45 protein-coding genes and 12 pseudogenes (2 of these 57 running past the window's edge) are annotated in these 57,671 nt (G+C 34.4%); 28 read left to right on the top strand and 29 right to left on the bottom strand.

The genetic code is table 11. From position 1 onward, the window contains the following. Positions 1-392: the end of a protein translocase subunit SecF gene (gene secF / locus ABWU45_RS01435; RefSeq protein WP_010401100.1), read on the top strand. 484 nt of this gene lie to the left of the window's left edge; only the last 392 of its 876 coding nucleotides appear in the window; the start codon falls outside the window, past its left edge; it ends in the stop codon at positions 390-392. Positions 393-397: 5 nt separating this feature from the next. On the opposite strand, the gene ABWU45_RS01430 is transcribed toward secF, so the two are convergent. Continuing rightward, on the bottom strand, positions 398-922 hold the full coding sequence (locus ABWU45_RS01430; protein ID WP_353278706.1) for a TIGR02281 family clan AA aspartic protease: 525 nt from the start codon (positions 920-922) through the stop codon (positions 398-400). 113 nt (positions 923-1,035) lie between these two features. Between ABWU45_RS01430 and yidC the strand changes: the two genes are divergently transcribed. Genes yidC through nusB form a run of 3 tightly spaced genes read left to right on the top strand, consistent with a single transcriptional unit; the run spans position 1,036 to position 3,633 of the window. Continuing rightward, positions 1,036-2,745 (top strand): membrane protein insertase YidC, encoded by a 1,710-nt coding sequence (yidC, locus tag ABWU45_RS01425; RefSeq protein ID WP_264682719.1) that lies wholly within the window; start codon positions 1,036-1,038, stop codon positions 2,743-2,745. Further along, positions 2,723-3,151 (top strand): 6,7-dimethyl-8-ribityllumazine synthase, encoded by a 429-nt coding sequence (locus ABWU45_RS01420; protein ID WP_264682720.1) that lies wholly within the window; start codon positions 2,723-2,725, stop codon positions 3,149-3,151. Before yidC ends, ABWU45_RS01420 begins: the two co-directional genes overlap by 23 nt. Further along, entirely contained in the window at positions 3,151-3,633 is a 483-nt protein-coding gene (nusB, locus tag ABWU45_RS01415) for a transcription antitermination factor NusB (protein WP_006014794.1), read from the top strand. Before ABWU45_RS01420 ends, nusB begins: the two co-directional genes overlap by 1 nt. A 226-nt stretch (positions 3,634-3,859) precedes the next feature. Here nusB and dut read toward each other — a convergent pair whose 3' ends face one another. Then, the gene (dut, locus tag ABWU45_RS01410) at positions 3,860-4,321 is read right to left on the bottom strand and encodes a dUTP diphosphatase (RefSeq protein WP_353278705.1); all 462 of its coding nucleotides are present in this window, start codon (positions 4,319-4,321) and stop codon (positions 3,860-3,862) included. A gap of 641 nt (positions 4,322-4,962) precedes the next feature. Between dut and ABWU45_RS01405 the strand changes: the two genes are divergently transcribed. From ABWU45_RS01405 to ABWU45_RS01385, 5 genes are all read left to right on the top strand, one after another. Further along, complete coding sequence (locus ABWU45_RS01405) at positions 4,963-5,256, top strand: hypothetical protein (protein WP_063631247.1); 294 nt, start codon at positions 4,963-4,965, stop codon at positions 5,254-5,256. A gap of 102 nt (positions 5,257-5,358) precedes the next feature. Continuing rightward, complete coding sequence (locus tag ABWU45_RS01400) at positions 5,359-5,889, top strand: head-tail connector protein (RefSeq protein ID WP_007302801.1); 531 nt, start codon at positions 5,359-5,361, stop codon at positions 5,887-5,889. A gap of 292 nt (positions 5,890-6,181) precedes the next feature. Then, positions 6,182-6,583, top strand: a complete 402-nt coding sequence (locus ABWU45_RS01395) for a DUF3168 domain-containing protein (protein WP_353279062.1) — start codon at positions 6,182-6,184, stop codon at positions 6,581-6,583. Beyond that, the gene (locus ABWU45_RS01390) at positions 6,558-6,947 is read left to right on the top strand and encodes a phage tail tube protein (protein WP_007302803.1); all 390 of its coding nucleotides are present in this window, start codon (positions 6,558-6,560) and stop codon (positions 6,945-6,947) included. Before ABWU45_RS01395 ends, ABWU45_RS01390 begins: the two co-directional genes overlap by 26 nt. Positions 6,948-7,005: 58 nt before the next feature. Next, positions 7,006-7,740, top strand: coding sequence for a hypothetical protein (locus tag ABWU45_RS01385; RefSeq protein WP_264682722.1), 735 nt, complete (start codon positions 7,006-7,008; stop codon positions 7,738-7,740). Between the two features lie 71 nt (positions 7,741-7,811). On the opposite strand, the gene ABWU45_RS01380 is transcribed toward ABWU45_RS01385, so the two are convergent. From ABWU45_RS01380 to proS, 3 genes are all read right to left on the bottom strand, one after another. Continuing rightward, positions 7,812-8,930: a hypothetical protein gene (locus ABWU45_RS01380; protein WP_353278704.1), complete on the bottom strand. Its 1,119-nt coding sequence runs from the start codon at positions 8,928-8,930 to the stop codon at positions 7,812-7,814. Between the two features lie 91 nt (positions 8,931-9,021). Then, a complete protein-coding gene (locus ABWU45_RS01375) occupies positions 9,022-9,396 on the bottom strand; it encodes a holo-[acyl-carrier-protein] synthase (RefSeq protein WP_264331129.1) in 375 nt (124 codons plus the stop codon). After that, on the bottom strand, positions 9,393-10,652 hold the full coding sequence (gene proS / locus ABWU45_RS01370) for a proline--tRNA ligase (RefSeq protein WP_353278702.1): 1,260 nt from the start codon (positions 10,650-10,652) through the stop codon (positions 9,393-9,395). Before proS ends, ABWU45_RS01375 begins: the two co-directional genes overlap by 4 nt. 286 nt (positions 10,653-10,938) lie before the next feature. Between proS and ABWU45_RS01365 the strand changes: the two genes are divergently transcribed. Continuing rightward, positions 10,939-11,433 carry a hypothetical protein gene (locus ABWU45_RS01365; protein WP_264682725.1) on the top strand — a complete coding sequence of 165 codons (495 nt, stop codon included), beginning with the start codon at positions 10,939-10,941 and terminating at the stop codon, positions 11,431-11,433. A gap of 27 nt (positions 11,434-11,460) precedes the next feature. Further along, complete coding sequence (gene dxr, locus ABWU45_RS01360; protein WP_353278701.1) at positions 11,461-12,636, top strand: 1-deoxy-D-xylulose-5-phosphate reductoisomerase; 1,176 nt, start codon at positions 11,461-11,463, stop codon at positions 12,634-12,636. Between the two features lie 325 nt (positions 12,637-12,961). On the opposite strand, the gene ABWU45_RS01355 is transcribed toward dxr, so the two are convergent. Beyond that, entirely contained in the window at positions 12,962-14,791 is a 1,830-nt protein-coding gene (locus tag ABWU45_RS01355; RefSeq protein ID WP_353279061.1) for a recombinase family protein, read from the bottom strand. Positions 14,792-14,968: 177 nt separating this feature from the next. Between ABWU45_RS01355 and ABWU45_RS01350 the strand changes: the two genes are divergently transcribed. Together ABWU45_RS01350 and ABWU45_RS01345 are read left to right on the top strand one after the other, a co-directional pair. Then, entirely contained in the window at positions 14,969-15,187 is a 219-nt protein-coding gene (locus ABWU45_RS01350; RefSeq protein WP_341819653.1) for a hypothetical protein, read from the top strand. After that, the gene (locus ABWU45_RS01345) at positions 15,174-16,886 is read left to right on the top strand and encodes a recombinase family protein (protein ID WP_353278700.1); all 1,713 of its coding nucleotides are present in this window, start codon (positions 15,174-15,176) and stop codon (positions 16,884-16,886) included. Before ABWU45_RS01350 ends, ABWU45_RS01345 begins: the two co-directional genes overlap by 14 nt. Before the next feature lie 549 nt (positions 16,887-17,435). Here the strand turns inward: ABWU45_RS01345 and ABWU45_RS01340 are convergent. The 16 genes and pseudogenes from ABWU45_RS01340 to ABWU45_RS01265 all read right to left on the bottom strand — a co-directional run bounded on the left by ABWU45_RS01340 (position 17,436) and on the right by ABWU45_RS01265 (position 32,209). Beyond that, positions 17,436-17,927 (bottom strand): phage tail protein, encoded by a 492-nt coding sequence (locus ABWU45_RS01340; RefSeq protein WP_406719938.1) that lies wholly within the window; start codon positions 17,925-17,927, stop codon positions 17,436-17,438. 19 nt (positions 17,928-17,946) lie between these two features. Beyond that, on the bottom strand, positions 17,947-18,258 hold the full coding sequence (locus ABWU45_RS01335) for a hypothetical protein (RefSeq protein ID WP_226080688.1): 312 nt from the start codon (positions 18,256-18,258) through the stop codon (positions 17,947-17,949). After that, a complete protein-coding gene (locus tag ABWU45_RS01330; protein WP_353278699.1) occupies positions 18,258-19,262 on the bottom strand; it encodes a major capsid protein in 1,005 nt (334 codons plus the stop codon). Before ABWU45_RS01330 ends, ABWU45_RS01335 begins: the two co-directional genes overlap by 1 nt. 25 nt (positions 19,263-19,287) lie before the next feature. Continuing rightward, complete coding sequence (locus tag ABWU45_RS01325; RefSeq protein ID WP_353278697.1) at positions 19,288-19,665, bottom strand: head decoration protein; 378 nt, start codon at positions 19,663-19,665, stop codon at positions 19,288-19,290. A 77-nt stretch (positions 19,666-19,742) separates the two neighbouring features. Then, on the bottom strand, positions 19,743-20,783 hold the full coding sequence (locus ABWU45_RS01320) for a S49 family peptidase (RefSeq protein WP_353278696.1): 1,041 nt from the start codon (positions 20,781-20,783) through the stop codon (positions 19,743-19,745). Next, positions 20,783-22,193, bottom strand: a pseudogene (locus tag ABWU45_RS01315) (phage portal protein). The gene ABWU45_RS01320 and the pseudogene ABWU45_RS01315 overlap by 1 nt, the downstream one beginning before the upstream one ends. Before the next feature lie 87 nt (positions 22,194-22,280). Continuing rightward, on the bottom strand, positions 22,281-23,210 hold the full coding sequence (locus ABWU45_RS01310; RefSeq protein WP_353278695.1) for a group II intron maturase-specific domain-containing protein: 930 nt from the start codon (positions 23,208-23,210) through the stop codon (positions 22,281-22,283). 53 nt (positions 23,211-23,263) lie between these two features. Then, entirely contained in the window at positions 23,264-24,508 is a 1,245-nt protein-coding gene (ltrA, locus tag ABWU45_RS01305) for a group II intron reverse transcriptase/maturase (RefSeq protein ID WP_007302363.1), read from the bottom strand. 52 nt (positions 24,509-24,560) lie between these two features. Further along, positions 24,561-24,701, bottom strand: a complete 141-nt coding sequence (locus ABWU45_RS01300) for a hypothetical protein (protein ID WP_019078704.1) — start codon at positions 24,699-24,701, stop codon at positions 24,561-24,563. A gap of 318 nt (positions 24,702-25,019) precedes the next feature. Continuing rightward, positions 25,020-25,907, bottom strand: coding sequence for a reverse transcriptase N-terminal domain-containing protein (locus ABWU45_RS01295; RefSeq protein ID WP_353278693.1), 888 nt, complete (start codon positions 25,905-25,907; stop codon positions 25,020-25,022). A gap of 500 nt (positions 25,908-26,407) precedes the next feature. Then, on the bottom strand, positions 26,408-26,584 hold the full coding sequence (locus ABWU45_RS01290) for a gpW family head-tail joining protein (protein WP_353278692.1): 177 nt from the start codon (positions 26,582-26,584) through the stop codon (positions 26,408-26,410). 1 nt (position 26,585) lies between these two features. Further along, positions 26,586-28,418, bottom strand: coding sequence for a phage terminase large subunit family protein (locus ABWU45_RS01285; protein WP_353279060.1), 1,833 nt, complete (start codon positions 28,416-28,418; stop codon positions 26,586-26,588). Further along, on the bottom strand, positions 28,415-29,899 hold the full coding sequence (locus tag ABWU45_RS01280; RefSeq protein ID WP_353278691.1) for an ankyrin repeat domain-containing protein: 1,485 nt from the start codon (positions 29,897-29,899) through the stop codon (positions 28,415-28,417). The genes ABWU45_RS01285 and ABWU45_RS01280 overlap by 4 nt, the downstream gene beginning before the upstream one ends. Positions 29,900-29,917: 18 nt before the next feature. Beyond that, a complete protein-coding gene (locus tag ABWU45_RS01275) occupies positions 29,918-30,400 on the bottom strand; it encodes a hypothetical protein (protein ID WP_353278689.1) in 483 nt (160 codons plus the stop codon). Positions 30,401-30,429: 29 nt separating this feature from the next. After that, positions 30,430-31,650, bottom strand: a complete 1,221-nt coding sequence (locus tag ABWU45_RS01270; RefSeq protein ID WP_353278688.1) for a DNA modification methylase — start codon at positions 31,648-31,650, stop codon at positions 30,430-30,432. Between the two features lie 103 nt (positions 31,651-31,753). After that, on the bottom strand, positions 31,754-32,209 hold the full coding sequence (locus ABWU45_RS01265) for a crossover junction endodeoxyribonuclease RuvC (RefSeq protein WP_353278686.1): 456 nt from the start codon (positions 32,207-32,209) through the stop codon (positions 31,754-31,756). A 516-nt stretch (positions 32,210-32,725) separates the two neighbouring features. Between ABWU45_RS01265 and ABWU45_RS01260 the strand changes: the two genes are divergently transcribed. After that, positions 32,726-32,956, top strand: a complete 231-nt coding sequence (locus ABWU45_RS01260; protein WP_353278685.1) for a hypothetical protein — start codon at positions 32,726-32,728, stop codon at positions 32,954-32,956. Between the two features lie 341 nt (positions 32,957-33,297). On the opposite strand, the pseudogene ABWU45_RS01250 reads toward ABWU45_RS01260, so the two are convergent. From ABWU45_RS01250 to ABWU45_RS01240, 3 genes and pseudogenes are all read right to left on the bottom strand, one after another. Continuing rightward, positions 33,298-33,474 (bottom strand): annotated as a pseudogene (locus ABWU45_RS01250) (IS110 family transposase); the annotation flags it as partial. A 12-nt stretch (positions 33,475-33,486) separates the two neighbouring features. Beyond that, positions 33,487-34,311 (bottom strand): annotated as a pseudogene (locus ABWU45_RS01245) (IS4 family transposase); the annotation flags it as partial. 178 nt (positions 34,312-34,489) lie between these two features. After that, complete coding sequence (locus ABWU45_RS01240; RefSeq protein WP_353277994.1) at positions 34,490-35,767, bottom strand: IS4 family transposase; 1,278 nt, start codon at positions 35,765-35,767, stop codon at positions 34,490-34,492. Positions 35,768-35,850: 83 nt separating this feature from the next. On the opposite strand from ABWU45_RS01240, the pseudogene ABWU45_RS01235 reads away from it, so the two are divergent. Next, a pseudogene (locus tag ABWU45_RS01235) lies at positions 35,851-36,675 on the top strand (IS4 family transposase); the annotation flags it as partial. 10 nt (positions 36,676-36,685) lie between these two features. Further along, on the top strand, positions 36,686-45,070 hold the full coding sequence (locus ABWU45_RS01230) for an ankyrin repeat domain-containing protein (RefSeq protein WP_353278684.1): 8,385 nt from the start codon (positions 36,686-36,688) through the stop codon (positions 45,068-45,070). Between the two features lie 334 nt (positions 45,071-45,404). Here ABWU45_RS01230 and ABWU45_RS01225 read toward each other — a convergent pair whose 3' ends face one another. Beyond that, the gene (locus tag ABWU45_RS01225) at positions 45,405-46,298 is read right to left on the bottom strand and encodes an Rpn family recombination-promoting nuclease/putative transposase (protein ID WP_338406634.1); all 894 of its coding nucleotides are present in this window, start codon (positions 46,296-46,298) and stop codon (positions 45,405-45,407) included. Positions 46,299-46,706: 408 nt separating this feature from the next. On the opposite strand from ABWU45_RS01225, the pseudogene rnhA reads away from it, so the two are divergent. The 5 genes and pseudogenes from rnhA to ABWU45_RS01200 all read left to right on the top strand — a co-directional run. Next, a pseudogene (gene rnhA / locus ABWU45_RS01220) lies at positions 46,707-47,132 on the top strand (ribonuclease HI); the annotation flags it as partial. Between the two features lie 92 nt (positions 47,133-47,224). Then, positions 47,225-49,015: a DNA mismatch repair endonuclease MutL gene (mutL, locus tag ABWU45_RS01215; protein WP_353278682.1), complete on the top strand. Its 1,791-nt coding sequence runs from the start codon at positions 47,225-47,227 to the stop codon at positions 49,013-49,015. Between the two features lie 68 nt (positions 49,016-49,083). Further along, positions 49,084-50,021: pseudogene (locus ABWU45_RS01210) on the top strand (helix-turn-helix domain-containing protein). A gap of 171 nt (positions 50,022-50,192) precedes the next feature. Continuing rightward, positions 50,193-50,867: a RadC family protein gene (locus tag ABWU45_RS01205; protein WP_353278681.1), complete on the top strand. Its 675-nt coding sequence runs from the start codon at positions 50,193-50,195 to the stop codon at positions 50,865-50,867. A gap of 170 nt (positions 50,868-51,037) precedes the next feature. Beyond that, positions 51,038-51,514: pseudogene (locus ABWU45_RS01200) on the top strand (hypothetical protein); the annotation flags it as partial. 262 nt (positions 51,515-51,776) lie between these two features. Here the strand turns inward: ABWU45_RS01200 and ABWU45_RS01195 are convergent. The 3 genes and pseudogenes from ABWU45_RS01195 to ABWU45_RS01185 form a co-directional block, all read right to left on the bottom strand. Continuing rightward, positions 51,777-52,100, bottom strand: coding sequence for a transposase (locus tag ABWU45_RS01195; RefSeq protein WP_353278679.1), 324 nt, complete (start codon positions 52,098-52,100; stop codon positions 51,777-51,779). Positions 52,101-52,330: 230 nt separating this feature from the next. After that, the gene (locus ABWU45_RS01190) at positions 52,331-53,608 is read right to left on the bottom strand and encodes an IS4 family transposase (RefSeq protein WP_353277926.1); all 1,278 of its coding nucleotides are present in this window, start codon (positions 53,606-53,608) and stop codon (positions 52,331-52,333) included. Positions 53,609-53,710: 102 nt separating this feature from the next. Beyond that, positions 53,711-54,250 (bottom strand): annotated as a pseudogene (locus ABWU45_RS01185) (IS4 family transposase); the annotation flags it as partial. A gap of 78 nt (positions 54,251-54,328) precedes the next feature. Between ABWU45_RS01185 and ABWU45_RS01180 the strand changes: the two are divergent. The 7 genes and pseudogenes from ABWU45_RS01180 to ABWU45_RS01150 form a co-directional block, all read left to right on the top strand. Continuing rightward, positions 54,329-54,403, top strand: a pseudogene (locus tag ABWU45_RS01180) (major capsid protein); the annotation flags it as partial. Between the two features lie 124 nt (positions 54,404-54,527). Next, complete coding sequence (locus tag ABWU45_RS01175) at positions 54,528-54,836, top strand: hypothetical protein (protein WP_353278677.1); 309 nt, start codon at positions 54,528-54,530, stop codon at positions 54,834-54,836. Continuing rightward, positions 54,826-55,315: pseudogene (locus tag ABWU45_RS01170) on the top strand (phage tail protein). The gene ABWU45_RS01175 and the pseudogene ABWU45_RS01170 overlap by 11 nt, the downstream one beginning before the upstream one ends. Next, positions 55,312-55,788, top strand: coding sequence for a hypothetical protein (locus ABWU45_RS01165; protein WP_353278676.1), 477 nt, complete (start codon positions 55,312-55,314; stop codon positions 55,786-55,788). The pseudogene ABWU45_RS01170 and the gene ABWU45_RS01165 overlap by 4 nt, the downstream one beginning before the upstream one ends. Beyond that, positions 55,775-56,237, top strand: a pseudogene (locus ABWU45_RS01160) (phage baseplate assembly protein V). Before ABWU45_RS01165 ends, ABWU45_RS01160 begins: the two are co-directional and overlap by 14 nt. Further along, positions 56,238-56,484 (top strand): annotated as a pseudogene (locus ABWU45_RS01155) (PAAR domain-containing protein). Between the two features lie 285 nt (positions 56,485-56,769). After that, positions 56,770-57,671, top strand: the 5' portion of a protein-coding gene (locus ABWU45_RS01150) for an IS110 family transposase (protein ID WP_353277894.1). The gene runs 43 nt beyond the window's last position; the window shows 902 of its 945 coding nt (coding positions 1-902); its start codon is at positions 56,770-56,772; the stop codon falls past the right edge of the window.

Below are 57,671 nucleotides of genomic sequence, written 5' to 3'. Positions count from 1 at the left end.
CACTGATCCATGATGTGATTTTAACTCTTGGCTTTATCAGTTTAACGAGTATTGAGTTTAATATTTCATCAGTTGCAGCTCTCCTTACCGTAATTGGCTACTCAATCAATAACTCAGTGGTTATATATGATCGGATTCGAGAGTATCAAAAAAGTGGAAAAAATGCAAAAATAGGTGAAGTAGTTGATGCCAGCATTAATTCGACGCTATTTCGCACTATGTTAACTTCAGGTACTACTCTTCTTGCCGCTCTTCCTTTAGTGCTGATTTGTACAGGTGTGGTCAGAGACTTCTGCTTAATCATTTCTTTTGGCATTGCAATCGGCACCTGTTCCGCAATATTTATCTCTGCTCCTATATTGACCTGCAGAGCGTTGATAAGTAGAGTATAGAACGTTTAACTACGATATAATATTAGCTTGTTATCCCTAATAGTGAAATGAAAATATCTCAAAAAGCTCATACCAAGTAATGAATGGGACATAAAGTGAGTATTAACACTAGCGTGCACATCATTAATTAAAAAATTTCCTATTTTAACTTGAGGTATTTGAACCACTCCAGCTTTTATTTGACCTTTTGCAGTTTCATATATTTTAAAGTCTTGAATGTTTTGTAAGTTAATACCAGCATGTAACGCATCTTTTTGCGATAGAACAATATCAGTTGCTCCGGTATCAAGCAAAAACGTTATATTACGATCATTGACTTGAGCTTGAATATAAAAGTGTCCATCGTATGACTTTGTAAATTCGATACTTCCGCCATTTTGAACCCTTCCTTTGTACGGTAGAAAAGTGCTCAGAAACCTATTGCTTAGTTTATCCCCTTGTGAATCAATAAACATTGCAGTAATGACTATTATCAGTAGCCAAATAACTAGATTTTTTGCTGCATTCATATTATTAAAATTTGAAGCCATAAGAGTAAATTTTTAAGATTAGCGTTAAAAGCTATTATTAAAAATAAGTAAATTTTATTGTTTTAGTACAATATTTAATATATACTTTAAGGAGGTATGTTCGATTTAATTTCATGTCAGAAGCAAAAAATTTAATTTTAGCAACAATTCTTTCTATATTGATTATAGTATTATGGCATATTATTTATGATAATTTTCTTAACACGAGCCAAAGCCAATCATCGATTGAAAATATTGAACATATCGAATCTTCTAACGACCTTGCTCCTATGATATACCAAAATCGTTCTGAAATTATTAATTCTACTAGAGAACAGAGAGTTAATTTAACCAATAACATGCTTGAAGGATCAATTTCTCTGAAAGGTGCAAGGTTTGATGACTTAATCTTAACTAACTACCACTTAGAACCGAGTTCTTCTTCTCCACAAGTGGTGTTACTGTCACCTGCAGAATCAAAAGATGTATATTTCGCAGAATTTGGGTGGCTCGATCCGAATGAAAAGATTAAAGTTCCAGATTCTAAAACAGTATGGCAAGCAGATAAACTCAATCAAAAAGAGGTCAATTTATTTTGGGATAATGAAAATGGCATTTTATTTAGAATGAAAATTAGCCTTGACGATAACTACATGTTTAAAGTTGAGCAAATTATTGAAAACAATACAAAAGATAATGTAGTTTTGGTTCCCTATGGTAAAATCAATCGTAAACGTGATAATATTAACGAATCCTATTGGATATCACATGAAGGAGTACTAGGTGCATTTAACAATAAACTAGAGGAGTGGACATATAAGGATATTTCCAAGAAACGTTTAATAAAGGCCAGCACAAGTGAAAAAAGTTGGTTTGGTTTTGCTGATAAATATTGGTTTACAGCTATCATACCTGAAAAATCTGATCAAATAAATGTAAGTATTAAGCATACGAATGTTAATAACATTGATAAGTTTCAAGTAGATTTTGTTAAACCTTACAAACACATACTCCCTGGTGCAAGTGTTTCTACTCTGAACTACTTTTTTGCTGGGGCAAAGAAGTTGAATTTACTTGATTCTTATAAAGACACTCTTAATATACCTTTATTTGATAAGGCTGTAGATTTTGGTGTACTGTATTTTATAACCAAGCCAGTGTTTTTACTGCTTGAATATTTTAACTTTGTTTTGAAAAATTTTGGCTTAGCAATATTATTGCTAACTTTAGTAATCAAACTTTTGATGCTTCCCTTATCTAATAGATCATATATTTCGATGTTCAAGGTGAAAAGCCTGCAGCCTGAATTAACTCGTATAAAAGAGTTGTACAAAAATGACAGCTTAAAGCAGCACAAAGAGACAATTGCGTTGTTCAAGAGAAACAATGTAAATCCAATGTCGAGCATTTTCCCTATGCTCATACAAATACCAGTATTTTTTGCTCTGTATAAAGTATTATTTGTTACTATAGAGATGAGACACGCCCCTTTTTATTTATGGATTAAGGATCTTTCAGCTTCTGATCCAACAAACATTTTTACATTATTTGGGTTGTTTAATTATAACTTTCCTATTTCTATAGGCATTTTACCTATAATTTTCGGCGCTACCATGATAATTCAGCAGAAGCTAAGTGAGAAAGATCAAACCAGTAAAGATGATATTCAAGTAAATGTTATGAAGTTTTTACCTTACATTTCTGTCTTTATTTTTTCTTCTTTTCCTGCCGGCCTGGTAATATATTGGATATTTAGTAATATTATAACTCTGGTTCAACAATCATTAATAAAGTTGCTTTTAACAAGAAAAGTAGGAATGAATGTCGAAAATACTAATAGTTAATTCAGTTTATTATACTGAAATAGCAAACCTTTTGCTTGAAGGTGCAACCGATAAATTAAAAGGCAGCAGCGCAAGTTACGATGTAATTGAGGTTCCCGGTGCATTTGAGATACCAGCTACAATTCTCTTTGCGGTCAAAGGCAAGAATACTAATTATGATGGTTATTTAGCTCTTGGATGTGTAATTCGTGGTGAAACTGATCATTATAAATACGTTTGTAAAGGAGTAATCGAAGGCTTAAATGAAGTTATTATGCATTATGCAATACCCCTTGGTATGGGCGTAATTACCGCTGACAGCAAAGATAAAGCACTAATTAGAGCTGACAAAAATAAAAAGAACGTTGGTGGCCATGCAGCCTCAACTGTTTTGCATATGATAGATCTACACAATAAATTAAAATAATGGAGGAAAAACCAGTAGATAAAAAGTGGCGCATAAAAAGAAGTACGGCAAGATTTCTTGCTGTACAAATTGCTTATTCAAATATTTTTGTAAGTTACAACAAAAGCACTTTTAAATTGGAAAATTGTGAGCTTAAGGACTACATAAGTACGTTGAAAGATATATTTGAATGTGAAGAATTTGAACATCAGTTCTTAGAAAACTTGTTATGTAAGGTTATAAAAAGCAGTGAAGAATATGATAAAATAATAGAGTCTTATTTACACCCAAGCTGGTCACTTTCACGATTAAATCTTATAAGCTTATCTATTTTGCGTATTGCAGTATGTGAGTTAATTGATTTTGATACACCAGCACCAATTGTTATTAATGAATATACTAACATTGCATCTGATTTACTTGATGCTCCAAACAAAATTGGCTTTATTAATGGGTTGTTAGATAAGGTAAAGGATGCAGTCAGACTAAATAAAAATCCTTAGCAATTATAGCCAGCAAACACAGGGTGTCATCCGAGTAGCTGACACATAGCTGTATGAACATTGCAATTTGCGTGGCAGGCGGTGTCATTCCAGTCTGGAATCCAGCTTTTTCATAATCATCAAAACGTTGTATTTTAACATAAAATGGCTGCTTTTATGCTTACCAACTTAGTAAAATTCCTGGATCCCAGACTGGGATGACACCATAGTCAAGCTTTTTCGTAAGTTACCTGCCACTTGAGCCAAAGCCCCCTTCATTGCGACCGGTTTCTTCTGTGCAGAATTCTTCTCTGTCATCCCAAATTACCTGAGATACAGGAGAAATAAGGATTTGTGCAATTCTATCTCCTCTTTTTATTTCATATGGCTGATTACTTAGATTGATTAGGCAAACTTTAACTTCACCTCGATAATCGGAGTCTATAGTGCCCGGAGAATTTAAGACAGTGATTCCATGTTTTGCAGCAAGTCCAGAACGTGGGCGAACTTGCCCTTCAAAACCGTTTGGTATTGCAATTACAATGCCAGTTGGAATAAGCAACCTTTCAAGTGGATTTAAAATAACAGAGTCGTCCAATGCAGCATAAAGATCCATGCCAGCACTCTGCATAGTTGCATAACAGGGAAGAGGCAGGCTTTCGCCATGTGATAACTTTTTTATTTCTACTTTAATTTTATCTCTTTGCATTTTTGTTCACCAGTTATGAAAATTTGATTGTAGCATGTAAATTATGCCTGTAAAAGATAAGAAAACTACTTGACAAATGTTGCGAGCTTTCCTTATCATGACATTAAGGGTGTTTATGACTCAAAACTTGTTTTTGACCTGCAGACAAAAACTCAGTAAAAAACTTAAGGTACTTATTGGCGAAATTATAGTGGCTGCATGTCTTTTTTATTTTTTCTACATTCAGCCAAATCGCGCTTGTTAGCACATTATTACAGCGCCAACTTAAATTATTAAAACTCACTACGTGTGGGTTCTTTTGCCTTTTTTGCAATTAGTAATAATATTTTGGATTAGTTAGGAGTCTTATAGAGATGTCATTCCAGCACTTGATGCTGGAATCCAGCCTTTCTGCAATCTCATCGAAAACGTTGTACCACTTTCTATGCTAGTTTGCTTGTGAGCAACTTGGATCCCAGTACTGGGATGACAAAAAAGGGGTACTTGAATGACAGTAAAGAGTATCAGGATGATAGGATTTACGCTATAAAGCGAACCGATTTGGTGTGCTGATTTTGTTTGCAGTTTCATAGTACGAATTTTTTACTTCGGTAGTCTTTTTATTGTCATTATAATTATAAGAATAGTTGAGGCCAATTAATATGAAAACTTTTACGAAAAATTTTAAAGGTAAGGAAAGAAAGCTAGAAGAGTTCAATGAGAAAGTTGAAGACATATCAGCTGTAGCTCAAGATAAGTTTGCACATGAACTTGAAAATATCGCATATGAAAGTGTGCAGAAATTTCGCAGTCTACTTGCTAAAGAAATAAACTCCACTTTCAATAACATTCATTCTCAGAATGTCAATCTACTAAAATCTGGCTTAGTAAACTTGATCAATAAAAAAGGAGAAACAGCGTTAATACGTTCTCTTCTCAATATACTTGTACGATAGAGTTGCTGCTGCAATTTAATATTAAGTGATAACTAAAATAAGTAAGATTTTTTATGGATAAGTCTTACTTATTTTAGCTATATATAGAAAAGGAGGGTTGTTATGTCAACAAGACTAAAGTATCCAATTATAAATATACAACGTAAGTCTAAGCCTAAATCTTTTCCAGTAACTTTAGGAGAGGTTAAATCTTTTTTACGAATTGAAAATGATCAAGATGATAAGTTGATTTCAAGTTTTATTTTTATGGCAACTGATTATGCTCAGTGGCATATGGAAAAGTCTCTAGTAAAGCAAACGTGGCAAGTTTCATATGAAGGTTATATACCTCGTAGAATCTATTTAAGCTATGGTCCTGTGAATAAAATAATATTGGCTACTGATAAGAATAGAAAACTTAGTTATTATTTTAGTGATATAGGAAGCTATATTGAATTTTTCAATTATTTGAACATAATAAGGGCTGATGTTGTATACGAAGCTGGTTATGATAGTGTTCCTGAGCAAATAAAGCTAGGTATTATACAGCATGTTTCTGCTCTCTATAAAAATCGTGAATCAGAAGTAAGTAGCCATTTATCTGAAGTGAAGAAGGTGTATTCTCCATTTCGCGAACCAAAGGTTGTTTTGTAGTTCCTGTTTGTCATTCAATAGCAGATACAACAGATGGTGTCATCCGAGTAGCCCCTTCGATGTCATCCCAGTACTGGGATCCAGTTTTTTCATGATCATCAAAACGTTGTATTTTAAAATAAAACGGCTACTTTTATGCTTACCAACTTAATAAAATTCCTGGATCCCAGTACTGGGATGATAAGAAAGAGCTACTGGAATGACATCATTATAAAGTGAACCAGTGTCTGGGCATGTGATGACACCATCTGTTGTACCTACAAATTGCAATGTTCTTAGCCGTATCTGTGAGATGGAAAAAATTCAAATTATAAATGAGTTGTATAATAGTATTTATGCAGCATTAAAAGCAAACTCTGATTTAAAGAAATATGTTACTAACATCTATGATTACCTGCCTAAGCAGGTTACTATTCCTTATCTGAGATTGCGCATAGTAAATTATGTTAACCTGCATATGCTATCTAATTTTGCTACAAAAGTAAGATTTTCATGCGACATATATACTTATCATATAAGCAGCATGCTTGCTGCTATAAAGCATGTTAGCTTGGTGGTAAAGAGCATTAGTAGTGAGACCATTTTGGAAAGTAATTGTGCTATAAATCAGCATGATGAAGTTTTATATTCAACAATTAATTTTGATATTTTAATACAAGGAGGTAGCGATGAGCAAATTACAGCTGAAAATTAAAGGTCATGACAATAATTTTGTTGTGCTGAATAATATACGAAACTTAAGGTTTACTTTGCGTAATAACAAAGAGGAGATGAAAGATATTTCCTCTTTTGGCTGGAGAAAAGTGCTTGATTGTGCTGGAAGTAGAAAGATTACAATAAAAATTAATGGCATTTTAAATTCAGTATTGGCTGATGAATTATTGCGTAATTCTGCAATGTTAAACTCTAATAATGATTATGAGATTAGTTTTAATGCTAAGGAGAAGATAAAACTCAGGTGTTCGGTTGAATTGTATGAGAGATATTATGATCCTGCCACTTTTGACAGCTTCACTGTAGTTTTAGCCAGTGCTGAAGTTGTGAACACTTTTCATTAGTGTTAATTTAATTTTTTCATATACAATAATAATAAGTGGGAATAAATTAAAAAAAATTATGAACGATGAGGATCTTTTCGAAGAAGGCGATGATAATGTTGAAGAGAATAGCGATGACAGAAGAGAAAGGAATTTGAAAAATGAAAATCAGCTCGAAGAGCAATTTAAAGAGTATTTAAAACCTTTCGAGGATATTTTAAGTCAAATTGATGAAGGAGTTGATAATTTAGATAGTTACGAAAGGACTATGCAAGTAAAGCGAAGTATAGATAGGCTCATAGAAACCTTATATAGCCAAGCAGCATCTGAGGATATTGATGTAGAACTTGAAACCACAAAACACACTCGCGATAAATCAGAGTCCAAGAAAAGAGTTCTGGAAAAGAGAAAGAAACAACTGATGGAAGAGATCTTAAGTTTTCAACAACAAAAGGAGCTAATGAATAGTAGGGAAAAACATGAAGTAGCAAGTGATGAAGATGTTCAGAAGGCAAAAGCACGAGTGAAGTCTTCAATTAGGGGGGTGTTGTTTTCAGTTATTGCTCATAGAATGGATCCAAGAAGGAGGGCAGGGGAAACTGCTGATGACAATGAAAAGCAAGCTCGTATGTACGGTAGAGAAGCAGTTGGTGGAGTTTTAGGTGGATTGTTCAAGGCGTTTTTAACTGCAGTTGCTGCTGTTGTGCGCGAAATTGCTAAACCACTTCAACATATGAACACACAAGAGACGTCTTTTGCAAAACAAGTTGAAGAAAGCAGAAACCAGGATTCACAGAAAGGTCGATCTGTGTAGGTCAAAGTATAGTTTCAAAAATTTTTTTGAAACTATACTTCTTACATTCCCCACCTAATCAAAGTTCAGTACTATAATACAGAATACTCTAACTCTGAAGGAAATGTATTTTCCATAATTTCTTGTACTTTATCAAGAAACCCTTGTTCCATTTTACTGGCATCAAATTTTTCTTTTGATGTGTTATTTTTTATTTCCTGATAGTATTCCTTAGCTGCACTCTTTATATCTTCTTGTTTTAAATAACATCTTCCTTCACATTCGTATTTTTTAGATTCTTTTTCTTTTTGACAATTTGTTTTACATTCTTTATACTCTCTGTCGTTGAGAATCTCAAATTCCTTGCTATCCTCGCATTCTGAATTGCATTTAGAAAGTTCTTTTTCTTCTTGTTTATTGCAATAATCATTTTTACATACTTTATCTACCACGTAATTCTCTTTAACAAGTAAATTTAAAAATTCTTGTTTTGGACTCATAAGCTCTTTTATTTTATCAAGCAATTCTTGTTTCATTTTCTCAGCATCAACATTTTGAGTTACTACTAACGTTTCTTTTTTTAATAAGTTTATTCTTTTTTCTTGATCTCCTTTCATTTTCTCTGCGTTTAACTGACTTTCTCGGAATTGTTTATTCGCGTCTTCAATTAATTTATCGTACTTCTTATCTATTAATAACTTCATATGGGTTTTATGTTTTTCAATCTCATCATCTGATAATTTTTGTGCTATTTCTTCTTTTTTATTTTCATAGTATTCTTTAGCTGCACTTTTTATAGCTTCTTCATTTTTGATACATTTTTTTTTACAAAAATTAAGTTCAACTTTTGGTTTAATGAGTTCTTTATACCAATCTTCACCTTTATCTTTACCTTTACCTTTTAAGTTATAATGTTTACTACAATGGCTATCGCATTCTGATTTTGCTTTACCTGGGATAGCTTGTGCCTTTCTCAAATCCGAGCATTCTCTTTGGCATGATGAAAGGTCATTTCCTAATGCTTCGCCTGATTTAAATTTCTCTAATATTTCTTCAATGGTCTTATTTAATATTATACGTTTTGGTGCTGCATGTAATGTACTTATGCAATATTCCTTTTTACATAAATCTACCACGTTAGTGTTTTCAATAAAGTCTCTAAATTTAATTTTTGTATCTACTGCGTTGAGTTTGCTGGTTTCTCCAAACATAAAATTTCTCCTAGTAAATTAATATTTTAATACTTATTGGTAAATTTATTATTAAAATAGCATGTTATGCAGTATGTGTATTAAATAATATCTACTCAACGCAAATTACAACAAACGCAGTAGCATAATCTTGATCATCACTTAGAGAAAGGTGTATCTTGTAGTCTTTCGAGATGAAATCCTTTGTCATAGCAAGATGTGGTTTTCCCCTGATGTTACTGTATATTTCTATATCTTTCATTATAATTCCTTGGCTGAATCCAGTGCCTAGCGCTTTAACAAAAGCTTCCTTTGCAGCAAAGCGTTTAGCAAAATATTTTGCTCTTACTTCTTGGCTATTATATTTTTTGCTTATCTCTATCTCCTTCTTAGTATAGACTTTATTGAGAAATTTTTCCCCGTATTTTTGTGATATTCTCAATATTCTGGGTATATATACTATGTCAGTGCCAATACCGTATATCATTTTGCGCTAAAACGATTTATTGCTTCTTCAACTTGTATTTCCTCTACCTCGCCAGTTGCTCTATTTTTTACTTCAACTGTATTTTCACTTACTACTTTTTTTCCAACAATTATTTGCCACGGCAAGCCTATCAGATCCATTCTGGCAAATTTCACTCCTACACTTTCGTCCGTATCATCGTAAAGCACTTTATCACTTTTCAAAGCTTTGTATATTTTATCTGCGGCCTCCGTTACTTTCGTTTGTAAATTGATTAAACCAACTCTAAAAGGAGCTACTGCCTCTGGCCAGATAATTCCTTTATCATCATGGAAAGCTTCTATTATTGCGCCAACAAGCCTTGAAACTCCAATGCCATATGAACCCATATGTATGTTAACATTTTTTCCATCTTGAGAAGTAACACTTGCCTTCATAGGTTTCGAATATTTATCACCAAAATAAAAAATATGCCCTATTTCAATACCTTTACTAACATTTAACTGTTCTTGCGGTATAGGACAAATTTTAGGATCATGCATATCATCTGCAACTGCATATATGCTCTTCAGGCTTTCAATATCTTCACTCTCTAGCAGTTCAGAAAATTTATTGTCATAATATAAAGTGCTCTCACCGGTGCTTGCCAATATATGAAATTCATGACTTAAATTTCCTCCAATTGGTCCTGTATCTGCCCTCACTCCAATTGGAGTAAGTCCCATGCGTTTGAAGATTTTTATGTAAGTTTTATACATCAAATTATATGAATTCAGTGCACCTTCGTAATCTACATCAAAACTGTATGCATCCTTCATCAGAAATTCCCTGCCTCTCATAACGCCATAACGAGGTCTTACTTCGTCACGAAACTTCCACTGAATTTGATATAAACAAAGTGGCAAATCTTTGTAACTTTTTACTGTATTTCTAATCAAATCAGTTACCACCTCCTCATGTGTTGGACCAAAAAGCATATTGCTCCCATGCCTATCCTTAATGCGCAGCATTTCTTTGCCGTAATCATCGTAACGTCCTGACTCTTGCCAAAGACTTGCTGGCTGCACACAAGGCATCAACACTTCAATCGCACCAATTTCATCTCTGATAATATTTTCAATATTTTTAAGTACCAAAAGACCAAGCGGCAGCCAAGAATAAATTCCAGATGCTGTCTGCTTGATTAAGCCTGCACGTAATAAATATTGATGAGAAATAATTTCAGCACCAGCAGGGGTTTCTTTTAAAGTTGGCAGGTAATATTGAGATAAGCGCATTTGATAAATCTGATTGTACTAAGTAATCTTAGTACAATCAGGCCTGTAGGTAAACTTATTTAAAAAGGAAAGAGAGAGGAGCAGTCTTCTAAGAAGAAATAGAAGCTGTCTTAAACCTCAAGTCATCACTTTGTTACTACAGCACATCATCGATGTTTTGGTATAGAGTAATCAGAATCATAAAAATAGCTTAGTGTTAGCTATTTTTATGATAACCTCTCTTAAACAATTGATATTTTACAGTGTTTTTGGTAAAATAATAGCTTAAGGCTTAGAATAAAAGTTTATGAGTGAAGCACAAGGTCCAAATATTGCAGAATGGCAGGCACAGCAGCAACACCAGGAAGCCGCTAGTGAGAAAAGTGGTTTCGGTCTTGGTCATAGTGACTCTGTTGCAACAATTGTGGATGGAATGAAGTGGATGTTCAACTTTCATGAAGGAGCAATTGCTGCTTATAATAATGTGTTTGAAGGTTTGGTAAGTGGTAGCAGTCTAGTAACGTTATTTGGGAAATCAGGTAATATGTTTGGCATAAAATTTCTTGAAAACCTTGCGGAATATTTTTCAGGTGGAGGTGGAGAAGATATGCCATCGGAAGGAATGGATATGGATCACGGTGATGGAGGACTTAATCCAGATGATTATCCCCACGCTAGCAATGAAATGGCTCATAGTGCCGATGGTTTGCATGATATGCATGATGCAGGTGATCATCATGGCCAATCTTTTTCACCTGGTCCTTCACCATATGTTGGTGATGATCATGAGCTTGGTTACTAAATAACTAAGAAGATTTTATTGTAATTAGTGAAAAAAGTTTCAGTTTTAGGATCAACAGGAAGCATTGGAAAAAAGACTGTAGATTTGCTCTTAAAGAGAAAGGAAGAATATCAGGTGGAAGCACTAAGTGCCAATTCTAACTTTGCTCTGCTAGCACAACAGGCAAATCTACTTAATGCAAAATATGCTGCCATTTCTGATGAAAGGTTCTACAAAGATTTAAAAGAAGATCTACTTGGTACAAACGTCAAAGTAGAAGTTGGTGCTCCAGGTCTAGCAAATGTTGCTTCTCTACCTGTTGATCTCTCAGTTATTGCAATAGTTGGCATCGCAGGCCTTGAGCCAGTCATGCAGACCATAGAAAGTGGTACTAAAGTTATTGCCCTAGCAAATAAAGAAAGCATTGTTTGTGGTGGCAAGTTACTGCTTGAAAAAGCTAAAGAAAGGAGCGTACAAATAATTCCCATCGACTCTGAACACAACGCAATTTTTCAAGTTTTGCAAAATGATGATAAATGTGTAGAAAAGATTATACTCACTGCCTCTGGTGGACCATTTTTAAATTATAGCCTTGAACAATTAAGAAATATCACAGTAAATCAGGCACTAAGTCACCCTACTTGGAAAATGGGAAAGAAAATCTCAGTTGATAGTGCAACAATGATGAATAAAGCACTAGAAATAATAGAAGCACATCATTTGTTTAATATTAGTCCAAATAGAATTGAAGCAGTAGTGCACCCTGAATCGATAGTACATGGAATTGTCGTTTATCACGATGGATTCAGCTTTGCTGTGCTTGCAGAAACTGATATGGAAATTCCCATTGCATATGCTTTATCTTGGCCAGAAAGATCAACTTTGAACTACAAGTTAGACTTAACAAAACAAAAAAAATTGACCTTTCAAGAACCAGACCACAAATGTTTTTCTTCACTAAAGCTAAGCATGGAAGTGTTAAATTCTTCTTCTCCACATACAAATAGTATTGTTTTGAACGCTGCAAATGAGATAGCTGTTAACGAATTTTTGAAGTCACGAATCGGCTTTTTAGAAGTAGTAGAGGTAGTAAAATCAACAATAGAAAACTTTGACAAGTACTCTGATATTAACTCACTATCCGACATAATAAGTGTCGATTTTGAAAGCCGTATTCTTGCCAATGAAATCATAAAAAGTAAAGGTATCTGTTCAGCAGAGTGATAAAATAAGGTAGACGAGAAAAGACAACTAAATGGTCAAGTAGCCCCATTTCATACTCCTGTCATCCTAGTAGCTGACACTGGGATCCAGAAAAATTTACAAGTAAACTGAGCTTATGCTAAATTCAATGAGATTAAATGAAAAACTGGATTCCAGAATCAAGTGCTGGAATGATACCTTACCTGAACAGATACATCACTTAGCATGTTCGAAATCAACCTAAGAGAAATTTACATCGTTAAGAACTGTATTTGCTCTATACAGACAACCACATCCTATTGCAAAGAACAGCAATGCAGCTGCATGATTATACATATTGATGCTCCTATAAAAAATTTGGGTTGTTGAGTTTACCATTTTTAAAATCCGTAAGGATTCTAACAGTCTCTGGCGTATCTTCAAATAAATATTTGCCTTTGGTTTTACTATAATCTTTTCGTATTTTAATTTGGCCATTATCGATTCTATAATAAAGCCAATATTTAGTAACATTGAGGATTTTTGCAATTTGTGGAACAGTAAGGTATCCAGGTACTTTAAGTGGTTGTGATTTATTCTTTTCTCGCATAATATTATTTTTTAATCGAATATTTGCTACTGTACATTCTAAAACGATATTCTTTGAGCATGAGGGAGAACGATGTCCTTGTTTTTCTAAGTACTTAGCGATTTCTGCATCTGTTTTACCTTCTTTACTCAACTCTATTATAGACTGTTCCATTTCTGCTGCTCTAGTCAATGTGTGGAAGGAGCGTACTGGAATAGGAACGTGAGAAGTCGTAGTTTCACCGCCATGCCATACAATGCGTACTTGAAGGCAATCACGTCTGATCCGGTGTGCTACCACCTTATCAATTAGACAACGAAGAAAAGATTTTTGTTGCTGACGTGACAGAACTGATTGATGCCAAATTTCAGGTAATTTCTTACCTACATCTAAAAATACTGTTTTCAGTTCCTCAGATAATTGAGGAATCGGTTTACTTGGATACTGACGTTCACATGTAATTTCCGCTTGCTTAAGTTCATTCAACGCTTGTTCCCAACGTCTTTCAAGTTCTGCAGCTACAAGACGATTATCAGGATCAACTTGATTAAATTGTCGTTCTGTCAATCCCACTTGGTATCTCAGGCGTTCTAATTGTTGTAAATAAGCTTTATTAACTGCTTGTTCAGATTGTAGTTGCGAATTAATAGCCTCGGTATAAGCGTCTAGCTCGATTTGACTAAGTGCTGCAAAAAATTTAGGAACTACTTCATTGTCAATAATATCAGCAGGTAAAAATTGACATGCAGGTAAAAGATATTGTTGGTGTAAGTACTTGCATAAATAATGATTTCCTCCTTTATACTTCACTCTCATTTTGTGTCCACATTCTCCACAATAGATTATTCCATGTAATAATGCTGCACCTGGTCTAACTATACCACGTGTTCTATTGTGATTATACTCTGCATGATTATCTTTTAGTATTCCCTGAATCTTTATAAAAGTTTCCCAATCTATATAAGCTGGATATTTATCTTTAATCAGAACTTTCCATTCCTCCATTGGCAATTTCTTTGTTGTTTTGTCAGCAGAAGATGGTTTGTGACGTGTAGTACAAGAACGACCATAAACAAATGCTCCTCCATAAGCTGGATTTTTTAGTGTTGAGAGAATTGCTGTAATCGTCGGTTTTTTCCATTGCAATTCTTTAAATTTGTCATACCTAGGAATGGTAAGTTGGTTGTTGTTAAAATATCTTAGAACTTTTGCTACTGTTCGCTTTTCTAAAAAAGTTTCAAAAATAAGCTTAATACGGTGCTGAACTTCAAGGTTAGGATCCTTATGCACAGAATCATCAATGTTACGAACGAAACCGACTGGAAGGGATAAGGCTAAATCTCCTCTGGTTGCTTTATTTAGCAGTCCAGCATTTAGTCTGGCTCTTATAGTAGATAACTCCATTTCAGCAAGCTGTCCTTTCAGACCAAGTAACAACCGACCATTAATAGTACCAGGGTCATAAACACCATCCCGATCAGCTATCAAACACTGTTTATAGCCACATATATCCAATAACGGATACCAGTCAGAACAATTACGTGACAAACGAGTCACATCGTAAGATAGGATAATCCCTACCTTTGATAAAGCGACTTTAGCGAGAATCTCTTTATATCCTTCGCGCTTTTCAGCACTAGCACCAGTTAATACCCCTGCAACAATGTTGCAACAAACATAAAACTAAAAAAAATAATTTCCCGGCAGCTTCTACTCAAAGAACGAGGAGTTGTTTTCACTTATAGAACCAACGATCAACTGACCATCTGTTTCGATGAGTGATATATGAACATATTTATATATTTTCAAGGAAAGCTCATGGGAAAAAAGAAACTGACTGTTCGTGTTAGCTATAGTTATGAACCTAATCGGTTAGCAGAATTGTACTTATTAGATGCATATAAAAAACTAGCATTAAATAAACAAGTAAATGGGAGCCAAAAGGAGAAAATTTTTGAATGTAACAATAGAATCAATTTAAGGGGGAGCAATGATAACTGTTAGTCTGTACGCGAGAGTTTCTTCAGGAAAACAAGTGCAAGGAGATACAATAGCAAGCCAAATTACTGCTATAGAGAATAAGATTAGTGCTGATGGACATAAATTACTAAGTGAATATAAATTTATTGATAATGGTTATAGTGGCTCTGATATAATACGTCCTAGTTTAGAAAAATTAAGAGATCAAATAGCAGAAGGTAATATTAATAAGGTTTATATTCATTCTCCTGATCGTTTGGCTCGCAAATATGTACATCAAATGTTATTAGTTGATGAATTTAAGAAATTGGGTGTAGAAACAGTTTTCTTGAATTGTCAAATTGACGATAATCCAGAATCTCAATTACTATTACAAATACAGGGTATGATAGCAGAATATGAACGTGCAAAAATTATGGAACGAAGTCGTAGAGGCAAGATTCACGCAGCCAATAAAGGCAGTATAAATGTAATGAGTGGAGCTCCTTATGGCTATCGTTATATAAATAAGCATATAGGAGGAGGACAAGCCTTTTTTGAAATTAATGAAGAGGAAGCTGAAGTCATTCGTAAAATGTTTTTTTGGGTGGGAAGGGGAAGAGTAAGCATTGGAGAAGTATGTCATAGATTAAGAGCTATGTCCATCGTAACACGAACAGGAAAAAGGTATTGGGATAGGAGTGTAGTCTGTCGTCTATTACAAAATCCTGCTTATAAAGGACAAGCAGCATTCGGTAAAAAAAAGCTAGGAGTAAAATTAAAACACGTAAGACCACAGAAACGCTCTTGTGAGCAACCGAAAGACAATTATTCTACTTTTCGTACTGATAAAGAAAATTGGATTTATATTCCTGTACCTAATATTATAAACGAAGATTTATTTGATATAGTTCAAGAACAGCTAACTGAAAATAAAAGAATAGCTAGGAGAAGACGAATGGGAGCAAATTACTTGTTGCAAGGTTTAACAGTATGTCAGCTTTGTCATTATGGATATCATGGTATTAGCACTTGCTCTAGCGCTCGTCGAACATATTATCGTTGTACTGGTACGGAGCGAGGTCACTTTGGTGGCAATAAAATGTGTAATAATAGAATGATTCGTACAGATGTATTAGACGTGGCTGTATGGGAAGAGGTAAAATACCTATTGAAAAATCCTACTCGGATATTAGAAGAATACAAGCGTAGACTTTCAGAGATTAAAAAATCACCATTAGATCAAAAAAGTGACTTTCTTGAGAAAAAAGAAGATCAATTAAACTGTGGCATTGCAAGGCTTATTGATGGCTATACTCAAGGATACATCAATGAAGAAGAGTTTAAACCAAGAATTAAAGCAATGAAACAAACCTTACAAATGATCGGAGAGCAAAAGAAAAAGATATTTGATCAAAAAAGACTTGAACAAGACTTAACTCTAGTGGTGACTACTTTAGAAGAGTTTTCTTCTAGCGTTAACTCAAGTCTTGATAACGCAGATTGGCTAACTAGACGTGATATCATTAGAACATTAGTTAAGCGAATTGAGATTAACCATGAAGACGTGCATATCGTGTTTCGAGTAAAAGAGCTGCCAGACTCTTTCACACACAGTGGAAAAGCGGACCAAAGTTTATTGCAACATTGTTGCAGGAGTCAAGCCGAGATCATTATCAATAACAACAATATTATCAGCTTTCCACCCAAGGTCAATTGCTCTTTGTTTCAGTGCATACTGTAACTCCAAACTTTCTTGATTGCTCAGTGCTTGATGAGGTGTTGATTGTCTGATGTAAATTATTGCTTCGCGTGCTAGATGTTGTACTGTGATTAGCTCTGATGTACTCATGAATAACCTCTTTTGATACTAGTAATATATTTTCTAAAACTTCTGACTTGAGGTGTTGCGGCATTTTCTTCCACACTCTATTTGGTTTACATGGCATAATTTATACTCCTTTGCTAGAGAAACAAATTCGTATAATGAATTCCATGTTAACTTACTGGTGAGTAAATCTTGCTTACCGGCCAAGTTGGTAGCAGAAAAAGGAATACGCAGAGTTATATTACTACGGTAAATAACGAGTACATTACCACTGTTATAGGCTTTTACACTGGCAGATGATATGGGAAAAGTCCTACCGAATAGCGGATGTGTTGGATCTGTAACTGTAATTTCTTTTTGGTTGTTGAATGGGGTATTAAGGTGATTGATCGCATGTCTGTATAGACGGTATTTCTTCCTTCAGTGTGCTGCAAATTGTTTGATGTAAATCTGTCCAGAACTTTGTCATATCTTTAAAATATAGTTTAGCTCATGCTTAAAGTATTTCTCAAACACTCTCTCACTCTCATAATTAACAAGGTCTTTTATTATTCTTGAGCCTTCTGGTTCCAGCGGTAGTTTTACTTCCTTTATTGGCAATGCTGCTCTTCCTTCACGTTTAAACATACCGCTATTTCCTTTTGGCATAACTGCTGCAAATCCTCCTATAAACTCATACTTTCCTACTTTCGATCCTCTTCTTGTTTTTTGTATTTTGCCAATTGCCGATGCTCTAATGTCATAGAGATTTGCTCTAATTAACACTTCTAATCTGCTAGTTTTCGCCTTAAAAATTCTTAATCTCTTTCTTATCAAACTTAATTTTATCTTCTTTTCCTCACTGATTTCCTTAGCTGCTTTTGCTTTTAACCATAGTGCTGTTCTATTTAGTGCTTTTATAGCTGCCAGTTTTACTTTCTGCTCTTTTCCGTCAATATTGGAGATTATTTCATTAATATTGTTACTAGTTTTAATATTAAACACTTTCTATTGCCTCAATTTTCCATATTTTACCTGAAGAATCTTTCAATGGTGGTTCAAAAATCTTGTAGAACCTTTTTTCAATCTTGATATAATTACCTATGCTAAAGGAAGTAACGTCCTGATCACGTATTTCTATAGAAGCAATTTGCTGAGTTAATGCTCCATCTGCACCTAAAGAATACGTAGTATCGGGACGTTTAATTAGCACTTTCATTTTACGAATACTCTCCTTATTTTTATTACAATATATGGCTTCCACTCCTAGATGCTCAAAACAATCTTCCAATAATTTTCCTATATTCATCAACTAGAACTAATTTTTACCAAAACTGCCGGACGATGGCACATTGGCAGAGGATTTGACTGCGTATGTAAATCAGTTCCTCTATCAAATCTTCTTGGCTCTTGTTTTGCATATAATGGCTGACCAAGCGTATTCACCGTCTCATTAAAGTCTGCTGGTGCAAAATATGTCGTAAACGTACTTGCTGTTCCTAGTGGAAAACAATGTCCTGTATCTCTTTCTATAAATCTTCTTACGGTTCCTTCAGGATCAGTTGCTTGCCCTCTATATTCCTCAAACGTTATTCCACAGAACGTAAATCCTGATCTCATATCGTTCCTTAATGCTGCTCCTTCTTGCCATCTCTCGTATGCTTCTTTTACTTTAGTATGAGAAGTAAGTGCATCAAAAAACTCAGGGCTTACTAAAGCATGAATTCCGGTCATATATTCACCACTTAGGTTATCTTCTACGTGCCGCAATACTTCCAGACACTTACGTTTTACATCAGTTGTTGCTGTTCCTAGCGCAAAATTTACTACTTTTGGTGTTATTTCAAATTCGTTGTACAGATTTAATAATTCACTGCCATCTGCGTCTAGAATAATCCCTTTCAGCGCTCCCATTCGCAAATGCTCTAACGTTATTGCATGCTTGTTTCTCATTAGCTGTAAATGGTCAGTTATTACGTCTGCCAGCGCTTTCAGTTCACTTTCTGATCCAAATGCCCTTATTCCCTGTACTTCCTCTGGCAGTACTACATCATCATGCGGAATATGTGGAATTGTAAATGTTCTTACCTTTCTTTTTCCTCTTTTTCCTACTGTTGCTGGTGCTCCAGGTACTTGTGTTGGCAATAGGCTTAAAACTCCATTATGTTCTTCTATGGTGATATGTCTAAATCTTACTGACCTATTTGGAAACAAGTTTAAATTTTCAACACGTCCATAATTTATCGGCAATATATTCATCGCATTTGTTAGTGCCGTCATGCTAAATGCCGTATTTGTAAATGGATTTTGCATTTTTTCTTTTCCCCCTTTTGTATTTTTAATAGTTTTTTAAGCTCCCTTGCGGATCTCGTGCTTCAAGTTGCTTTATTGCTGCAGCTTTCTGTTCTTCAGTGATATTTGCTGGCCACACAACTGCATGATCTGCTAGCATTGCACTGCGAGTGATAATTACTCCTTTCATATCAGAATCTTTGCTATGTATATCGGTTGTAATTACTCCTACTGCTGTTTGCGTACCGTCTGTTCCAGTGGGGTTCAGCACTCTAATAAAACCATCATCTGTCTTCTTGGCAACTACTGTACCAAGTTTAATATTTTGACCTTTCGCTACAGTTATTTGGTCTCTTGAATATAGACTTGATACCTCATACTTTAATAAGTCACCTAGATTATTTTGTTCAGTTATACATGTCATATTTTCTTTTCTCCTTTTTTTCCCTTTAGTTTACTGCCATGTTTGTAGTTGTTGTACCCGGCGGTTATAAAAATACTTTAAATACTTGATTGTGCTCTAGCTTTAGCTACTTGTATCATCAAATCTTCTGATGAATTTTGTGGTAAAGTGCTGAAAATTTTATCTTTTATTGTTCGCTCTGCTAGTAGTTCCATTAACACTTCCCTGGCTTGCTCAACACTTACGCTTTGCTCTATAAATTCTCCTATCTTTTCTGGCATCTTTGATATATTACATAATCTTATTATCTCTAAAATTTCTCTACGACAGTTCTCGTAGCCTTCCTCAGTTAACTCATTAGTTGTCATACTAACACTCCTACTTTTATGATTATTGATAAATTCAAAAAATGTTGTAACTCCATCTGCAACACCTATTTCTACTGCTTTCTCGCCAAAATATAGACCTGCTTCTGTTGATCGAATCTTTTCAATTGAAAGACCTCTGTTCCTTGCTATTAGCTGCAAAAACATTTCATATAGTCGGTCTACTTCTTTTTGTAAGCTTTCCAGACTTTCAGACGTCATTGGCTCATGTGGGTTTAAATCATTCTTTCGACTACCAGCAAAGATTGTGGTGTACTTAATACCTTGCTTTTCATCAAACCTACTTTGATCTATGTGACTTGCTATTACTCCAATACTTCCTACTCCTGAAGTTCTACTCACAAATACCTTTTCAGCGCTAGAGGCTATAGCGTACGCAGCAGAATATGCATCATCATTTGCTATTGCAATAATTCTCTTTTTTGCTCTTGATTCATAAATAAAATCAGCTAGGTCAAAGACACCGTTTACTTCCCCTCCTGGACTGTCTATGTCAAGTAGAATCGTCTCTATGCTTTTATCTTCTAAAGCACTCTCTATCTCTTCATGAATATTTTCATACGAAGTCATGTCTAAAATATGATCAAAAGCTTCTGTTTTTTTAGTCAAAACTCCATAAATACGTATTATTGCTATTCCTTTTGGGTTTATATGAAAATGCTTTAAATTCTTAAAGATAGGTTGTTTGCTGTTATATAATGATAGTAGTTCAAAGCTTCTTCTCTCTACCATTATTGGCTTATTTATCCACATCACCTTCCTTCCCTTTTATGGTTAATGTCACAATCGAAACAAAGTCCAAAAGAATTAGCACGCTTTTGATCTTCTGCTATTTCTTGGTCAATTTCTTCTACATCGTAACCCATTTCTGATACTACTTCTGAGCGGCTCTTGAAGCCATTTCTTACCGCCATTTGCTGTGCTTGCTGATCTTTTAGCGGATCCACCCAATCAAATCCCTGTGGTATCCATTTTACTTCTTCTTTCGCTGCTTTTACTACTTTTTCATCTATACTCAGTTCTCCAGAAAGTACTGCTAACTCTAGCCATCTATTCCAAATAGGTCTACAAAACTGGAACACTATCACGTTATGCTGCAACATTGAACACCTTCTGCGAAACTCTATCAGCCCTGCTCGAATGGATGAATAATTAACACCGGTTAAATCTCCTGTTAGCTGCTCATATGTTATTCCTATGCCTATTGCTATTGCCCTGAGTTGCTGTCTCATGAATGCTTCATAGCTTCCCCCAACATCAGATGGTTCCGAAAATTTGATGTCTTCTCCTGGGTCTAAAAGCTGCATTGTTCCAGGTTCTAGGCCAGATAGTGCTACTCCTTGCTCACTTGCTTCACCTTCTCCCATGATATTTGCTTCAGGATCGAGCCTTGTAATAAACCCTGCAAACATCGCTGCAGTTTTCTTTCTCACCAGCTCTGCATCATCATATTGATCAAGCTCATAAAGCTTTAGCAGTATACTCGAAAGCCAAGGCTCACCTCTGATTTGCCCAGGTCTTAGTGGTCTATAAATATGTAAAACATCATTTGCTGGTACTCTTACTGATTCTCCAAATGAGCCTTCGCCTGGATGTTCTCTAAATAAGTAATATGCTTCTCTTTGCCCAAAACTCAATCCCGTTTCTTATTACATTACCATTTGCTAAAGTTTGATTTGTTTTATTGTCTAAATGTTCAGACTCAAGTACTTGCAGTTGTAGTGGTACAGAAAATCTATCTTCCAGCTTTCTCGTTCTTAAACGTACAAAACATTCTCCTCCCTCTATCATACTTCTGCATACTAGAGCTTGTAATCCATAAAAATCACTTATTCCACAGCTATCTGCTTCATCTGTCCATTTTAGCCATAATTCTTGCACCTTCTTTCGAAATTCTCCATCTCTTGCTTTTGATTGCGGTTTTATTCCTGTTCCAATAGAGTTACTTACTATTGTATCAATGATATTGGCTGCATATGGATTTTTTCTTACCATATCCCGAGAGCGGCTACGTAAGTGCCCAAGGCTCTGGGAAAGTAAATTATTTATGCTTCCTGTTTCTCCTTGCCAATACATCACTCTTCTTCCTGAGCCTGACGCATCCCATGCAGAACTTTTGATTTTTGGCTTGTTGAATAATTGTTTGAAGGTTTTTAGTAGCATTTATAAAATTCCTTTACTCGTTGAAAAAATAATTTTCCTCTTTGGCTCCACTCCAGCAATCTTTAGCTGTTATCTAAGTGAGGAAAGTCACCTCTCCCCACTCGACTTCAAAACCGGACTTGATAGTTTCCCATCATCCGGCTTCTCTCTAATTTGGCGCTTTTCATGCATACTCCCATGTAATTCGTCGTGACAATGCCCATGCAACAAGGATAAATTTTTGCTCATATTATTACGTCTATTCCGGTCTTTATGGTGTATCTCTAGGATATCATCATTTTTGAACCAAAGTTGACATTGATCACATTTACCTTGTTGCAACTTCATTAATTTTATTACTCGTGGTGATTTTCCTGGAACTTTACTTAAGCGATTTGCCCAATATAACCAATCTCCGTCATATAAAGATCTAGATCCTTTCACTTTGATATGCCTTCTTATGGCATGATCTACGTGCCTAACAAGCAGTAAATTGTTATTCGTCATAAATCTCCAATTATCGTTATCTTTCTTTCGAAAGTATTTTCTCTTAATCCAATGCTTCCCTTTGTTACAGTGTCTAAAGACTGCCCATTTCCAAAGCTTTCCATGCATATCATGATCTAAAGAACTAAATACTTTATGTGACACTACCGAAGAGTAATACTGACTCCATCCTCTAATAACTGGATTAAGGTTTTTAATTACTGCTTCTTGAGGTGCTGCACGCATTTCTTTAAGTTTTTGCTTAATGATTTTAGCATGTTGTTTTATAGAGAGGCGACTTGGTTTAATTAATAATTTATAACCTTTCTTACTTTGTTTTGTTAAGTATTGTCGTATTGTGAACCCAAGAAAATCAAAACCTGGTATTTGTCCTCCATAAGTTTTTAACGTATGAGATATTTTTGTCTTTGATGGCTTTAACTCTAATCCAATGGTATTTAACCATCTTTCCGTTAGATTTTTTGCCTTAAAAACAATTTCCTCATTTTCATGGAGAATCACACGGAGAGTAGACCGGCGGAGCTTCCCCACCAGTCTCTCGCAGAACTGCACGGAAACCTCTCGACTTATACAGCTCCCATTATTTAGCCTTTTGATCCTAACCCAAGTGTCCAATGATAGAAAATACTTGGAGACCTCTTTCTCACTTTTCCTAGAAATTGCTTTGCTAGTCTTCCGTGATCACGAAGTTTCTTATATTTTGTCCTGACCCATCTTATGAGGTATCTCTCTATATTTCTGAGAGATGGATACATCTCTGATTTATAAAACCTGCCATAGTACTGAAACCAGCCTCTGACTATTGGATCTATTTTCTTCGATATTTCCTCTAGTGTGGTCCATGTAATCCGATGTATTCTCCATGACTTTATGGTTTTCTTGATCTTCTTCTTGGCTTTGTTACTAATTGCAGGTAGAAATGAGATGAAATAATTCCTCATCTTATTCTTTGCTACTCTAGGTCTAAAAGTATAACCTAGAAAATCAAAGCTTTGTTTAGGAAATTGTTCTTTTCTATCATCATCCTTACTGTACACAATCTGTGTCTTTTCAGGATGTAACTTCAATTTACACTTAGCCAATCTTTCTTCAATCATTACTTTCATAAATCCTGCCTGTCTTTTAGTTCTGCAGTGCACTATCGCATCATCTACATATCTTTCAAATGGTACTGTTGGATAATTTTGTTTCATCCACATATCAAACGCATGGTGCATAAATATGCTTGAAATGATTGGGCTTATTGAACCTCCTTGCGGAACTCCTTTATCCCTTGTTACCCTACTGCCATCTGCTTGCTGAATGGGGGCTTTCATCCACCTCTCAACATACAGTATGACCCATTTGCAGTCTGTGTGTTTCTTGATAGCCTGCAGTGCTAAATCGTGGTCCAGATTGTCGAAAAATCCAGATATATCAAGATCTACCGTCCAATCATTTTTCCAACATCTCTTCCGTGCTGTGTATACCGCATCCAGCGCAGACTTATTTGGTCTATAACCATATGAATCTTCGTGAAATTTCGGTTCTACTAACGGCTCAAGATACATTGTAGCTGCTGTTTGCGCTATTCTGTCGAATACTGAAGGCACACATAAAATTCTTTGCCCTCCTGTATCTTTTGGTATCGCAACAGCTTTTACCGGCTCTGGAAAATAACTTCCGGATGACATCCGATTCCATAATTTGTATAGATTATCCTTTAGATTTTCTTCAAACTTTGTTATCGAGACCTCATCTACACCTGCTGCACCTTTATTTTTCGATACTTGTTTATAAGCTCTCCAAATAAGTTGCTTCGGTATATCAAAAGACTTTGTTTTATTCATTAACTCCTCCCTTTCGGTTGATAAATAATTAAAACTAAATAACTTAGCCCCTTCACTCCATTTCCATTACAGAAACTTCTTCGCTACTACGAGCTAATCCGCCCCTGTTTTTCGCATCGGTACTCTCATCCTCAGAGATCAGCTCTTTGGACTTCTCCCTTTTCATCGAAACGACAGGTTCCCGTAGTTCCATGCAATAGCCTAAAATAGATTCACGCCACTTTTATGCCGGACGCCACCTACCCAGTAAACAAGCTCCCAGTAGATTCATCCCAGGTTAACGACTACCCCCTGGTTTTGACGTCGTCTCTACGCTTTCGACACTTCATCAGTGGTTCACTTGCGTTCGTCTCTCTATTTCATACATGACACATAATTGTGCCTTTTCCATAACGCTCACTACCTTAGCTCTTTACCAAAGCAGCTTATGGCTGTTTGAAGCCTGCTCTTGCAAACCGGCTCCGAGGGGCCCTCCCTCATCTACTGCACAGCTTCAACACTTTCCGTGTTTCTACGGCGCACAATCATCTGCATAAGTAATCACACTTAGTGATTGACCAGCATGTTTATGTGAAGCTTTACCATATTTTTTCTTTTGATAATCAAATAGTTCCTTTCTCAATGCCATTTTTAGGTAATATTCTAACCCATGTAGAGCTATACTTGCTAACAAAGGTGAAATAGTTCCGCCTTGTACTGTACCACTCTTTGTGGGTCTAAACGCTTTACCTTCCATAACTCCTGCTTTTAGCCACCTTTTTATAACTTTAGTTAATGTTGGTGTGGTGTTAAGCTTTTTTTGTAATGCATTATGGTTGATGTTATCAAAGCACCCTGAAATATCTGCATCCAGTAAAAATGCTGTTTTCTGTTTTAGTGCTATGAATATAGCTTCAATGGCATCATGACACGACCTACCAGACCTAAAACCATATGTGTTTGGCTCAAATTTTGCTTCCCACTCCGGTTCTATCACCATTTTTACAAGTGTTTGTTTTGCTCGATCTGATATTGTAGGAATACCAAGCGGGCGATACTCCGATGACTTACCAGGTTTTGGAATCCAAACTCGTCTCGATGGTTTTGCTTTTTCTCTTATATCCAAAGAATATACTAATTGTAACCTTTCTTTTTGATTAAGATTCGCTTTTCCATCTATACCTGCAGTCTTTTTTCCTCTGTTATCCTGAGTTACCTTTCTAACAGCGAGCGTTCTTGCACTTGTTGATCTGAGTAACAATCTCTGAAGATTATGCATCTTTTTGATATCATTACATTGTGAAGCTCGGTAAATTCGTTTTTGTAGCTTAAATGAAGATTTCTCCAGCTTGCGCCAAGGAATTTCATTCCATTCATACCTAACATTTTGTTGGCTCATAACATATTCACTACTATTCACAACTTTACCTTCCAAACTACAGTGTCTACGTTTGCATATCCTAAACATTACCTTAGGCATTAGCTTCTTAGACAATCCCTCTACATAGGAGCATTCGGCTGGCTACCTTCTTAGTTATCCTTTTGAAAATAAAGAATAATAAGAGCTTCTATGTAGTTACTCCGTTCCATAAAATCGTTTCTCGTTAAACTTAGGCTCTTACTATCTGCCGGAAGATTGGAAGCATCTTAATCAGGAAAAGCCGATCCTAATTACCCGTTTCTTCATACCTTTTGGTATATGCGTATTCAACCTTATTTCGCATATTCGAATTAACGACAGTTCAAACATAAGTTTCTTTTCGTAGCCATATCTAACTCTTCTCGAGAGGATTTATCATAAGGTTTGATATTACTCCCTTTTGATCCATGCTTACACCATGAGAATTTGCCACTTTCTTAAGGTGTGGATCATGATTTTACCCAGATGCTATGGGAGATGGAATTTAACCATCACGACATTTATGACCTTCGGGCCGCACCAGCTTTAATTCGTTGTCTTAAGTTTAGTAAATCATTTATATCCACTTCTGCATATCTCACCACATGGTCACCATATGCAATTGATACTACTCGCTCTCCGCTTTGCAGTTTTTTTATCGCTTCTTCGACTTGACTTAAATATTCCTGATTGTACATTTTACTTCTCATTCAACCATTTACTTTGTCTCACTTTTTTAGGCTTTTTACTTTCCATTTTTCCACTCAAACTATTCCACTTACTCTCTGGCCATCTGTCTATTCCCAGTGCTATCGATGCTGCTCTTGCATAAATCCTACAGTCTAATACTTCATTTCTTTCTCTTACCTTTTGCCACTCTTGTTTGGTGTATCCTTTTACTACCTTACTGACTAATTGCTCTGCCGTTAGCTGCTTAAAATATTCAGGTGCATACTCCGGAAAATGACAATATCCAGGTAGAGCTTTTCCCTCTTCTTCTTTCAAAATATTAAGTAATTGAAAAAGCTCTGACTTTAATATCGATACTCCCACTGGCCAGAGCTTTATTCCTCTCTTTAGCTTTTGACCACCAACTGTTATATCTACTCTACTTGGGCTGCTAAGTGGTACTAGTGCTTTATTTACACCTTTGACTGCCATTACTCTTCCAGATCCTTGATGACCTCTTACCCAGTTGTATACTTCTTGCGTTGCATATCCAGCATCTACCGCCATCATGCTTATCATATATTCAAGCCCATTTTCACCAATAAAATGATGATTGAGGAGCTCCGAAAGCTTTTTCCATACTTCTCTACTTCCTGTATCTCCTTCAAATACTCGGTAGTCTATTGACCAACTTTCACGACTTTTTCCCCATGCTACAACTTCCACCTCTAGACGATCTTTTTGGACATCTACTCCTGCAGTAAGTACCACTTCTCTCCTTGGTACTGTGCCAATCTGAAAAAATTCTCTCCTGTTAAATAATTGCTTCCAATCAGGTACTTCTCCTTTATCTACCCAGGTTTCTCCAAGCGTTGTATTTATCCAAACTTTTAGTAATTGTTCACTTTCTTTTGCATGGAGAAAATCCTCTACTGCTTGCTGCCAACTATACCACCCAACTGGGCTATAAAGACTTGAAAGGTGAAATCCTATTACTTTGCTATTGTGTACTTGATTTGTAGCTCTCCATTCTCCACGTTCAAGCATCTCTGTCTTTTGATGATTTTCTATCTTTTCACCACATTCTATACATATATAGTGTGCTGTACTTGGATTTTTATCTTCCCATTTTATTTGTGACCATTTTAGAACTTGATAGTAATTACAATACGGACAGGGAACAAAAAAATATCTCTTATCTGTTGCTTCAAATTCTTTCTCAATTCTGCTTATTCCATGAATCGTTGGTGTCGATACTAAAAAAATCTTTCGCCTTGCAAATGTATTAGTTCGAGCAATACTGAGCAGTACTGGATCTCCTTCTCCTCCTGAATCTCCTGGGTAGGCATCTATTTCATCAAGAAAGAGATATTTTACTGGCATAGATCTCAGTGCTACACTGCTATTTGCTCCGGTTATTACTACTATTCCACCTGGAAATTCCTTACTTTGTACAGTATTGCCTGAGTCTCTTGACCTTGGGTCTTTTACTTTACTCTTTAAACATGGCGTACTCTCTATTAACGGCGCAAATCTTCCTTTTGACCAACGCTTTCCCATTTCAACTGTTGGCTGCACTACTAACATTGGCCCTGGCGTTTGATCTATGATATAGCCAATCCAATTATTTCCTGCTTCTGTTCCTCCAATCTGCGCTCCTTTCATGAATACTACTTTTTCTGCTGGTGAGGACGGAGAAAGTGAATCCATGATTTCTTTTAAATAAGGAGTTCTTTCCGTTCTCCATTTTCCTGGCTCTGATGCTGCAGTTGCTGCTAAAACTCGATACTCATTTGCCCACTCTGATACTTTAAGCTCTGGATCTGGTTTTAAACCTTCAGAAAAAGATGTGGCGTATATCATTGTCTGCATCTACTCATAATTGGTTCTATCTCAACATCATTAACAGTAGAACTACACTCTTCCAATTCCATAAACATCTTTTTCTGAAATTCCTTTTCTATATATCTTTTGCTCATCTCACTTATCATTAGTGCTATAATAAGCGCAAATATCCCTGTTGTTGTTGCAAAAATGATTGCACTGCTTATTGTTGTTGCTGTTAAACCTATATATGCTGCCATTGCTACTGCGCTAACTGTAATACAGATGCAGATAATATTATTATGTTTTTTCATCCTTTTATCTGCTATTTCTCTCTGTGCTATATATTTATTATGAAGGGTTGGAAAATTAATAACGGTATCTCTGCAGAGCAATGCACCATTTTTTTCAGTAAATAAAACTTTAAGTAACTCTAAATTGTTTGATTTAATTGCTAAATGTAAAACAGGTGTATAATTTGCTCCTTTTTTCAGTAGTAATTTTACTACATGTAAATGCCCTTTTTCCGCAGCAAGGTAAATCGGTGATAGACTCTTATTATTTGAAATATCAATATCAATTTCTTCTTTTAAAATTGTATCTACAAGCTCAATTTCTCCTTTTTGTGCAGCTAAATGGAGTAGACTATTCTTTTCAGAACCATACTTATTGTTCATCAAAGTCTTCTTTATCTCAGGTTTAGCATAATCAAATGGTGTCTTGCCGCTATCGTCTTTTACCAGAGGGTCTATATCTTCTCGTGTTAGTAAAACCTCTATTGTTTTAAGTCTTTCAGCGTAATGTAGTGGCGTTTTATTTTCGTAATCTTGTAAATTGACTTGAGCATTAGGCTCCCTTATTAAGCATTTGAGAATATCAAGACATAAGTCTCTTTCATCGTAATTAGTATTACTTACAGCTATATGAACAGGTGATAATTTCATCGAGTTTTGTCCTACACGTGCGCTATTTACATCTGCTCCTAGCTCCAGTAATAACTTTACTATCTCCAATTTTTTGTTGTTAACTGCATAGTGCATCGGTGTCTGATTTCGTGCATCAAAAACCTCGATTTCAGCATTTCCTTCTCTTATCAAAATCTTTACAACTTCTGCATGTCCTATTCCTGCTGCTAGATGTAATGGAGTATGGTGCAAAGCATTTCGTACATTAACGTCAATACCTTTTCCTATCAAATATCTAACTGCATTAACTTCACCTATCATTGCAGCTAAATGAAGTAAGCTATCTTGTTCTGACCCGTACTTGTTATTAATTAGCGCTTGTAATATTTCTGCTTTTTTCCCTTCTTTGGCGTAATCAAGAGATGTTTTACCTTTATTATCTTCCACAAAAGGATTAATATTCTTCTTCGTGAGTAACAAATCCACCATGCTTAATTCATCAAATTCTATAGCGCAATGTAGTGGGGTTTTTCCGTTTAACCCTCTGACATTAACATCTAATCCAGGTTGATTGATTAAACACTTTATTAACTCTAAACTTAAGTTATCAGCCATTTTGTATTCAAAATCTTTTTATATTTTAAATTTAGCGTTAGATAATTCTTCAAGTGAGTTTGTAATCTCTTCAGTTAGCGTCTCGTGAATTTTTTCAGTGTCACTCAGTGATGCAAGCAGTGCTGAAACTCTATTTAGAATATTAAGCAAATTATTACGTACAACTCTTGCTACATTAAATGCATCGCGCTTTACTTCCTCTACTGCTACAAGTTCTCCTATCTCAGCCTTAGCTTTCGCCTCAAGAAGTTTACCTCGCTCCATTTCATTTTTTATTCGCGTTTTAAGCAACATCGTGGAAAGTTTTTCTCCGCTTTCTGAATAGTTTTTTCTTCTCAGTGGTTGACTTGGATCTCTGATTGTTTCTATAGCCCTGTTTGCTTGTTCTCGGTCAATGAGTCCATCCTCCAACTCAACTATTCCTTTTTTTACTAAATAACAGACATATTGCTTTGATACTCCTATCTCTCTTGCCCATTCTGTTTGTGTGATTTTTTCCACTCTTTTCCTCCTCTCTTTATTGCTCCTTTTTACGAATTTTCTTCTTGAATTTCTGCAAAAGTTTTACCAGTACTGGCTAAAAGGGCATCTCTTCCGGTATATATTTGCCAACGTTTTATGGTTACATCTACAAATTTTGAATCTAGCTCTATTGTCCTACAAATTCTTCCTGTTCTCTCACATGCAATCAGTGTGCTGCCAGAACCGCTAAATGGATCAAGTACAGTATCCCCAGGTCTGCTGCTATTAACTATTGCTTTCTCCATTAGCTCTACTGGCTTCATTGTTGGATGCAGTGAGTTATGTGTTGGCTTATCATAAAACCATAGATCACTTTGATTTCTACCTCCATGCCACTCACGTTTATTGCCCCTTTTCCACCCATAGAGCATTGCTTCGTATTGTCTTTGATAATCAGACCTGCCTAGTGTAAAATGATTCTTTGCCCAAATGATAAATGTTGACCATTTTCCTCCTGCCTCCTCAAATGCTTTTTGCAACGTTGAAAACTCTGATGATGATATGCAGATGTAAATTGCTCCTTTCGTATATGCTAAAATATGAGTACAAATATCATAGAGAAAAAGCTCATACTTTTCACCTTGATTATCATTTAGTATCTTTTTATCCTCTCTTTCTTGACTACTACCATAATCAACGTTATATGGAGGATCACAAACAGTAATGTCTGCCATTTTATCATCTAACAGCGCTTTATATGATTCAACTACAGAGCTATCACCACAATAGATTCTATGATCACCTAAAATCCAAAGATCACCTGGCTTTGTTATTTCTACCTTTTTGTCATCAACAACTAAGTCAGAAAGATCTTCTTCTTCACCATCTAAATCATCAAGAAAGTTTTGAACTTTTTCTAGCTCAAATCCAGTCATTTTAAGATCAAACTGCAAATCTTCTAATTCTTGAATTTCCACTCTCAAAAGATCATCGTCCCATTTTGCCCAGTTAGCTGATTGATTTGCCAGTAACCGAAAAGCTTTAGTTTGTGGTTCATTTAAATTATCACTTAAAACAACAGGAATGCTCTCCATACCAAGTTTTCTTGCTGCTTTAAGTCTTAAATGACCATCAACCACAGTGCCATCGCTTTTTGCAACTATTGGTATACGAAAGCCAAATTCCCTGATTGAAGCACACATTCTATTTACTACGTCATCATTTTTACGTGGATTACGCTCATATTCGACCAGATTTTCAACAGGATAGTAGTGGATTGCTAAATTCATATCTTAATAATTAAAAAGTTAATATTCAAAATATCTCTGACGCTAAAGAAGGCCTGGGGTCAAACCCACCAAACCCGCCAATATGGCCGAAAGGACCCACTTTTTATGGATTTTTCATCTTATTAATATCTTTACTAATATAGAACATTAATGCCAAAGCATCGGCCTCATTATCATCTCTAGGTAAAAAACTTTTTTCACGTATCGCTTCAATAACTTCACTCTTACTTGCATTGCCTTTGCCTGCTATAAAGCGTTTTATAGTTTTAACATTAACACCTTGGTAGGGAATATTGTTCTCTTCACACCAAGCAGACAGAACTGCGAGAAAACCGCCATAGCAATACGCTGCATCAGTTCCTAGATGTCTTCTCACTTCCTCAAAATACACTGCAGAAATGTCTTTCAAAGAATTGAGCCAATTACGAAAGTTTAAGAAACACATGCCACCTCCACTGAAACGGCTACCATGAAAACTTTTGCTTCCACTTTCAATTACTCCATCTGTTAGAATTGCCCAGCCCGTTTGTTTGCCTAGATCTAGTGTTAGGGTTGACATTATTTAAAACTATAAGTAGCACTGATTCCAAAATATCGTTTGGTTCCTCGAACGTACTATCAAAAAGCGGTTTATAGTTTTTTTGTTGGCCAACAACGGAAATTCGAGAATCATGTGCTACTCCTAAGAAGTATATGGATTAAGGTTGTCTACGTTATAGTAGCTCTTTCAACTACCTCTTAACAGATATATACTAGAAATGAGGTTGGAAATTTGATTTGCACTAAATTTTTTTTGTTTGAGTTAAGTTATTTCTTCTCAATTACGCAACTTAGCAAACACTTTGTTTCTCTTGCTATCAGCTAATTTAAAGGTTTTCTGGGAACACTCAATAAAAAAAGATGAGAGATACAAGGAACTTATGAAAGCTATTGCAAAGTGAGTTTTCTCCTTCATATAAATTGTTTCTTTACAATGGATAAAAACGATGTTAAACTTACATGTAAGTTTACTTATATCAATCTAATCATTAGTAGTACTTTTTATTTGCTTTTCAAAGGGTGTTAAAGGGAGTGTATGAACAGAAATCATAATGAAATTTTGTTCTATGAAACAGATGATGGAAAGGTATGTATTGAAGTTAGATTTGAAAATGAAAATCTATGGCTTACTCAGAAACATATGGCTGAGTTATTTGGCTGTTCAACTGATAATATTTCATTGCATCTAAAGAACATTTATCTATGTAAAGAACTAGATAAAAACTCAACTACCGAGGAATCCTCCTCCTATGATTGTTGTCAATAAGAAATTTCATATTTTGTAAAATCTTTAAAAACCCGGTTATCTTTAAAGTGTGTAGAAAATGTCTGTCAGAAATCGGTAGCTCTCAATTGCATAAAAGTCAATAATGATTTTTTGTATTACTCAAAACATTTTCTGATGTAAAATTCAGCTCTAATGCAATTTTTTATTTATTACTGTACCATCTTATTCGATCAAAAGTTGTTTCATTGACAACAAAAATACTAAGTTTTTAATTAATATTTTTTAAATTAATACAGCTAATGAATATGTGCGTCTACATACACTTAAAGCACATATTCATTTGGCTTACAAAAATTAAGGTATCATATTTTCCCTTACAATTATTGTTCAATAAAAAATTCAAATTTTGTAAAATCTTCAAAAATCCAGTTCCTTTTCAGTGTATAGAAAATGGTTGTTAGAAATTTTCTAGCAGTTGCAATAATAGCCTTAGCAGAACCACGCTTCTTTTTCACATGCTCGTAAAAACTTTTCAGGTAAGGACTATATCGTATAGCATACGCGTCAAGTTAAGAGATTGTGAGCAAATTTAGAGAGGTTAAAGTGGATACTCTAGCCCTTCTACGTTTGTCTTTTAATGAAAATCGCGACCAAGTTATAGTGAGTTTTTTAAGAAATGCTTTTAAACTATTAATTTTGGTTAATACTAAAAATAACTCTCTAACCCGCCTTTTTAGCTCAATAAATGCCTTTGTTAAGCTAAGTTCTGTATTCTTTTTCACTTCTGTGCAACCAACCATGCCGTGAAATATAAGAATTGCGCACAATTTAGCATATAGTTCACATAATACTCTGCATGGCTTTCCTTTTAGCTTATCAAGCCTGATATGGCTTTTATACAATTTAAATAATAACTCAATTTGCCACCTTACTCTGTAAATCGTTAATACTTGCTCAGCACTAATTTTATTTTCTGGAACATTAGTTATAAATATTGACCAGTTCAACAATTTTTGATTTCTTTTAGAGGATGTATATCCCTGCGATCTTGCTAATCTATTAGCTTTCCTTCTTCTGGCCATAGACTGTTCTTCAGTTAGTTTCTGACATATAATTCTTACTCTAATTTTTGCTTCTTTTCCTAACAATACCTCGTTTTCTAAAAATAACTTATCCTCTAAACATTCTAATAACTCCATTTTTTGATTTGTTTCTACATCATATATGTTGGTATCGGATTTATAACGACTTATGAAATAAGCTCCTATTTCATTGATTTGTTTAAAAGAACTTGGCACAAAATAACCGAGATCAGATATTAGCAAATCATTGCTTAATATATTACTTAAATGTTTCCTATATCCCTGGTCTGATCTCACTGCCATTAAGTTAAGGGAAAGAGAAGTTAAGATTGGACAAAAAATTTGAAGTGATTGATAATTATGGTAAATACTAGGGTGAATTTTTAAGAAAAGGGAGTCTGAAAAGTGCAAGTTATTTAAAAAAGTAATAATTGCAGGTTATTTTGCAAAGAATGTACTAATGCAATGATACTGAAAAGATATCTTGAATTTAAAACACATGTTTTCTAGCTCTTTTCTGGTAGTTGAGTGAACGAATATCAGATATCTTATGACGATCAACTCTTCTCCCTTTTCTCACCACTAAAGTGTTCATCAAAAATAACTGTGATAGTCGATCCATAATGCAGTCTATGTCTGACTCTGTAGAAAAAATATCAAAGGCTAAGTTTTTAATCGCATTAAATGAGACAGATTTATTGATGCTTTTTTTTAGTTTACTATTCTGTGAGCTCAATGTCTCTTCATCATCTTCTATCATGATACTTTCTAGATTACTGATGAAGATAGTTGACCAAAAATCCTGCTTGATAGTTTCAATACTTTTTCCTGTGAAATTCTCTAAATTTAATCTTCCCTTCAGCCTAGAAAAAAATGTTTCTACTCCCCAGCGCAAGTAATATAATCTCTCAAACTCTTCAACTGTAAAACGTTTCTCATCTAACAGAGATGTTACTAACACTTCAACTTCGCCAGAAGAAAGTATTATTTTGACTAACCTGAATTTCATCTCATCAGGTAATCCTAGCTTTCGTAGCTGTCTTGCTACTTTAATAGGTGCGGTAGACACTACCACCGTACTAGATGGGCTTTCCGGCTTAAACATAGCGTTTATTTCATTGAAAGACGAACTTGAACAGCGAATTATATAATTGATTTTCCTTCCTGTAAGCTCAGCAAGAAATCGATAAGATACGTATCCTCTATCACAGATTAACAAATCGTCTGATTTTATGGATTCAAGCATACCGATTGCTAAATCAACCTCATAGCTGTCACCTCTACTTAGCACAGATTTTATTGCAATATTATTTAGCACATCGTAACAAACTTCAAAGGTTGCACTTGTATAGTCTTCAAATCTCTGGATTCCATTCCATACTGCTCTTGAGCTAAACTCACCTATTATTTTGTCGCTCTTTGGCAGAATCAGTATTGAAGCATCAAATGCAAGTACTCTGAAGCCATGGTGGGTTTTAAATTCCTGATCTTGGTAGTATAGGGAAACTATATCATCATTTAACTCTGAAAACGCAGTATGTTTTAGCTTCTTTCTTGCTTGAGTAAATGCACTTGCCGTAATTGTATAATCTTTTCTTGTATGCAGAACAAACTCATTAAGCATCACTTGTAATGACTTTACACTCTTTCTAAAAATCAGGAGAAATACATTAACGAAGGGCAGCTTTCTTTTTCGTGAGAAGTCTTTTGAGGATGCTCTGTGTGCGTTTATAAAGTTTAAACTCATCAATTTATTTTTTATAAACATGATTATTCTTTTTTTTACTCATGTCATTACTTCTTTTAATTTGTGAATCTTACCTGATTTTATAATACAGTTCATCACTTTTCCTTAACTTAATGGCAGTGAGATCAGACCAGGGATATAGGAAACATTTAAGTAATATATTAAGCAATGATTTGCTAATATCTGATCTCGGTTATTTTGTGCCAAGTTCTTTTAAACAAATCAATGAAATAGGAGCTTATTTCATAAGTCGTTATAAATCCGATACCAACATATATGATGTAGAAACAAATCAAAAAATGGAGTTATTAGAATGTTTAGAGGATAAGTTATTTTTAGAAAACGAGGTATTGTTAGGAAAAGAAGCAAAAATTAGAGTAAGAATTATATGTCAGAAACTAACTGAAGAACAGTCTATGGCCAGAAGAAGGAAAGCTAATAGATTAGCAAGATCGCAGGGATATACATCCTCTAAAAGAAATCAAAAATTGTTGAACTGGTCAATATTTATAACTAATGTTCCAGAAAATAAAATTAGTGCTGAGCAAGTATTAACGATTTACAGAGTAAGGTGGCAAATTGAGTTATTATTTAAATTGTATAAAAGCCATATCAGGCTTGATAAGCTAAAAGGAAAGCCATGCAGAGTATTATGTGAACTATATGCTAAATTGTGCGCAATTCTTATATTTCACGGCATAGTTGGTTGCACAGAAGTGAAAAAGAATACAGAACTTAGCTTAACAAAGGCATTTATTGAGCTAAAAAGGCGGGTTAGAGAGTTATTTTTAGTATTAACCAAAATTAATAGTTTAAAAGCATTTCTTAAAAAACTCACTATAACTTGGTCGCGATTTTCATTAAAAGACAAACGTAGAAGGGCTAGAGTATCCACTTTAACCTCTCTAAATTTGCTCACAATCTCTTAACTTGACGCGTATGGTTTATCACACATTTCCTGGTACGCCAGAGAAAGGAGGTAATTACTTTAGTAGATTTCTCTTAGGGCAACTTCTTCTTGCTGATAAATTTAAAAGAGCGGATCTAAAGAAATTTATATTTTCATACGGTGAATATTCTCTTGCTTCTACCACAAGATCCGGAAAGCCTGTAACAACTTTTGCGTTGATTAGAGAAGGTCGTAGTAAAGAGGTATTTATTTTTCATGTTAGAGAAGGGGGAAGAGGGGATCGTAGCAGTAAAAAGATACCTATACCTGGTGATCTACCGGAGCAAAGCAAAATCACAGAGGTATACATAAGTTTACATGAGGAAAAGAAGTCAGATTTTTTTAACATAGAGGAGGTTAATAGATATAATTCCTTAAATGAATACAAAAAAGGGAAAGAGTTTTTCAAAGGAGAATTAAAAGATGTTCCTTACCCTAATGGACTAAGAGAGGCATTTGATGAGGCACTTAAGTCTCAAGTTACTCCTGCAGCAGGTCAGTCTCTACCAGTAGATAAATATAATTCACTACTAAAGAAAGTTGGAGAAGGAATGTTTTCTTTTAGAGATTTTATTAATGAAGAGGCTCATTTTCAAGGAGTGTTACATGGGGCATTTAGTTATTATAGTGATTTGAAATTAGAAGAATCTCCTAGAGCATTAGTATTAACAGAGTTTCAAACTGGCAGGGGAAAACGTATTGATATGCTGGTTCATGGTATTAAGTTTGCAGAAGGAGCTAGTAATGCTAAGGAGTATGATCCAGTAGGATTAGAGCTTAAGGGACCAAGGGAAGTTAAAACAGCTGATGCATTAGTAAAAGAGGCAAATGATCAGATAAATAAGGAGTATGTAAAAGGTGTTACTTATAAAACGCTTACAGATGGCAGGAAAGTGGCTTTTATGGGTGTTGTCTTTGACAAAGGAGCGAGTAATGCAGATTCTCTTATTCTACCAAGCAAAAATGAGTTTACTCCTGTTAAGGTAGTTCATAGTTCTATTTTTAGTTTTAGCCAATGTGCAACAAGGAAAAGACGTGATATAGGTATACCCTGCATAGATTCACGTGATGAAGAAAAGATTACAGAGGAAGAAAAAAAGCAGCGTGTTAAAGAGTTGTTTGATGCTAATAAGGTAGTGAAGAAAGCAAAGGATATTGAGTTTTATAATCAGCTTTTCAAGATTTCTCAACAGATGTCTAAAGGTGAAGCTGTAGATCCAAGTATTAAAAAGGCTCTTGTAACAAAAGTTAAAAACGTAGTTTTTTTAAATTCAATGGATACAGAGATTGAGGGTATTGTAGGAGAGAACAAGGAAAATATTGAAGCTTTAAAAACTTTTACACAGATTAATGAACATTTATCCGATAATTTAGATGTTGTTAGTAAGGTATCAGGTGAAAGTTCAGGTTATTTTTTACAGATATGCAAAATTGATCTATTGAAAATTGTTTTACCTCTAATTAAAGATAAAAATTTTAAAAATCTTCTAATGAACAACTCGGAAAAATTGACAAAAGACGCAGAATTATTAAATGATGTCTTTACAGAAATTAGTGAGAAAGTTTCTACGAAATATAGCCATTCACAGCAACTACAAGATGCTGATTTTGAAAATTTTAAGGATGAAATCGATCAAGAGATCTTTAGTAAACAACGTGAAAGAGTTAATCAAATCGCTACTTTAGATGTAAATAAGAGTAATTTGCTAAATCATGTACTTGAATCTATGAAATTGAGTAAAGTACTACTATCAATGAATCAACAAGAGATTAATAAAAACTTACAAAAGATGGTGTGTTATAATATACTAATTGATCTTGGAATACTTGTTAGTGATCATAGGAATTATGTTCAGACAAATAATCTAGGTAATTTATATTCTCTAGCAGATAGAGTTTGCAGCAGCCAATTATTAAGCATAGCTCATGGTTTGCACAGCTTAAGAGACGAAATTGATATCAATTATAGTAAATTTAGTGATGCAGTAATGAAGAATTACTTCAGTGATGATAATATTATGGATTTCAATATTGAAATTGAGGCTTACGACAAGGAAATTATTACCAAAGAAATTATAACTATAGGTCATGATCAAGTGTTTGATGAGATAGGTAATGCTGATAGGACTGATGTATATGTAGAAGTAAAAGATGATAATGGTAATAATAAAAAATTGGTGATAGGCGATATTACAGAAATGAGGAATGTAGAAAGATATTTTGTAAATGATTATAGTGATGGTATTGAGATCTTAGTAAAAGTAGGTAGAAATAAGAATCACGTTATAAAAGAAAAAATAAAAGGACAAAATATTGAGTATTATTTAAGCATCGATGGCTATGAAGTAAAATTCGATAATATAATTAAAGATTTTACTACAGATGTAGAGGAAGAGGCAATTCTTGATAAATTACATCAACTATCAAATGATAAGCAGTTATTAGAAAATAAAAAATATATTGAAGATATAGGTGATGTTCAAGATGTTGAAACTGATCAAGGTTACAATAATATTGTAGAGGAAATTAAACAGAACTTATTAGCAAAAGGAGTTAGGGAAGATACTTTCGACAGGTTTAAAAGTCATTTTGATGATCTTGGTGAAAAAGTTTTTGCAGATTATATTAGTAATGTAGAAGGCAGTTTTAAAGAAAAAGGAATTGCATTTGATCGTAATAAATTTGATTCAGCAAAAATAAAAGGAGTAAAAGGTGGAAAGTTTTTCTCCCTTATGGCTATATATGACTTGCTTGATAGTATAGGTGATACAGCAACACTTGGACGGCATGATAATGATGCTTTAAAGCAAATATTTGGTATCAATGGTATACTAGATGCTATGGATGATGTTAGAACCAGTTTAAATATTTCTCCTAATAGTAAAGTAGGAAGATTGATTAACAAAATACCACAACCTATACGCCAAGCTTTTGTTAAGATTATCGATAATCCTGTAGTTCAAAGTATTACATTTGCGACTATCGCTTATCAATTTGGATATAGTGTAAATGAAATAGCTCAAGGTAATAATCATCCATTAAATTATTATTGGACAGCTAGTAGTGGTATAAAACTAGCAAGCATGAGTATAAGGCCTATAAGTGCAGGAGTTAGTTTTACGATAAAAAGTATAAGTGCTACTACTAAGATTTTAAGAGGGTTATCTGCTGCAGGTAAAGTTTTAGGCAGAGCAGCAGTAGTTACTATGGTTGCTGATGTATTAATAACAATTGGTGTAGAGATTCATGAGAGAATAGAGTATACAAAAGCAATAGCAGAGCAAGTACCTCTACTACCTGGTAATGAGCAGGCAGAAGTCTTTTTTGCAAAGGTGATCAAGTTTTTTACAGGGAGAGATGTAGAAAAGGAATATGGGGATATAATTAGAGTAAAAGGTTATTTAAACCATGTAAAAGAAGTAGCTATTAAATTGTTAGATGATAATTATAATATAGCCGCAATTGTACAATATGTAATCTCTATTGAAGAAAAATATAGTGAGATAATTAGAGATGCAGATCGTGTGTGTCCAACTGCTGTCGCATTCGCGGGGTTCTGTGATAATATGTGTAAGTTAGAAAAAAAATACAATAACATCTCTTTTAGTAATGTTAACACAGCTTCTAATGCGGAGAAAGATTTATCTTCCCTTGATATCTCTAAAACACTACCTATGAGATCTTATACTTTGGTTATGAATGAAGGTTGGGAAAGGTCTATCTGTTATATAAAGAATAGTCCTCAATGCTATCAAGGGATCGAAGAAAAGAAAGTTTATGTTGTTAATACGGATGCAAAGCATATTCCTCATCTGACCAAGTATGAATATGAAAACCTTGGCTTAAGAATTGTAAAGGTACCGTTAAAATACTCAGGACCAAAATCGCAATGCGGTAAAGTAATTAATGAAGAGAATAAATATGGTGATATTCACCGCCCGTGTAATACTGGGAAAATCCATAAGAGGTGTCAAGAAAGCTTTACTCTTTCAGGAGAACCTTTTATTTTTACTAATCCAAAAAGGAAAGATCCTGGTAATACAAAAAAGCAAACATTTCCTAGAGGATCAGTATTATATATTTCAGGACCGAAAACGTTGACAGCAGCAAATTATCCAGCAGTAATGCATATCCCAGAAGGTAGTTATATACGTTATGTTGGCTCAAAAAATAATGAAACTATTTTTATTATTAATGACCATACGTCTGGTACTCTTGAAGGTGGAGCAGGAAAAGAAAATACTCTAGTAATGAATGTTAAAGCTAATAATATCGCTGCAAATTTGCATAGTGGAACTATACGTTATGGTAATAGTAATAACATAAGATTGGTTAACACATATAACTATGTATCTAACTCTGACAACAAGCAAAATATTACTACTCACTGTGAAACGAGATTAATTAATGTAAAAAACGCGGAAGTTTGGCAGAATTCATCTAACTGCACAGATAAAGATTATGAAGTTAGAGTAGTCAACAAAGAAAACGTGCATCACAGGGGATTAAAGCAAACAATATTTATCGTTAATGAAGACAGTGATAATGCTAGGATAATAAGTGATTTAGGCAGTACAGAAAAAATAAAAGGAAATATTGATGTAATAAGGGTTCAAGTTAATAATATCACACAGTGGGGAGTAAGTAAAGATACAGAAAAAGACAGCTATAGCTTAGATCTTTTAGCTAATGATACACAAAGTATTGCTTCAAGTACTACAATCGATGATTTTAAAAATCTAGTAATTCAAGTAAATTGCCAGGGGATAACAGAGTCTGTTACAATACAAGATAAGTCTTTGTCTGATACAATAGAAGATATTAGGTATCAAAAGTTGAGAAATTCAGGAAGTGATACTGACAGAGAAATCATACAAAATAGTGAAAAAAAGTTAAAAGCATTTATACAAGCAAGTATTCTAGATCAAGAATTGCCTAGTACTTATCAAGTTGTAAAAGATATTGCCAATAACAATAATTTTAACATACCAATATTTCAAATAGAAGTCACTAAAAATCATATGGGAATACCTAGTGAAAAAGTGATAATTGCTGGCATGTACTCAGATCAGGTAATTGTTGATTTTAGCTATAATAATTCTGACGTTACAAGTAGTTATCAGAAATACCGTAATAATGGAGGAAGCTATGATTATGATCACTATATGACACTATGTAATTACTATCAAGATGTTACAGTAGAAGGGGGAGAAGGACAACATCAGTATATTATCAAACTACCAGATACATTAAATAGCGAAGTTTCATCGTCGCCGATAAGGATCAATCTAAAAATAAAAAACAAAGCAGCACCTTATCAAAGTATGTCTTACAATATTATTGACTTTGCTGAGTTGAATGTAACAGATGTTGATAGTATAAGCATACAGAAAGGTAAAAGGAGTTATACAAATGAATGTTATAACCAATCGATCTCTGACCTTACAGAGGATAGCTTAGAGATAAAAGATATTACAGTACTTGGTAGTGAAGGTACTAGATGGTCTTTATCCGTTGGTTTAGTTGATTATTTTCAAAGTCCAGAGCATCAGCAAATTGTATTACAAATGAACAATAAGCTTTATAAAATTGACAGTACAAATTTAAAGCTTGAGCATGTAGAGATGGATCCTAACTCTTTCAGATACTATCAGCCAGATGAACAAGGATTACAGATTTATCATAATCAACCTATTGACAAGAATGAGGTTGGGTTGGTTGATTTTAGAGATAAGTCTATATTGGGTTTTGATATGGAGATTGCTGATGATAGTTTAGTGATATCATATGAAAATAGTACCATTGCAAAAGTGGAGAATTGGAGTAATTATCAACCAGCAAGAGAAATGATGTTCGCTTTTAATGATACAATGGTTTCTAACTCAAAATGTATAGCTTCTGCTTGTAATTCAGAAGATGTTGTAGTGGAATTTACCAAAGAAAAAGAAACTTTATTAGGGGAGTTATTGAATGCTGTGGCACAAGGTAATCTTGATAAAGTTAAAGATTTTATTAAGAAGGGTACAAACGCTAAGGGTAAGTACAATAATGGCTGGACTCTTATGCATTATGCTGCTTATGAGGGTAAGCTAAATATAGTAATATATCTCGTAGATAAATGGGCTATTTTAGAGATAAAATACAATGATGGTAGAACTTTTTCATGCAACACATCTTTAGATAGTGCCTCAGATCTTGTGAATAGTTACTTCGATACAATGAAATGTCTCGTAGGCAAAGAAAATAGTTTAGAGATTAAAGATAATAATGGTAGAACTCCTCTGCATTATGCTGCTTACAATGGTAAGCTGGATATAGTAAAGTATTTTATAGATGAAGAGAAAATTGACGTTAGCATTAAGGACAATGGTGATTGGACGCCACTACACTGGGCTTCCTGGAATGGTCAATTAAATGTAGCAAAGTATCTTATAGGTAAAGGAGCTAATCTTGTTAATATTAAAGACAAAGATGGAAAAACACCTCTAGATATTGCTGATCAAAAAGGTTACACAGATATAGTAGAAATTTTAAAGCAAGCGCAATCAGGCCTATATAAAAAATATAATGAGTTGTTGATTGCTGTACTGGAAAATAATCTTAGTAAAGTCGAAGATCTTGTAAGTCAAGGTACTAGCTTAGAAACTAAAGATAGTTATGGCTGGACGTTATTACATTTTGCTTCTATTCATAATTACTCAGATATGGTAGAATACCTTATAAATAAAGGTGTTGATATTAACGCTAAAGACCAGTATGGTAAAACTCCTCTACACCTTACTTCATGGCTCAATCGCTTAGATGCAATGAAGTGCCTTATAAGCAATGATGCTAATATTAATGCTAAAGATAACAATGGTAAAACACCTCTAGATGATTCTGGTTTTAATTCAGATGCAAAAAGAGTTTTAATGCAGGCATACTTAGATAAAGCATTATTAATCACTGTAGAAGATAGTGATCGTGAAAAAATTAAAGACCTTGTTGCTAAAGATGTTAGCGGAGGCGAATTTAAGCATGGTGCGTATTATTGTGCTTGGAGTGGTCACTTGGATATGGTAAAGCTTCTTGTTGAGCGAGATGTTGATGTTAATGGTACTGATAAATACGGTTGTACATTACTGCATTGGGCTGCATTGGGGGGATTTTTAGAAATTGTAAGTTTTTTAATAGAGGCAGGTGCTAATATTAACGCTGAGGATATCTTTGGCAGAAAGCCCATGGATGTTGCTATTATAAGCAATCATAAGGATATTATAGAATATCTTAAAGGATATAGTGATAGTATGAAACGTTTAGAAGAAAAACTCAGTAGAGACATAGAAAAACCTGCACAACGCAGACGTCGTCATCACCATGGAGATCATAGTCGTCATCAGAATCACTTATCACGTAAACCTCTTGCTATAGATTTAGGTAATCAACCTGAGATAGCAGCAAGTAGTGGCACAAGACCATCTTCATGGATAAATGGTTTGTTTGGGGGGGTAAAAAGTTCTGTAGGTGGTTTATTTTATTCTAGAGCTGCTTTATCTGAGGAAGCATCAAATACTGCAAGTTCAATACCACAAGTTGATGAGCAATTTGCCAAAGCTTCGGTAAGTAATAGTAGTTCAATAAGTACCACACTACCATCTGATGGTACAGATAAAAAACAAGAAAATGGAGGTTTCTTTCGAGACAACATTGATTATGTAAATGCAAATATAAAACAAATGCGTGAAAGGCAAACACCTGTTAAATTTAAACCTAGTGGCGGAAATACAATACTAGAAATGGGAGATCACTATCTATCACAGGTTGATTTTAATGGTACAATAATGTTACTTGATTTATTAATTAGAAAAGTTACAGGTCAGAAGTATATTTCTACAGTAGATCAGTCTATATCCCCACTAGAAGCACAGGGCTATGCATTAAATATTACAGAGGGATTTGAGAAAGTAGTAGAGCAAGCTGGATTAAAAAGTGGTGTATCAATGCATCGATTAAATATTGATTTTGTGGAAATACAGAAAGAAGTTACAGGAAAAATCATGAGTGGTAAATTTGATGAGATTTCGGGAGTTTTAAACTCATACCTAGAAGAAGCATGTCCTGGTAGAGAAGCAGGATGTCCTGGTAAGTTAAGTCCGAAAAAGTTTGACAAGTTTATAGCTCAATTTAATAAGGGTCTGCTAAATCAATCAATAGAGCAGATATTACACAACAGAGATGGTAGATTAGAAGTTGATGGTACAAAAAAACAGCAGATGAGTTTAGAGCCTCAAAGTTATTTAAGTAATGCTTCAGTTCACAGCCATTCAAAGGACAAAGTATCAACTTGTCTTTCTGATGTAGGAGTAACCAAGCTTGGAAATACTTTGAGTAAGTAGATGAGAATATGGAAGGTATAATATGCCAAGTAGTGGAAAATTTAAAGTGAGGGTAGCCAAAATAATTAGGGAAACAACCAGTAGCAAGTTTGATAGTCTTAATACTAAAATGGATGAAGTAGACATTAAATGCTAAGTGGTTAATGTGTTTTCCATATTGAACTTACAGCACGTAGCTTTGATACAGAAATTTGGATAACGTTATGATAGTAATTTATATAATTCTATGTGTAATCTTTATAGCTGTTTTAGACAGTTCACTAGATTCTTAATTAGGGGATATGTCTAACTTAGAAAAGGTTTTCATAAATGTTAAAGTGAATAAGTAGGAGTATTATGTTTTTTCTTTGAGTTGTGAAATTTCAGAATGAGAGAGACCGGTAATTTGAGCTATAACATCTATAGAGATACCGGCCTTGAGTGAGTTTTTTGCAACTTCAATTTTACCTTTTTGATGGCCGATTTGGATGCCTCTTTCTTCTCCAACCCTAAGGCCCTCATCAAATTTTTGAGCGAAAGCAGCAATCTCATCCATTATACGTTTTTTCATTTGTTCATATGCTAGTAACTCTTCTTCTGACCAATTAAACTTATTCATCTCTTCATAAGCTCGTTTTATTATTACGTCACTACCAACTATTTTATCTAGGTCCTCTTCGTTTGTTTCTGCTGCATATCGAAAAAAGTAACACCATTTTTCTACTATATTTTCTAGTTGGTCTTCTTTTGTCTTTGTAAATTTAGGTAGTTCTATGAATACGAAGTAAAAATCCTTTAAGTCATGTTCAAAGCTATTTTGATCTAAAATGACATGATTAGATTTGTACTCAGCCTTATCTGGAAAAATAATACAATCAGCAACAGCAATAAAGATAATTTCTTTGAGGTTATGATACTCATCACCTTGATCAGCTTGACTTGAGTAGGCTTTGGCAGCATAATATTGAGCACGCTTTTCGAAGCCCTTGGTCTTAGTGAACTGCATTTCTATAATATATCTTGAACCTTGAGAGTCTTTACAAAGAACATCGACAATACTCTGCTTTTTAGCGGCAATTTCAGGGTCTAAAATGGTAGCTAGGAATTCAACATCGTGAATAGCAGCCAAGCCAGTAAAGCCTAAAATATCGTTTAAGAAATGAATTAGGATATCTTTATTCTTCTCGGTGCCAAATATTCTTTTAAAGGCATAATCATTGCGAGCATCAAGAAACTTCGAAAGAGCCATGAGAAAGTAAGATAAAAAGTATTAATTATTATACACAATTGTGAGGAAATGTTCAATCTTTTTATTGTTTTAAATGTGTTGATGAAAAAACGTCTGTCAGAGATCATCTGAGAATTGCATTTAAGGCTTTAGATGTAGATTTGGATCATCTTTTTATAATTGCCTTATAAAATACCTTAAAAACCCCAGCAAATGAATTGATAAGCTATGAAGAGCTTAAAAATATTTATTTTCAGTGTGAGAGATTAACCTCCTAATAAAAATACGAGCCCAAAAGCTCAATTACGATTTACCTAATATCGAGAGGACAGGTTTGTCAATCTCTCACACCTTACATTTTAAAATATTCAAAAAATAATATCAACATATTTCGGTAGCAAATTTACGTTGAATCTATATCCTGTAAGTATGGGCGAAAAAAAGAAGGTTACAATATATACAGATGGAGCATGTTCTGGAAATCCGGGGCCTGGTGGATGGGCAGCTGTGATGATGTATGAAAAAAAAGTGAAAAAACGTATCTCTGGAGGTGAAGAAAACACAACGAACAACAAGATGGAGTTAAAGGCTGTGATTAACGGGCTAAAGATGTTGAAAGTTTCTTGCAAAGTTGTTTTACACACTGATAGTCAGTATATTAAACAAGGTATAACAGAGTGGATCAATAAGTGGAGAACAAATGGTTGGAAGACAGCCAATAAAAAATCAGTAAAAAACGTTGAGTTATGGAAGGAATTGGATGAAATTGTCTTGCAGCATGATATTAACTGGAAGTGGGTTAAGGCTCACAGTGGTAATACCTATAATGAAGAGGCAGATAGACTTGCTAGAAAGGAATCTAAAAAGCTAAAATATAGAGATTGTGAGATCAAGAAATCACAAAAAAATAGAGGGAGCTCTAAGTTTCATAGATTGGAGGGAGTGTTATGGCAATAATTCTTTTAGACACAAAAACTATAAACCGTATAGCAGCAGGAGAGGTAATAGAAAGGCCAGCGAGTGTAGTAAAGGAATTAGTAGAAAATGCAATAGATGCTGGAAGTTCAGAAATAGAGATTAAAATAGAAAGTGGTGGACGTAACCTTATAACTGTGATAGATGATGGAAATGGAATAGAAAAGAACGATCTGGAACTAGCACTTATGAGGCATGCCACTTCAAAATTAAGTGATAGTGAGTTAATAGAGATCAGACATCTTGGCTTTAGAGGAGAGGCTCTGCCTTCAATTGCAGCAGTAAGCAGAATGAAATTATCATCCAAGGCAAGTGGAGCAAAGGAAGCATGGTCTATAAGATATGAGGGAGGAGAAAAAATAAGAGAGATTACCCCTTGTTCTTTGTTGCAAGGTACATATATTGAAATTCGTGACTTATTTTTTGCCACACCAAATAGATTAAAATTTCTAAAAACCGAGAGGGCAGAAACACAAAGCATTGTTGACATTGTAAATAACTTAGCAATGATTAACTATAGTATTGGGTTTACTCTCGCTTCCGGTAATAAAAAGCTCTTAAAATATGTTAAGCAAACTTCATTATTTAACAGATTATGTGAAACAGAAGAAGAATTTCAGAGCAATTCGCTGGAAGTTAAAGAGGAAGAAGACGGCATCAAACTTACGGGACACATCTGTAAACCAACTATTAGTCGTGGTAATTCAACTCAGATCTATACGTTTGTTAATGGAAGGCCAATAAAAGACAATCTACTTATTGGTGCAATTCGATATGCGTATCAGGACTTTATTCCAAGTGGGAGGTATCCTTTTGCAGTGCTGCACTTAGAGATACCATACGATCAAGTAGATGTAAATGTGCATCCAAATAAATCAGAGGTAAGGTTTCAGAACAAGAGGCTAGTATATGAAATAGTGAGAAGAGGAATAATAAAAGCATTATCGACTAGAGTAGGCACGTTTGCAGCAAGTGATGTTGAGTCTCAAAGTATTGAGGAGTTTGATAGCCAAGAGCCGTTTAATAGTAAAGAGAAAAAAAATCAAAAAGAGTTTTATGAAAAGAGGCCAAGTCTTTTAGAAAATCGTTTAATGAAAGAATTCAATGCACCAGATGAAAGAAGGCAAAGCTTACCAGAAACGTTTAAATATGGAGAATCTCCACCCCAAAAGGGAACGATGGTTCTAGAAAAGAAGCAAATTGATTTGATAGAGGATCACCCTCTAGGATATGCACGCTGTCAGGTCTACAATACTTACATTATTGCTGAGGCTGGAGATAGGCTGATTATAGTAGATCAACATGCAGCCTATGAGAGATTGATATACGAGTGCTTAACAAGCATAAAAAGACAAAAACTTCTCATTCCTGAAATAGTTGAAATTAAAAACCAAGCTGGAATGGAGATGGTTAAAACTTATAAAGATAAGCTTTTTGAAATGGGTTTTGGTATTGAAATAGAATCAGAAGATAAAGTAAGGGTAAAAGAAATACCTGCAATCTTGGGAACAATAGATATAAAAGAGATGCTAGTTGATATAGTAGATAAGTTAATGGAAATAGAAGATACGCTACCAATAGAGGATAAGGTGAACAAAATATCATCCATAATCGCTTGCCACGGGGCAGGAAGAAAAATGAAATTGGAAGAGATGAATGAGATACTAAGACAAATTGAGAAAACTCCATATTCTGATCACGGAAGACCAACGTATATAGAAATGAAACTAAGTGATATAGAAAAATTGTTTGAAAGGAGATGAGTTCAGTTTGTCAAAAAGGTTTCCAATTAAGTATACGTAACAGCTCTTCTGGTTATGGAGTATAAAATGTGAAAAAAGAGAATAAATGCTCTAATTTTTTAGATTACAAAGTAATAGGACAGGAAGTAAGAAATCGTAGATTAGCAAAGGGATATACTCAAAAAGATTTAGCAAAAAAAATCGGAACAACATATCAGGTAATACTGCAATATGAAAAAGGAACACGCAGAATTTCAATTAAGAAGTTATATGAATTAGCAGAAGCATTATCAACAACTGCTAGAGACCTAGCTTGCGGACAAGAAGTATCAAATGAGGAAAGGTATGAGGGAGAAGAGATAGTAAATCTAGTAAGAAGACATAAAGAGATTAAGGATCAAGAATTACGTGAAACGTTTTATTTATTAACTAAATTTATCCGTATTAGTGAGGAAAAAAGTGGAAAGGCAGTAAAAATAGAAGTGGCAAAGGTTTAGTTAAGGAAGGAGTTTCTGCTCATGTTATCTCTCGAACAACCAATTTATCTGTTGATGAATATGATAATGATGAGAAAAAAATTTCCATTCCGTATAAAGTAGGTCAAAGAATAAAAGAATGGAGGTTGAGAAGAGGATACACTCAGAAAGATTTAGCAAGTAAAGTGGGCATAATAAATCAAAGAATATATGAATATGAACAAGGACGAGCTGGTGTTTCACTTGAAATGTTAGATGAAATAGCAAAGGTACTATCAATTAGTATTACAGACCTACTTCCAGAAACAAGAGAAAATGAGAATAGTGAAGCAGAGCTATCAAGGTTAATAGAAGAATATAAAAAGATTAAAAGCCAAGAGCTACGTAATGTACTAATAAAATCTCTGTTTGAAAGCATGCAAGTTTGCAAAGAGAAAGTGAAGAGAGTAGAAAGGATGAAAATTGCAAGGAATTTAGTTAAGGAAGGAATTTCTATCAATATTATCTTAAAAACAGTAGGCCTCTCCTTGAACGAAATTCAACAAGTTTAAAATAAAGAAATCGCCATATATTAATATCTTTACCTATTCATAAAAAAATAAGCAAAAAAGATTGAAAAATTGATTTGACTTCACTCAAAAGCTATGGCCTTATGCCAATGCTGACAAAAAAACAGCAGTAAATATATAAAAACATTTTGTTATTAGTGAAGGGTAATTTTTATGAATAATAAGAAAAGTAGTAGAGATCGTAGAGAAGAAATAGAGTTCAGAGCATTAGAAAGCAACGGTAAAGCTCTACTTGATCGTGAAGTAATAGAAACGTTTCTAAGTGCAGTACATGATAGGGAAGAAGCTCGCATTATTGCTAGAAAGCTAATAGATAGTTTTGGAATAGGAGGAGTTTTAGGCCAGGAAATAGATGATTTGAAAACTGTAGAAGGGATAACTGACTCTACAGTAGCAGTAATTTTATGCCTAAAGGAAGCTGCAAAAAGAGTACCAAGAGAAGAGTTAAAGAAAGGACCTGTAATGGATAACTTGGAAACCATCGTAAAATATTTAAGGGTGAGTATTGGTTATTCAGAGGAGGAAAAGATGAAAATAATATATTTTGATCAAAAGTGCCGTTTAAAGGGGGAAGAAGTGTTTACTGGTACAGTGGATAAGGTACCTTTTTACATAAGAGAAGTAACAAGAAAGGCATTAATAAGAAAAGCGACGTCAATAATAATATCGCATAACCACCCAGAAGGAAGGTTAAAGCCATCTGATGAGGATGAAGCTGTAACTAAAGACTTGGCTAAAGCTTGTCAGACTATAGGAATTAGGTTACTGGATCACATTATCATTACAAGTGTTGGATATTTTAGTTTTAAAGAGCAAGGACTGTTATAAAGCAGATATTTGAAGATTTTCATGAGTTGTTTAACTACTTGAATGAAGAAAGTATTTGTAAATGCATTAATCGTTGCTTATAATTAATGAGAAAGTATATATTAAATTAATTATAAAGTAATAAAGTCAGTTGTAGACTTGGTAAAGTATATTTAATAGCGGAGTCTAATATGAGTAATAAAATAATCGTACCTTTTGGTGATAAGGAAGGAGGTATCTACGAGTTAAACGTTGATCTTGATAAATTGTCAAAAGGTGAGATGTTAAATGCTATTGTAGGAATTGGTCGTACTAGCCAGCAGCCTACTTTTGTAAGCAAAATTAATAAGGCTAAAAAGCTTGTAGATAAAGAAGTAGTACCTTTCCCTGGTAGAGAAGTTCGCGAAAACAAAATCAACTATGGGAAAGGACTTGACTACATATATGGTACAAAACCTGTAAGTGATCAAGAAGATAAAAATCCATTTGCTTCAGCTTTGAAAAAAATAAAGCCGAGTGAAGGTGAAAGTGAAACTTTGAGCTGGTTTAAAAGTGAAGTGGTAGAGGCAAAGAATGTAAATGAATTGCACAAAGTTATAGACAAAGTACTAGCTTCTGTAGGAAGGCTAAATGCATGTAATGATGGAGAGTGGAGATACTGTCTTTATTGTCAACAAGTTATTTAGCTATAAAACAACAAAAAATTTATCTGCATTTTCTATAAATTAGTGTAACTGTGGATAAATACTTTAAGTGTGTGTGGACGTATTTATCCACAGTTATAGGACCATATCTTCTTAATCTTCTGAGAATAGTTTTACAAAGTACAGAGCTCAGTTAAAATCAAAATGATACATATTATAACTCAAAGTACATGTTAAATTACATCCTAAACAGTTGAGCATAAGATCCAAGCTTTTACTGTCAAAATTATCTCACTAAATTACCATTGAATGGTTGATCATTTTTAAGAATACCAAAAAATACATGCATTAGTTTTCTCATTAAAGCAACAATTATAACCTTTGGACATTTTCCTTTACTTGCTAAACGCTGACAAAACTTTTGAAAGTAAGAATTATGATTCTTGACTACTATAGCTGGCATATAAAGAGCTTTGCGAATACGCTCAGATCCTATTTTACATATTCGACTTTTTTTACTTACGGATGATCCTGATTGATAATGTTCTGGGTTTAGACCAGCAAAAGCTGTGAATTGTCTGGCATTATCAAAGTTATCAACTGATGGCATTTCTGCAACAACAGCAACAGCTGTAAGATGTCCTCACTGCCATTAAGTTAAGGGAAAGAGAAGTTAAGATTGGACAAAAAATTTGAAGTGATTGATAATTATGGTAAATACTAGGGTGAATTTTTAAGAAAAGGGAGTCTGAAAAGTGCAAGTTATTTAAAAAAGTAATAATTGCAGGTTATTTTGCAAAGAATGTACTAATGCAATGATACTGAAAAGATATCTTGAATTTAAAACACATGTTTTCTAGCTCTTTTCTGGTAGTTGAGTGAACGAATATCAGATATCTTATGACGATCAACTCTTCTCCCTTTTCTCACCACTAAAGTGTTCATCAAAAATAACTGTGATAGTCGATCCATAATGCAGTCTATGTCTGACTCTGTAGAAAAAATATCAAAGGCTAAGTTTTTAATCGCATTAAATGAGACAGATTTATTGATGCTTTTTTTTAGTTTACTATTCTGTGAGCTCAATGTCTCTTCATCATCTTCTATCATGATACTTTCTAGATTACTGATGAAGATAGTTGACCAAAAATCCTGCTTGATAGTTTCAATACTTTTTCCTGTGAAATTCTCTAAATTTAATCTTCCCTTCAGCCTAGAAAAAAATGTTTCTACTCCCCAGCGCAAGTAATATAATCTCTCAAACTCTTCAACTGTAAAACGTTTCTCATCTAACAGAGATGTTACTAACACTTCAACTTCGCCAGAAGAAAGTATTATTTTGACTAACCTGAATTTCATCTCATCAGGTAATCCTAGCTTTCGTAGCTGTCTTGCTACTTTAATAGGTGCGGTAGACACTACCACCGTACTAGATGGGCTTTCCGGCTTAAACATAGCGTTTATTTCATTGAAAGACGAACTTGAACAGCGAATTATATAATTGATTTTCCTTCCTGTAAGCTCAGCAAGAAATCGATAAGATACGTATCCTCTATCACAGATTAACAAATCGTCTGATTTTATGGATTCAAGCATACCGATTGCTAAATCAACCTCATAGCTGTCACCTCTACTTAGCACAGATTTTATTGCAATATTATTTAGCATATCGTAGCAAACTTCAAAGGTTGCACTTGTATAGTCTTCAAATCTCTGGATTCCATTCCATACTGCTCTTGAGCTAAACTCACCTATTATTTTGTCGCTCTTTGGCAGAATCAGTATTGAAGCATCAAATGCAAGTACTCTGAAGCCATGGTGGGTTTTAAATTCCTGATCTTGGTAGTATAGGGAAACTATATCATCATTTAACTCTGAAAACGCAGTATGTTTTAGCTTCTTTCTTGCTTGAGTAAATGCACTTGCCGTAATTGTATAATCTTTTCTTGTATGCAGAACAAACTCATTAAGCATCACTTGTAATGACTTTACACTCTTTCTAAAAATCAGGAGAAATACATTAACGAAGGGCAGCTTTCTTTTTCGTGAGAAGTCTTTTGAGGATGCTCTGTGTGCGTTTATAAAGTTTAAACTCATCAATTTATTTTTTATAAACATGATTATTCTTTTTTTTACTCATGTCATTACTTCTTTTAATTTGTGAATCTTACCTGATTTTATAATACAGTTCATCACTTTTCCTTAACTTAATGGCAGTGGGTCTGATCTTACCCCCTCCGTTAAATTAAGTTGGTCTATTATCTGATTCATGTAGTCGAAAACTAATTGTAACTTTATTCCATACTTAGTATTGCTTTCATAGCCACTGTAGCTAGTACCATAACCTTTATACATCTCTTCCATACTGTTAGGTAGAGTAATATAGCTACTGTCCAATAATTTAACACTATTAAATTGCTGTAAGATTTTGCAATCAACTTGCAAGATATTTTTAAAGAGAATCACAGATTCATTATACATCCTTTTCATAAATTCCACTGCTTCTTCAGTAAATCTAAAATCCAAACCTTGTTTTGTTATATCTATCGAGTCCTCGTTTAGTAATTGACACATTGTTTCTACGCTACAATTATCAACTCCTATATTACCCAAGACCATGGCTTTTACGAATGATGAACCTTTTAGCTTTCTCTTTCTTTTTATAAACCTTGTTGTAATTGAGATTTTCTCTGCTTTTTCATTAAAAAATTCTTTGAGCTTTTTTGATAAGCTAGTTATTTTATTCATTGGTTCTCTCACTAAAAGTATATCTGGGAGAACTTATACCTTATTATTCTATCTCTTTCATACCTTTATTTCCTTAACTTGACGCGTATGGATTTGCATACGCAGTCGAATCCATTGCCAATGTGCCATCGTCCGTCCGTTTTGGTAAAAATAGTAACAACATAGTAGAGCCCTCACGTAGAAAACTCTACTTATGGTTTTAATATGTGTTGAGTATGCTAAAAAAATATAAGGATGCAATATATTTTTAGAAGCTTTTAGAAGTGCATTTGAATGAATAGAAAATGGTATGCAGGAAAATGTAAAGAGGTTATTGAAAGATTGTCTTATCCATTTAGGGGAGATAGCTTTATATGAGTCAAAGGATAAGTCATATATGGTACAGGTATTAAAGCAAGAGACAGATAAATTATACGAGATTGGTGAAGGGCAATTTGTAGGAGAAACTTTAGTGTTGGAAGTAAGTGCGTTTGATGTACTGCAGCCAATTGTAGGAGATATTTTTGTTATAGGTGACCGTAAATATAAAGTATATTCTCCACCACTGCAAGATAATTCAGGAATGGTATGGAAAATTCGAGCGTCAGATGCGTATTAACACCGGTAGTATTATACAAAGTATAGATGCTGAAAGGAAAAAAGTGGAAAAAGTGACGGTGAGCGTATTAAACAAAACAGCAATATGGCTAAAATCACAAGCAGCTAAGGAAATCAGTGAAGAAAAGAAGATAAAATTAAGTTTGATAAGAAAGAGATTAAGAATTTTTAAGGCAAAAACAAGCAGTGTTAATTAGAGCAAATCTCTACGACATTAGAGCATCGGCAATTGGCAAAATACAAAAAACAAGAAGAGGATCGAAAGTAGGAAAGCATGAGTTTATAGGAGGATTTGCAGCAGTTATGCCAAAAGGAAATAGCGGTATTTTTAAACGTGAAGGAAGGACAGCATTGCCAATAAAGGAAGTTAAATTGCCACTAGAACCAGAAGCATCAAAAGTAATAAGAGATCTTGTCAATTATGAGGTTGAGGAAGTGTTTAAAAAGTTCTTTGAACGTGATATTACAAGAAATGTATGAATTTTAAAGATTTGCATAACGCAATCTGCAATAAATTAAAGGAAGAAATACCAGCAATTCAAACTTGTGAAATTTATCCATCGGTAAGAAAAGAATTATTAGCGCCAGCGGTATTTGTAGAACTTAGCAGTCTTGAAAAAGGAAGTGATCCAGGTACAGGTGAACTAGCTCTGAGGGTAAGATTTGAGGCACGAATAGTGATTGATAGCACAATAGAAAATGCACCTATTATTGTTAGATCATTAGCTAGCGAAGTTGCAAAAGTAGTAAATAAAAATACTTGGAATGTGGAAAATGTTTCACCAGGAGAATTTATCTCTGCAGAAGTTGACGGATTTAGGCCAGAGCTCGATGCATATTTAGTGTGGATGGTTGAATGGGTGCATACAATACACGTAGGGCGATCTATTTGGAAAGAAGGAAAATTTATGCCACACAAAATAGAAATCGGTGAAATAAATGTTAGAAAATAATTTTGCGATTTCGGAACTACAGAGGAAAATGGCCAACATTGTTCGTATAGGAGTTGTAAAAGAAATAGATTATGAAAAAGCAAAAGTAAGAGTTAATAGGAGAATTTTTAACAGATTATTTACCATGGATAACGAGCAAAGCAGGAAAAGATAGAGATTGGTCTCCACCAGATATCGGTGAACAGGTTATGATATTTTCTCCTTTTGGTGAACTATCATTAGGAGTGGTATTAGGAGGAATATATCAGGAAAAATACCCTGCACCAGAGAATAAAAAAGAAATAAATAGTGTGAAGTTTCAGGATGGAACAAGATTGTTATATGATAAAGAGAAGCATCATTTAGAGATTGAAGTAGTAGACAAAATAACACTGAAAGCTGGGGAATCGAGCATAGAGATGACGAAGAGCGAAATAAAACTGAAAGCAGATAGAATAAACCTTAATTAAATGAATAAATCGGTTGTACGAGTAGGAGATTATTGTGTAGAAGTAACACCGCATTTTTGCATTAGTGGGAGTAACAATGTTTTTGTAAATGGTAAGCCAATGTGCAGACAAGGAGAAAGTTTTAGTGAAGGAGAAGTAATGGTTCAAGGATCAAAAACAGTGTTTGCAAATGGTCTTGGTGTAGGAAGAGTAGGAGATATGTGGGTTTAAAGTAATAAAAGGCAGTGAAGACGTGTTTGCAGGCTAAAAATGAAAGGGATGGATGCTAAAACAGGGAAAGAATTAGAGGGAATAGAACATCTGAAACAATTGTAAGTTAAAAATGTGATATAAAGGAAACAAGAGGGAAGATAACTCTAATCACTATAGGAATAGAGTTATCACGGGTGTGTGCGACCGGTGAAACAATTGGTATTACAACCGTATTGATCAAGGTACACTAGCCCTATCTCTCGATACGTTTGAATAGTTGCGTGGGACATATGTATGCACCCGTTTACAATCTTAAATTAATTAAACTATCGAGGTTATCATGATTACATCTTATCAAAATTTTATAGGCATTGATATCGGAAAATTTAAAAATGTTGTTGCAGTTCACAATCAGAAAAACGCTGTTACATTTAACAATAATACTGCTGGTTGGCAACAATTGTTTAAAGAGTTTTCAAATATCTTACCTGATTCTTTAGTAACTTTGGAGAACACAGGAAAGTACGAACTTGGCTTAGCACATTTTCTTGTTGATAAGAATATTGCTGTACATCGAGCTAATACTCGCAAAGTAAAAAGCTTTACCTTATCTCATGGAACTTTAGCAAAGTCTGATCAATCAGATGCAAAAGCTATTGCTCAATATGGATTTGAACGCTATAGTACTCTACCTCTATTTGTACCTATGTCAAAGGAACAAACAACTTTAGCTGCACTTTGCCAACGTCGTGATGATCTTACGCAAATGAGAACTCAAGAGAAATGCAGATTAGAAGCACCTGAAAACAGCTATGTAAAAGAAAGTTGCCAAAAAACTATTGACTTTTTTAACAGTCAGATAAAGGAGCTCAACGATTCCATACAAAAGATTATCGATGAAAATCCAGAGTTACAGAAGCGCCAAAAAATCCTTAGAACAGTGCCAGGAATAGGTCCAAAATTGTCTCAAGACTTTGTATGTCTAATGCCAGAACTTGGCTACTTAAACAAAAAAGAAGTCGCAAGTCTTGCTGGAGTTGCGCCACATCCAAAGGAAAGTGGAAAAACTATTGGCTATCGAAGAATAACAGGTGGTAGAAGCAATGTTCGTACAAAGCTTTTTACAGCTGCGATGGCTGCTACAAGATCTAAATCTGCACTTGGTACTTTTTACTCTGATCTTATTGGTAGAGGTAAAAAGAAGATGGTGGCTATAACAGCTCTAATGCGAAAGATCATAGT

The organism is Wolbachia endosymbiont (group B) of Longitarsus flavicornis (assembly GCF_964028135.1).
Classification (GTDB): domain Bacteria; phylum Pseudomonadota; class Alphaproteobacteria; order Rickettsiales; family Anaplasmataceae; genus Wolbachia.
Note: the sequence above shows the minus strand (reverse complement) of the source record. Positions and strands in the feature narration are given on the sequence as shown.

Coding starts and splice junctions, on each gene's coding strand:
- ABWU45_RS01430 (WP_353278706.1), bottom strand. CDS start 922: ATGGCTTCAAATTTTAATAATATGAATGCAGCAAAAAATCTAGTTATT.
- yidC (WP_264682719.1), top strand. CDS start 1,036: ATGTCAGAAGCAAAAAATTTAATTTTAGCAACAATTCTTTCTATATTG.
- ABWU45_RS01420 (WP_264682720.1), top strand. CDS start 2,723: ATGTCGAAAATACTAATAGTTAATTCAGTTTATTATACTGAAATAGCA.
- nusB (WP_006014794.1), top strand. CDS start 3,151: ATGGAGGAAAAACCAGTAGATAAAAAGTGGCGCATAAAAAGAAGTACG.
- dut (WP_353278705.1), bottom strand. CDS start 4,321: ATGCAAAGAGATAAAATTAAAGTAGAAATAAAAAAGTTATCACATGGC.
- ABWU45_RS01405 (WP_063631247.1), top strand. CDS start 4,963: ATGAAAACTTTTACGAAAAATTTTAAAGGTAAGGAAAGAAAGCTAGAA.
- ABWU45_RS01400 (WP_007302801.1), top strand. CDS start 5,359: ATGTCAACAAGACTAAAGTATCCAATTATAAATATACAACGTAAGTCT.
- ABWU45_RS01395 (WP_353279062.1), top strand. CDS start 6,182: ATGGAAAAAATTCAAATTATAAATGAGTTGTATAATAGTATTTATGCA.
- ABWU45_RS01390 (WP_007302803.1), top strand. CDS start 6,558: ATGAGCAAATTACAGCTGAAAATTAAAGGTCATGACAATAATTTTGTT.
- ABWU45_RS01385 (WP_264682722.1), top strand. CDS start 7,006: ATGAACGATGAGGATCTTTTCGAAGAAGGCGATGATAATGTTGAAGAG.
- ABWU45_RS01380 (WP_353278704.1), bottom strand. CDS start 8,930: ATGTTTGGAGAAACCAGCAAACTCAACGCAGTAGATACAAAAATTAAA.
- ABWU45_RS01375 (WP_264331129.1), bottom strand. CDS start 9,396: ATGATATACGGTATTGGCACTGACATAGTATATATACCCAGAATATTG.
- proS (WP_353278702.1), bottom strand. CDS start 10,652: ATGCGCTTATCTCAATATTACCTGCCAACTTTAAAAGAAACCCCTGCT.
- ABWU45_RS01365 (WP_264682725.1), top strand. CDS start 10,939: ATGAGTGAAGCACAAGGTCCAAATATTGCAGAATGGCAGGCACAGCAG.
- ABWU45_RS01350 (WP_341819653.1), top strand. CDS start 14,969: ATGAACATATTTATATATTTTCAAGGAAAGCTCATGGGAAAAAAGAAA.
- ABWU45_RS01345 (WP_353278700.1), top strand. CDS start 15,174: ATGATAACTGTTAGTCTGTACGCGAGAGTTTCTTCAGGAAAACAAGTG.
- ABWU45_RS01335 (WP_226080688.1), bottom strand. CDS start 18,258: ATGAATATAGGAAAATTATTGGAAGATTGTTTTGAGCATCTAGGAGTG.
- ABWU45_RS01330 (WP_353278699.1), bottom strand. CDS start 19,262: ATGCAAAATCCATTTACAAATACGGCATTTAGCATGACGGCACTAACA.
- ABWU45_RS01325 (WP_353278697.1), bottom strand. CDS start 19,665: ATGACATGTATAACTGAACAAAATAATCTAGGTGACTTATTAAAGTAT.
- ABWU45_RS01320 (WP_353278696.1), bottom strand. CDS start 20,783: ATGTGGATAAATAAGCCAATAATGGTAGAGAGAAGAAGCTTTGAACTA.
- ltrA (WP_007302363.1), bottom strand. CDS start 24,508: ATGAATAAAACAAAGTCTTTTGATATACCGAAGCAACTTATTTGGAGA.
- ABWU45_RS01300 (WP_019078704.1), bottom strand. CDS start 24,701: ATGGAACTACGGGAACCTGTCGTTTCGATGAAAAGGGAGAAGTCCAAA.
- ABWU45_RS01290 (WP_353278692.1), bottom strand. CDS start 26,584: ATGTACAATCAGGAATATTTAAGTCAAGTCGAAGAAGCGATAAAAAAA.
- ABWU45_RS01285 (WP_353279060.1), bottom strand. CDS start 28,418: ATGATATACGCCACATCTTTTTCTGAAGGTTTAAAACCAGATCCAGAG.
- ABWU45_RS01280 (WP_353278691.1), bottom strand. CDS start 29,899: ATGGCTGATAACTTAAGTTTAGAGTTAATAAAGTGTTTAATCAATCAA.
- ABWU45_RS01270 (WP_353278688.1), bottom strand. CDS start 31,650: ATGAATTTAGCAATCCACTACTATCCTGTTGAAAATCTGGTCGAATAT.
- ABWU45_RS01265 (WP_353278686.1), bottom strand. CDS start 32,209: ATGTCAACCCTAACACTAGATCTAGGCAAACAAACGGGCTGGGCAATT.
- ABWU45_RS01260 (WP_353278685.1), top strand. CDS start 32,726: ATGAACAGAAATCATAATGAAATTTTGTTCTATGAAACAGATGATGGA.
- ABWU45_RS01240 (WP_353277994.1), bottom strand. CDS start 35,767: ATGTTTATAAAAAATAAATTGATGAGTTTAAACTTTATAAACGCACAC.
- ABWU45_RS01230 (WP_353278684.1), top strand. CDS start 36,686: ATGGTTTATCACACATTTCCTGGTACGCCAGAGAAAGGAGGTAATTAC.
- ABWU45_RS01225 (WP_338406634.1), bottom strand. CDS start 46,298: ATGGCTCTTTCGAAGTTTCTTGATGCTCGCAATGATTATGCCTTTAAA.
- mutL (WP_353278682.1), top strand. CDS start 47,225: ATGGCAATAATTCTTTTAGACACAAAAACTATAAACCGTATAGCAGCA.
- ABWU45_RS01205 (WP_353278681.1), top strand. CDS start 50,193: ATGAATAATAAGAAAAGTAGTAGAGATCGTAGAGAAGAAATAGAGTTC.
- ABWU45_RS01195 (WP_353278679.1), bottom strand. CDS start 52,100: ATGCCATCAGTTGATAACTTTGATAATGCCAGACAATTCACAGCTTTT.
- ABWU45_RS01190 (WP_353277926.1), bottom strand. CDS start 53,608: ATGTTTATAAAAAATAAATTGATGAGTTTAAACTTTATAAACGCACAC.
- ABWU45_RS01175 (WP_353278677.1), top strand. CDS start 54,528: ATGCAGGAAAATGTAAAGAGGTTATTGAAAGATTGTCTTATCCATTTA.
- ABWU45_RS01165 (WP_353278676.1), top strand. CDS start 55,312: ATGAATTTTAAAGATTTGCATAACGCAATCTGCAATAAATTAAAGGAA.